This window comes from Polyangium sp. y55x31, assembly GCF_029946505.1.
In the GTDB taxonomy this organism is placed as follows: Bacteria; Myxococcota_A; Polyangia; order Polyangiales; family Polyangiaceae; genus Polyangium.
This window is the reverse complement of record NZ_JARZHG010000021.1, coordinates 115344-173014: the sequence shown is the minus strand read 5'-3', so window position 1 is coordinate 173014 and position 57671 is coordinate 115344. Positions and strand designations below refer to the sequence as shown.

At 68.2% G+C, this 57671-nt stretch carries 40 protein-coding genes (2 of these 40 cut by a window edge); 24 read left to right on the top strand and 16 right to left on the bottom strand.

Going from position 1 to position 57671, the window contains the following annotated elements; genetic code table 11:
- Both QHF84_RS30740 and QHF84_RS30735 read right to left on the bottom strand, forming a co-directional pair.
- Nucleotides 1–1485, bottom strand: partial view of a sigma 54-interacting transcriptional regulator gene (locus tag QHF84_RS30740; RefSeq protein ID WP_281317030.1) — the beginning only. The gene continues 2868 nt to the left of window position 1, outside the view; 1485 of the gene's 4353 nt are visible here — the first part of the coding sequence; its start codon is at nt 1483–1485; its stop codon lies off the left edge, out of view.
- Between the two features lie 19 nt (nt 1486–1504).
- Entirely contained in the window at nt 1505–2905 is a 1401-nt protein-coding gene (locus tag QHF84_RS30735; RefSeq protein ID WP_281317029.1) for a hypothetical protein, read from the bottom strand.
- Between the two features lie 252 nt (nt 2906–3157).
- Between QHF84_RS30735 and QHF84_RS30730 the strand changes: the two genes are divergently transcribed.
- Nucleotides 3158–6328, top strand: coding sequence for a GAF domain-containing protein (locus QHF84_RS30730; protein WP_281317028.1), 3171 nt, complete (start codon nt 3158–3160; stop codon nt 6326–6328).
- Between the two features lie 7 nt (nt 6329–6335).
- On the opposite strand, the gene QHF84_RS30725 is transcribed toward QHF84_RS30730, so the two are convergent.
- Nucleotides 6336–6788, bottom strand: coding sequence for a hypothetical protein (locus tag QHF84_RS30725; protein WP_281317027.1), 453 nt, complete (start codon nt 6786–6788; stop codon nt 6336–6338).
- Between the two features lie 336 nt (nt 6789–7124).
- On the opposite strand from QHF84_RS30725, the gene mxcK reads away from it, so the two are divergent.
- From mxcK to QHF84_RS30695, 6 genes are all read left to right on the top strand, one after another.
- Nucleotides 7125–8333 carry a myxochelin export MFS transporter MxcK gene (gene mxcK / locus QHF84_RS30720; protein ID WP_281317026.1) on the top strand — a complete coding sequence of 403 codons (1209 nt, stop codon included), beginning with the start codon at nt 7125–7127 and terminating at the stop codon, nt 8331–8333.
- 15 nt (nt 8334–8348) lie between these two features.
- Nucleotides 8349–9815, top strand: a complete 1467-nt coding sequence (locus QHF84_RS30715; protein WP_348652895.1) for a 3-deoxy-7-phosphoheptulonate synthase class II — start codon at nt 8349–8351, stop codon at nt 9813–9815.
- A gap of 86 nt (nt 9816–9901) precedes the next feature.
- Entirely contained in the window at nt 9902–11128 is a 1227-nt protein-coding gene (dhbC, locus tag QHF84_RS30710; protein WP_281317025.1) for an isochorismate synthase DhbC, read from the top strand.
- Entirely contained in the window at nt 11128–12774 is a 1647-nt protein-coding gene (locus QHF84_RS30705; RefSeq protein ID WP_281317024.1) for a (2,3-dihydroxybenzoyl)adenylate synthase, read from the top strand. The genes dhbC and QHF84_RS30705 overlap by 1 nt, the downstream gene beginning before the upstream one ends.
- Before the next feature lie 17 nt (nt 12775–12791).
- Nucleotides 12792–13721 carry an isochorismatase family protein gene (locus tag QHF84_RS30700; protein ID WP_281317023.1) on the top strand — a complete coding sequence of 310 codons (930 nt, stop codon included), beginning with the start codon at nt 12792–12794 and terminating at the stop codon, nt 13719–13721.
- Complete coding sequence (locus tag QHF84_RS30695) at nt 13705–14481, top strand: 2,3-dihydro-2,3-dihydroxybenzoate dehydrogenase (RefSeq protein ID WP_281317022.1); 777 nt, start codon at nt 13705–13707, stop codon at nt 14479–14481. The genes QHF84_RS30700 and QHF84_RS30695 overlap by 17 nt, the downstream gene beginning before the upstream one ends.
- Before the next feature lie 19 nt (nt 14482–14500).
- Here the strand turns inward: QHF84_RS30695 and QHF84_RS30690 are convergent, their stop codons facing one another.
- From QHF84_RS30690 to mxcG, 5 genes are all read right to left on the bottom strand, one after another.
- Nucleotides 14501–15394 carry a PepSY domain-containing protein gene (locus tag QHF84_RS30690; protein WP_348652894.1) on the bottom strand — a complete coding sequence of 298 codons (894 nt, stop codon included), beginning with the start codon at nt 15392–15394 and terminating at the stop codon, nt 14501–14503.
- A 71-nt stretch (nt 15395–15465) separates the two neighbouring features.
- Nucleotides 15466–16710, bottom strand: coding sequence for a hypothetical protein (locus QHF84_RS30685; RefSeq protein WP_281317020.1), 1245 nt, complete (start codon nt 16708–16710; stop codon nt 15466–15468).
- A 30-nt stretch (nt 16711–16740) separates the two neighbouring features.
- A complete protein-coding gene (mxcH, locus tag QHF84_RS30680; RefSeq protein WP_281317019.1) occupies nt 16741–19284 on the bottom strand; it encodes a TonB-dependent siderophore myxochelin receptor MxcH in 2544 nt (847 codons plus the stop codon).
- Between the two features lie 7 nt (nt 19285–19291).
- Nucleotides 19292–20611, bottom strand: coding sequence for an aminotransferase class III-fold pyridoxal phosphate-dependent enzyme (locus QHF84_RS30675; protein WP_281317018.1), 1320 nt, complete (start codon nt 20609–20611; stop codon nt 19292–19294).
- A gap of 35 nt (nt 20612–20646) precedes the next feature.
- A complete protein-coding gene (mxcG, locus tag QHF84_RS30670; protein WP_281317017.1) occupies nt 20647–25014 on the bottom strand; it encodes a myxochelin non-ribosomal peptide synthetase MxcG in 4368 nt (1455 codons plus the stop codon).
- Nucleotides 25015–25330: 316 nt separating this feature from the next.
- Here mxcG and QHF84_RS30665 point away from each other — a divergent pair, with 316 nt between their 5' ends.
- Both QHF84_RS30665 and QHF84_RS30660 read left to right on the top strand, forming a co-directional pair.
- Nucleotides 25331–25588, top strand: a complete 258-nt coding sequence (locus QHF84_RS30665) for a hypothetical protein (RefSeq protein ID WP_281317016.1) — start codon at nt 25331–25333, stop codon at nt 25586–25588.
- Nucleotides 25589–25654: 66 nt separating this feature from the next.
- Nucleotides 25655–26311 carry a 2-hydroxychromene-2-carboxylate isomerase gene (locus QHF84_RS30660; protein WP_281317015.1) on the top strand — a complete coding sequence of 219 codons (657 nt, stop codon included), beginning with the start codon at nt 25655–25657 and terminating at the stop codon, nt 26309–26311.
- 22 nt (nt 26312–26333) lie between these two features.
- Here the strand turns inward: QHF84_RS30660 and QHF84_RS30655 are convergent, their stop codons facing one another.
- On the bottom strand, nt 26334–27995 hold the full coding sequence (locus QHF84_RS30655) for a hypothetical protein (protein ID WP_281317014.1): 1662 nt from the start codon (nt 27993–27995) through the stop codon (nt 26334–26336).
- Between the two features lie 4 nt (nt 27996–27999).
- Nucleotides 28000–30396 (bottom strand): alkaline phosphatase PhoX, encoded by a 2397-nt coding sequence (locus QHF84_RS30650; protein WP_281317013.1) that lies wholly within the window; start codon nt 30394–30396, stop codon nt 28000–28002.
- A gap of 274 nt (nt 30397–30670) precedes the next feature.
- On the opposite strand from QHF84_RS30650, the gene QHF84_RS30645 reads away from it, so the two are divergent.
- Complete coding sequence (locus QHF84_RS30645) at nt 30671–32539, top strand: serine/threonine-protein kinase (protein WP_281317012.1); 1869 nt, start codon at nt 30671–30673, stop codon at nt 32537–32539.
- 18 nt (nt 32540–32557) lie between these two features.
- On the opposite strand, the gene QHF84_RS30640 is transcribed toward QHF84_RS30645, so the two are convergent.
- The 4 genes from QHF84_RS30640 to QHF84_RS30625 all read right to left on the bottom strand — a co-directional run bounded on the left by QHF84_RS30640 (nt 32558) and on the right by QHF84_RS30625 (nt 36658).
- Nucleotides 32558–33820 carry a hypothetical protein gene (locus tag QHF84_RS30640; protein ID WP_281317011.1) on the bottom strand — a complete coding sequence of 421 codons (1263 nt, stop codon included), beginning with the start codon at nt 33818–33820 and terminating at the stop codon, nt 32558–32560.
- A gap of 19 nt (nt 33821–33839) precedes the next feature.
- Nucleotides 33840–34250, bottom strand: a complete 411-nt coding sequence (locus QHF84_RS30635; protein ID WP_281317010.1) for a hypothetical protein — start codon at nt 34248–34250, stop codon at nt 33840–33842.
- 22 nt (nt 34251–34272) lie between these two features.
- Entirely contained in the window at nt 34273–35268 is a 996-nt protein-coding gene (locus tag QHF84_RS30630) for a PEGA domain-containing protein (protein WP_281317009.1), read from the bottom strand.
- A 190-nt stretch (nt 35269–35458) separates the two neighbouring features.
- Complete coding sequence (locus tag QHF84_RS30625; RefSeq protein WP_281317008.1) at nt 35459–36658, bottom strand: ceramide glucosyltransferase; 1200 nt, start codon at nt 36656–36658, stop codon at nt 35459–35461.
- 141 nt (nt 36659–36799) lie between these two features.
- Between QHF84_RS30625 and QHF84_RS30620 the strand changes: the two genes are divergently transcribed.
- The 4 genes from QHF84_RS30620 (at nt 36800) to QHF84_RS30605 (ending at nt 40489) form a co-directional block, all read left to right on the top strand.
- Nucleotides 36800–37615: a metallophosphoesterase gene (locus QHF84_RS30620; protein ID WP_281317007.1), complete on the top strand. Its 816-nt coding sequence runs from the start codon at nt 36800–36802 to the stop codon at nt 37613–37615.
- 132 nt (nt 37616–37747) lie between these two features.
- Nucleotides 37748–38959, top strand: coding sequence for a glycerophosphodiester phosphodiesterase (locus QHF84_RS30615; RefSeq protein WP_281317006.1), 1212 nt, complete (start codon nt 37748–37750; stop codon nt 38957–38959).
- 75 nt (nt 38960–39034) lie between these two features.
- On the top strand, nt 39035–39550 hold the full coding sequence (locus QHF84_RS30610) for a hypothetical protein (protein ID WP_281317005.1): 516 nt from the start codon (nt 39035–39037) through the stop codon (nt 39548–39550).
- Between the two features lie 18 nt (nt 39551–39568).
- On the top strand, nt 39569–40489 hold the full coding sequence (locus QHF84_RS30605) for an STAS domain-containing protein (protein ID WP_281317004.1): 921 nt from the start codon (nt 39569–39571) through the stop codon (nt 40487–40489).
- On the opposite strand, the gene QHF84_RS30600 is transcribed toward QHF84_RS30605, so the two are convergent.
- Both QHF84_RS30600 and QHF84_RS30595 read right to left on the bottom strand, forming a co-directional pair.
- Nucleotides 40486–41862 (bottom strand): cytochrome P450, encoded by a 1377-nt coding sequence (locus QHF84_RS30600; RefSeq protein ID WP_281317003.1) that lies wholly within the window; start codon nt 41860–41862, stop codon nt 40486–40488. The genes QHF84_RS30605 and QHF84_RS30600 overlap by 4 nt on opposite strands.
- A gap of 14 nt (nt 41863–41876) precedes the next feature.
- Entirely contained in the window at nt 41877–42530 is a 654-nt protein-coding gene (locus QHF84_RS30595; RefSeq protein ID WP_281317002.1) for a TetR/AcrR family transcriptional regulator, read from the bottom strand.
- A gap of 125 nt (nt 42531–42655) precedes the next feature.
- Here QHF84_RS30595 and QHF84_RS30590 point away from each other — a divergent pair, with 125 nt between their 5' ends.
- The 10 genes from QHF84_RS30590 to QHF84_RS30545 form a co-directional block, all read left to right on the top strand.
- Entirely contained in the window at nt 42656–43900 is a 1245-nt protein-coding gene (locus QHF84_RS30590) for an HlyD family secretion protein (protein WP_281317001.1), read from the top strand.
- Nucleotides 43901–43911: 11 nt separating this feature from the next.
- Nucleotides 43912–45501, top strand: coding sequence for a DHA2 family efflux MFS transporter permease subunit (locus tag QHF84_RS30585; RefSeq protein ID WP_281317000.1), 1590 nt, complete (start codon nt 43912–43914; stop codon nt 45499–45501).
- Nucleotides 45498–46301: a sigma-70 family RNA polymerase sigma factor gene (locus tag QHF84_RS30580; RefSeq protein ID WP_281316999.1), complete on the top strand. Its 804-nt coding sequence runs from the start codon at nt 45498–45500 to the stop codon at nt 46299–46301. Before QHF84_RS30585 ends, QHF84_RS30580 begins: the two co-directional genes overlap by 4 nt.
- 85 nt (nt 46302–46386) lie before the next feature.
- Complete coding sequence (locus QHF84_RS30575) at nt 46387–49017, top strand: trypsin-like peptidase domain-containing protein (RefSeq protein ID WP_281316998.1); 2631 nt, start codon at nt 46387–46389, stop codon at nt 49015–49017.
- Between the two features lie 60 nt (nt 49018–49077).
- A complete protein-coding gene (locus tag QHF84_RS30570; RefSeq protein WP_281316997.1) occupies nt 49078–50166 on the top strand; it encodes a DUF2169 domain-containing protein in 1089 nt (362 codons plus the stop codon).
- A gap of 3 nt (nt 50167–50169) precedes the next feature.
- The gene (gene tssI, locus QHF84_RS30565) at nt 50170–52383 is read left to right on the top strand and encodes a type VI secretion system tip protein TssI/VgrG (RefSeq protein WP_281316996.1); all 2214 of its coding nucleotides are present in this window, start codon (nt 50170–50172) and stop codon (nt 52381–52383) included.
- A 13-nt stretch (nt 52384–52396) separates the two neighbouring features.
- Nucleotides 52397–54577, top strand: coding sequence for a type VI secretion system tip protein TssI/VgrG (gene tssI, locus QHF84_RS30560; protein ID WP_281316995.1), 2181 nt, complete (start codon nt 52397–52399; stop codon nt 54575–54577).
- Between the two features lie 10 nt (nt 54578–54587).
- Nucleotides 54588–56798: a type VI secretion system tip protein TssI/VgrG gene (gene tssI / locus QHF84_RS30555; RefSeq protein WP_281316994.1), complete on the top strand. Its 2211-nt coding sequence runs from the start codon at nt 54588–54590 to the stop codon at nt 56796–56798.
- A gap of 8 nt (nt 56799–56806) precedes the next feature.
- A complete protein-coding gene (locus tag QHF84_RS30550; RefSeq protein ID WP_281316993.1) occupies nt 56807–57568 on the top strand; it encodes a hypothetical protein in 762 nt (253 codons plus the stop codon).
- Nucleotides 57569–57601: 33 nt separating this feature from the next.
- On the top strand, nt 57602–57671 hold the 5' end (the start) of the coding sequence (locus QHF84_RS30545) for a PAAR-like domain-containing protein (RefSeq protein WP_281316992.1). It continues 1724 nt past the right edge of the window; the window shows 70 of its 1794 coding nt (coding positions 1–70); it begins with the start codon at nt 57602–57604; the stop codon falls past the right edge of the window.

Sequence of the window (57671 nt, the reverse complement as noted above, 5' to 3'; positions counted from 1 at the left end):
CGCATGACAAACGCCCTCGGGCATGGCCCCGCCCGACAGCGCGATTCCGGCGAGCAAGCCCCGCGCCCCCGTGGACAAACCGGACGCCCGCCCGAGCGCCGTATCCCGTTCGAGCGGCACCCGCCCGAGTGACGCGAGGAGCCACCCGGGGAGCCCCTCCGAGGCCGCCCGCGCATGTTCGATCGCCGCCGCGTCCGACAAACCGAGCGAATGGCACAGAGCGACAAACGCTTCCCCCGCGAGTGGCTCGATCCGCAGCACATCCGCGCCCGGGGGCGCGGCGCGCGCCGTCACCACCACGTCGAGCCCCGGCGCGCGCGCTCCGCGGCACCGATACACGTCGAGGGCGGCCGCGAGCTCGGGCGGACCCGCTTCGAGCCCGTCGATCAAGAGCAGCGCCGTCCCGCCCTCGGCCGCGGGCGCGAGCGGCGGCGCCGGATCCATTCCGCGGAAAAACCCGATCAGGCGCGGCACGATCGAGCCCGCGTCCGTGGGGAGCGAGACGAGCCGCGCCGCCCGCCCCGCGCAAAGCGTACGCGTCAAGAGCTCGCGCGCGAGGTGGCTCTTTCCCGCCCCGCTCGGCCCCACGACATGACGCACGGGCGACGCGGACGGCGCGGAGAGCGCAGCGATCTCCGCCTCCCGGCCGATCGGCGACGGCGGCGCCCCGAGCCGCTCGCCCGCTCGTATCGCCGAGGCCCCGAGGAACGACAAAACGCGACGCGCGTCTTCGGGCCGATCGAGCGGGTGCGCTTCCACGAGCGCCTCGACGATCTCGGCGAGCGTCGGCCGGAGCCACGGGCACGACGTGGAGAGCCGCTTTTTCGCATTTCCCAGCGGCGGTGGCGCGCCCGCCGCCGCGGCCCAGGCGAGCGCGCCGAGGCCATACAGATCCGAACGAATCGTCGGCGCCGCGCCCGCCAGCACCTCCGGCGCCGCATACCCGGGCGAGGCCGCGATCGATTGTCCCGACGCGCGTGCCCGGAAAAACACCGCCGCGCCGAGGTCGAGCAGGACGGGCCGCACGCCGAGGGCCTCGGGCCGCATCCGCACGTGCGCCGGCTTGAGATCCCCGTGCAAAAAGCCCGCGTCGTGCAGCGCCGCGAGCGAGGCTGCGACGCCGGCGCAGAGGTCCGCGAGCCGCCGATTGTGGTCCGCGTCGTCCGTCGCGCCTCGCACCCATGTCGCCGCGTCGAGCCCGGGGACAAAGTCCTCCACCAGAAAGGGCGCGCCCGTCCGCGCGTCGTGTCCGAGGTCGTGCGCCCGCACGACGCCCGGCAGCCGGAGCCGCGAGAGCAACGCGAACTCGCCCAGCAAGGCCGAAGGCTCGAACGCCCCGGGCCGGAACACCTTCGCCGTGAGCGCGCGGCTCGGGTCCTCCCGATCCACCACGCGCAGCACGATCCCTTGCGCGCCGCGCCCGAGCGGCTCGCCGGCCGCATATCGGGCATGCACGAGAAACGCGTCTCGGTCGCGGCGTCCCATCACGTCCGAGTCTATCCGCTCATTCGCCCATCGTGGCGCGCGTCTCGGCCGAGGTCACCGCCGCGAGGAACGGCTCGCCCCAGGAAGGCTGGCCGAGCAGGTCGAGTGCGCGGCGCAGGCGCGGCTCGGCGAACCGGCCGAGGCCCTGGAAATGCGCCTCCGCCGCGGCCTCGGTCGCCGGGTCCGCGAGGCCCTTCGCCGCGGCGACGTCGCCCGCTTCGAGGTCGGGCGTGATCACCTCGACGCGGATCATCATGACGCGGGTCACGCTGTCGGGCGCGGGGTCGACGGTGAGGGGCAAAGTCGCGTCGGTCCAGGACTGTGGCGCGAGGTAAAACACGCGCAGGCCCGGGGTGCGGAACCATTGCCGCTTCCACGTCGCCACCATGGCGAGGGATTCGTCGTGGTAGAGGCCCACGCCGTCGAGCGCGCTCGTCACGGCCTCGCCGAGGGCCTCGGAGAACACGTCGAGCGGCGCGGCCGCGGCGAGCGTCGGGGCCTCGAGGTCGACGGTTTGGCCGGGCAAAACGCCCGCGGGGACCACGGAGAACGCGCCGCCGGCGGGCCCGACGTTCACCACGAAGAGCGCCCCGAGCGCGGCGGGCAAGGTGTTCTCGACCCGGACCGCGCTCGCGGCCGCCGTCACGCGCGCGGGCGGCGTGAGGTTGCCGAGGCCTCGATAGAACAGGAAACGCTCGGCCTCGGGCGCGCCGCTCGCCGTCGGCACGGCCGTCACGCGCAGCGCGTTCGCGTCGACGGCGCGCGCGTGGCTCCATGTGAACGCATCGAGCGAGGCCTCGGGAAGCGGGACGTCCTCGCCGCGCGGCAGAATCTCCACCTCGCCCCAGTCGAGGAGGCCCTGCCCCACGGCGCCGAATTTCTCCTGGCAAGTCGGCCCATTCCAGGGAAACGCCGGATCGAGCACCGGATCGGCGTCCGCGAGGAGCCCCGGCGCTGCGTTCGCCAGGGCCACCCACGGGTAGAAGCTCGCCACCGCGGGGTACCATTGGGTGAGCACGCCGCTCGGGAACGCCACCTGCACGCGCGCCTTCATCGGTTTGTCCGCGTAGAAGTACGTGACCGGCGTCTCCATTTTCACGTGGACCGAGGTCGAGCCCGGCAACGTGCCGGCGCGGACGCGGTCGTAGACGAAGCTCGGGAGATCCTCCTCCTCGTGGTGCAATCCACGCTGGAGCGAGCCGTCCGAGCCCACGACCACGGTATCGGTGCCCCATTCGTGCACGATGAACCCCTTGCCCGCATACGCCGAGGGCTCCTGCGAGGTCTCGGGCAGGTCGGGCGGGCTCCCCTCCCCCGGCGCCGCGCCTCCATCGGAGAGGATCTCGACCGCGCAAGCGGGGACGAGGGCGAGGACGAGGGGAAGCAGGGCAGCGCGGGAAACGAAGGATGAACGCATCATGGCAAGCCTCCGCTCCCCGCCCGAGCAGGGCACGTGCCACCCGGAAACCCTCGAATTTTCAGGCGATCGCGGGCCCGGAGGTGGGAACCGGTTCCCAGCGCCGATGGGAACCGGCCCTCGCTGGTTACCGCTGCCCTGACGAGCGGGCCCCCTCAGGTTCTCCCCTACTTCACCCTTCCCTCCCTACGCATTGCCCCGAACCGTTAGGTCAGTTACTCTGGCTTCCTATTCAGGTTTCCACGGATCAGGGTCATGCGTGTACAGCCGGTCCCCCCGAGCGTTGGGGACTTATTGCAAGATTGCGATGCGGAGCTCGCCCGTCGCCCGTCCAGGCAGCCTGATCATGCGGCCGAAAACCGCGCCCTCGTCGAGCTCGCCGAGGCGCTGACCGGCGCACCCGAGGCCATTCTCCCGAAGCTCGCCGAGCTCGCCCTCTCCCTCTGCCAGGCCGACTCGGCCGGCATCAGCGTCATCGAGACCGAAGGCGACGAGGAGGTCATCCGCTGGCGCGCCATCGCAGGCGCGGACGCGCATCGCCTCGGCGGGGTCATGCACCGGTTCGAGAGCCCCTGCGGCGTCGTGGTCGACCGCAACGCCGCGCTGCTCTTCCGCAACCCCGCGTGCCACTTCGCGACCGTCGCTGCGCTCGATCCGTCGATCGTCGAGGCATTGACCGTCCCCTTCCACGACGGCGACAAACCCATCGGCACGGTCTGGGCCATCAGCCGCAGCGAGGCGCGGAGGTTCGACCGGGAAGACGCCCGGATCCTCACGAGCCTGTCGCGCTTCGCCGGGAGCGCCACGAAGGCCCTCGCCCTCGCCGAGGAGCGAAGGCAGGCAACCGAGGCGCTCCGCGTGAGCGAAGGCCGGCATCGGTTCCTCGCGAGGCTCGCCGCCGCCACGCAGCCGCTCATCGAGCCCGACGAGATCATGACCACGACGGCGCGCCTGCTCGCCGAGCACCTCGGCGTCGATCGCTGCGTCTACGCCGAGATCGACGCCGAGCGTACCTTCGTCATCACGGGCGACTACACGCGCGACGGCGTCCCGAGCATGGCGGGGCGGTGGTCGGTGAGAAGCTTCGGGCCCGCGTTCGAGCAGGCCTTGCGGGCGAACCAGCCGTACGTGATGGATGACGTGGACCAGGACCCGCGCGCCCCGGGCGACCTCGCGGTGTACCGTACGGCAAGGATCCAGGCCGGCATCTGCGTCCCGTTGCACAAGGCCGGCAAGCTCATCGCGCTCATGGCCGTCGACCAGGCGAAGCCGCGGCGCTGGAAGCCCGAGGAGGTGGAGCTCGTCCGGTTCGTCGTGGGCCAGTGCTGGGAGGCGCTCGAGCGCGCCCGGACGGCCCGCAGCCTGCGCGAGCGCGACGAGCGGCTCGATTTCGCGGTCGAGCTCGCCGGGATCGGCTTCTGGCATTGTGATCTGCCGTTCGACGAGCTCATCTGGGACGATCGCGTCAAAGAGCATTTCTGGCTCCCGCCCGACGCCCGCGTGACGATCGACACGTTCTACGAGCGCATTCACCCGGACGACCGGGCGCATACGCGGCAGGCCATCGAGTTTTCGATCCAGAACTCGACGCCGTACGACATCGATTACCGGACGGTCGATCCGGAGACCGGGGCCATCAAATGGATCCGCGCGCTCGGCGGGACGGCGCACGGGCCGGACGGGACGGCGGAGCGCTTCGACGGCGTGACGGTCGACGCCACGGTGCGCAAGCTCCACGAGGAGCGGCTCGCGCGGCTTCTCGAGCGCGAGCGCGAGCAGGCGCGGCTGCTCGAACAAGTGGCCGACGCGGCGCTCACCATTCACGCGTCCGCGTCGCTCGACAGCGTGCTCCGGGTCATCACCGAGGAGGCGCGGCGCATCATCGGCGCGCACCAGTCGGTCACCAGCCTGACGCTCGGCAACGACTGGTCCCAGGCGATCAACGCCGCGGCCCTGTCCTCGAAGTACGAGGCATATCGGAGTTACGAGGGGGCGCCCACGGGCAAGGGCATTTACACGCTCGTTTGCCAGACGAACCGCCCGATGCGCCTCACGCAGGCCGAGCTCGTGTCCCACCCGGCGTGGAGAAACTTCAGCGACGAGGGGGACAAACACCCGCCGATGCGAGGCTGGCTCGCGGCGCCGTTCATCGGCCGGAGCGGGAAAAACCTCGGCCTCATCCAGCTCTCCGACAAGTACGAGGGCGAATTCACGGAGCAGGACGAGGCGATCCTGGTGCAGCTCGCGCACATCGCGTCCGTGGCGATCGAGAACGCGCGGCTCTACGACGAATTGCGGAATCAGGACCGGCGCAAAGACGAGTTCTTGGCGACGCTCGCCCACGAGCTCCGAAACCCGCTCGCTCCCATCCGGACGGGCCTGAGCCTCTTGCAAATGACCCGCGACGAGGCGCAGGGGCGACGCATCCGCGAGATGATGGAGCGGCAGGTCGGGCACATGGTGCGGATGGTGGACGATCTGCTCGACGTCTCACGCATCACGCGGGGCAAGGTGGAGCTGCGCAAGGAGCGGGTGGAGTTCCGGGCGGTGCTGGAGAGCGCGCTCGAGACGAGCCGCCCGCTGATCGAGACGGCCAAGCACGTGTTATCGGTGTCGCTGCCGAGCGAGCCGCTGTACCTCTCGGCCGATCCGACGCGGCTCTCGCAGATCCTGGCGAACCTGCTCAACAACGCGGCGAAATACACGCCGGCCGGGGGCGACATTCGCGTCACGGCAACGTCGGAAGGCGGGCACGTGGTCGTGCGCGTGGAGGACACCGGCGTGGGCATTCCGGCGGAAATGCTGCCGAGGGTGTTCGACATGTTCACGCAGGTCGGCCGCTCCATCGACCGCGCGCAGGGAGGCCTGGGTATCGGTTTGACCCTGGTGCGGCGTCTCGTGGAGCTCCATGGGGGGACCGTGGAAGCCGCAAGTGATGGTCCGTCCCGAGGTTCGATTTTCACGGTTCGCCTGCCTCTCGGAGCTGCCGAGGAAGCGCAAGCCGAGAATCCGAGCGGGGATGCGCCTTCCAAAGGAGCGGCCGGCGGCTTGAAGGTGCTCGTGGTCGACGACAACGTCGACGGCGCGGAGAGCCTGGCGGAGCTGCTCCAGTTGACGGGACACACGACCGAAGTGGCGCACACGGGCCCGTCGGCGCTGGTCGCCGCGCGCGCCTTCGAGCCGGACGTCGTCTTTCTGGATATCGGTTTGCCGGGAATGACGGGATACGAGGTGGCGCAGCGGCTGCGGGCCGAGGAAGCGCTCGGTCGGGTGGTGCTGGTGGCGCTGACGGGCTGGGGGACCGAGGAAGATCGGCGGCAAGCGCGCGAGGCGGGGTTCGATTACCACCTGACGAAGCCGGTGGACCTCGAAGAGGTGCAGCGGATCGTGGACGGGGTGGCGGCGAAGATGAAGCGCGTGGCTTGAGGCAGAGTCACGTGACGCCGCTCGTCGCGAGCTCGCGCCGTCGCGTGTCGATCCAGGCGCGCGCCTCCGCCTCGGCGCTGAAAAAGACGAGCGGAGGGACATCCGGCTGAAGCAGCGACGTCGCCTTGTCGACGAGCGTCACGAGCACGCGTTGCCGGAAGCTCCCATTGAAGAGCACCATTCCCTTGTTTTCGCGTCGCACCGGCGTGGTCGCGGCGCGCGTGCGTGCTCCGGGCAAGACGGCGCCGAGCCGCCCGATGTCGATGAGCCAGAACGCGTGCGAGAGCCTGCTCTCCTCGCAGAGCGCTGCGAATGCGTCGAAAAAGGCGGCCACGTCGTCTTCGGCGAGATCCCCCCCGAGGCGGATGAATACGATGCCCGCGCGCTCGCGCCGATACGTGTGGCCACCTATGCGGTGCCAGCCCTCGGAGTCGAAATCGGTCGGAAGGTCTGGGCGCACGGGGGTGCAAATAACACGATCCGCCCCCATCGGGAAAGGGGCGCGCTCCGAGCCGCGGAGAGGGAGAGGCGACCCGGGAAGGCGCGGCGGCGTCGTTCGACGTGCGCGCCCCTGTGTTCTGACACCCATTCAACGCGCAAAAGTTCCAGCAACAACACAAAATTGCACGACTCCAGACAGAATTTTGGCACGCCTCCCCACGATCACCTTGACAATTGATAATGGGTTTCATTATCACTTTCATCAAGATCGCGGTTCTCTGTAGGTGAGCGTAGGCAAGCCAACGTTCGCCCACCCCCGGGCGTCCCCTGGAGTCCTTTCGTGGCCGATTCCCCCATGACACGACATGAGCGCCACCTCGTTTGGCTTCTCGGTGCCGTTCAGTTCACGCACATTCTCGATTTCATGATCCTGATGCCGCTCGGGCCGGAGCTCATCGGCCGGTTCGGCATTTCGGCGACGGCTTTCGGGGCCATGGTGTCGGCCTACACGCTCGCCTCGGCCGCCATGGGCCTGCTCGGCGTGCTCTGGCTGGATCGTTGGGACCGCAAACGCGCGCTTTTGCTGCTTTATACCGGGTTCATCGCGGCCACGTTTTCGTGCGGGATGGCGCACGGCCCGACGTGGCTGCTTCTTTCGAGGACCGTGGCAGGCGCCTCCGCAGGCCTGATGAGCGCGGTCGTCATGGCCATTCTCGCCGATCGCGTACCGGCCGAGCGCCGCGGCCGCGCCATTGGCATCGTGATGTCGTCCTACGGCCTCTCGGCCGTCGGCGGCGTGCCGCTCGGGCTCGCGCTCGCCAATCAATGGGGCTGGCGCGCGCCCTTCTGGGCCATCAGCGCGCTCGCCGGCATCCTGTGGCTCCTTTCGTGGCGCATCCTGCCCGCCGTCGATCATCACCTGGCCGATGCACGCGAAAAAGGACGGAACGCTTTCGCCCCGCTCCTCTCGGTGCCGGGGCTTCCGCTCGGCTGGGCGCTCACGTTCAGCGTGGTCTTCGCAGGCTTCTTGCTGATTCCCTATCTCAGCACGTTCATGGTGGGTAATCTCGGACTCCGCCTCTCGGATCTGCCCTGGATCTATCTATGCGGCGGCGCGGCGACGCTTTTCACGTCGCGCTGGATCGGCGCCCTCGCGGATCGTCACGGCCCGCCCCGGGTGCTCGGCGTTCTGCTCGTCGCCACCCTGGCGCCGTATCTCCTCTTCACGCACCTGTCCATCCTTCCCAAGGCGGGCGTGGCCGCGCTTTTCGTCCTCTTCATGACCCTGACCTCGGGCCGCGCCATCCCGACGATCGCATTGATCACGTCACGCGTGCCGCCCGCGCTGCGCGGGCGTTACCTCGCGGTCAACATGGCGGCGAGCGACGGCGCCTCGGGCCTCGCCGCATGGACGAGCGGGCTCTTCATCACGACGACGGAGGGCGGCGCGCTCGTCGGCTTCGGCCATATGGGATTCCTCGCGTCGAGCGTGTCGCTCCTCGCGCTTTGCATTCTGTGGGTGCTCGGGCGCAGCGCTGCCCCGCAGCGCGCAGCGCAGACCTGAGAACGTGAGCTTTTAATGATTCACGAAATCGCCATGGGCACGCCGGTGAGGAATTCCTCGAACCACGAGGCCGCCGCACCGCATTCGACCGGAGAAACCCCGCCCTCGCGCTCGCGCGCCCCTTCGCGTTCGCGCGCAGGCGGGTGGAGCCCCACGTCCTGGAGATCGAGGCCCGATCCGCAGGCCGTGCGGTACGACGATCCCGCCGCGGTCGAGCGCGTGGCGGCGCGCATCGCAGAGCTGCCGCCGCTCGTGAGCTCATGGGAGGTCGAGCGATTGCGCGCTCTCGTCGCGGAGGCGCAGCTCGGCCGGCGCTTCCTGCTCCAGGGCGGCGATTGCGCCGAGACCATGCGCGAATGCCGCGCGGACACCATCGCCAACAAGCTCGAGATCTTGCTCAAGATGTCGCTCGTGCTCATCGTCGGCGGTGGCAAGCCGGTGGTGCGCGTGGGGCGTTTCGCCGGGCAATACGCCAAGCCGCGCTCGCGCCCCACGGAGGTGCGCGGTGGGCTCGAGCTGCCGAGTTATTTCGGCGATCTCGTGAACGGGTCGGAGTTCACGCCCGAGGCGCGGCGACCGGACCCGGAGCGGATGCTCGCTTGTTATCACCACGCCGCGATGACGCTCAATTTCGTCCGATCCCTCTCGGCCGGCGGATTGTCCGATCTCGAGCGCCCGGAGCGCTGGGATCTCTCGTTCTCCGAGCGCGCGGACCTGCCCGCCCCCGTACGCGAATGCTTCCAGGCGACGACGCGGCAGCTCGAAGACGCGCTCCGATGCATGGACGCGCTCGGCGGCGCCGGGAGCGAGCTCTCGCGCGTCGAGTTCTTCACGTCCCACGAGGCGCTCAACCTGCATTACGAGTCCGCGCAGACCCGCGCCGCGCTGCACCGGGACGACCATTACGATCTCACGGCGCACATGCCGTGGCTCGGCGAGCGGACGCGGTCGCTCGACGGCGCGCACGTCGAGTTCCTCCGGGGAATCAGCAATCCGATCGGCATCAAGCTCGGACCCACGGTCACGCCGGTCGAGGTCCTGCGCTTGCTCGACACGCTGAATCCCACCGAGATCCCCGGGCGTATCGTGCTCATCACGCGCATGGGCGCCGAGCGCGTCGAAGAAACGCTCCCGCCCTTGCTCGAGGTCGTGAAACGCGCGGGCCGCCGCGTGCTCTGGGTATGCGACCCCATGCACGGCAACACGATCACCACGAGCTCGGGCGTGAAGACGCGTGAATTCGCGGCGATCGTGCGCGAGATCGAGCGGACGTTCGACGCGCACGACGCCTGCGGCACCTACCTCGGCGGCGTCCATTTCGAGCTCACGGGTGACCACGTCACCGAATGCATCGGCGGGAGCGTGCGCGAGGAGGACCTCTCACACGCCTACGAGACGCTCTGCGACCCTCGGTTGAACCAGTCGCAGGCGCTCGAGCTCTCGTATTGCATCGCGCGGCGCATGCGGGCGATGCGCCCATGAGCGTGGCGTTGTGGCGCGCCCTTTTCGCGAGAGCCCAGGAAGAAGTCGTTCATGGCCCCGTCCAGGCCAGCAAGGAGACTCGCTCGATGACCTCGATCTCGACGCCGGAAGCCTTCGCCGCCACCGTGCGCAGCGGCACGGAGCTCCTCCAGGCGTACAACCAGGAATCGTCTTTCTTCTTTTCGTCCCCGAACCGCACCGTTCTCGCGCAGGGCGTGCGCGAGATCGTCGGTGGAACCGGGCACGGCGAGGGGCTCCCGGAGCGCGTTGCGGCATTGCTCGCGGCGCTCGAAAAGTCCGGGTACGAGCGGCCCATGGCGGTCGGCGCCGTGCCATTCGATACCCGCTCCCCGGCCCACCTCCTCGTGCCGCGAACCACGCGTATCGCTGGGCCCGTGGACGCGGCGTCGACGTCCCTCCCCGCCCCTCCGCGGGTCTCCGCGGAATGGATGCGCTTGTCGCCCGATCGCGAAGGGTTTCTGAGCGGTGTCGAGCGCGCCCTCGCCTTGATACGCACGGACGCGCTGTCGAAGGTGGTCCTCTCCAGAATGCTGGAGCTGCGTTCGTCGGAGCCGGTCGATCTCTCACTCCTTCTCGAGCGGTTGTCGAAGCGAAACACCGCCGGTTATACGTTCGCGCTCAGGCTCCCTGAGACGCGCGGAGCCCTCGCGCCACAGCCGCGAACCTTGATCGGCGCGAGCCCCGAGCTCCTCGTTTCGCGCTCCGGGAGCACGGTCTTCGCCAATCCGCTCGCGGGGTCCGCGCCGCGGAGCCCCGACCCGGTGGAAGACGAGCGGCGGGCGAGCGCGCTCCTCGCCTCCGAGAAAGACCGACGCGAGCACGCGGTCGTCGTCGATGCCGTCGTCGAAGCGCTCCGCCCCTTCTGCGAGCGCCTCACCGTTCCCACGCGCGCGTCGCTCCTGCACACGCCGGCCATGTGGCATCTATCGACGCCGATCACCGGGGAGCTCGCGGATCGCTCGACCTCGTCGCTCGCGCTCGCAATGGCATTGCACCCGACGCCTGCCGTGTGTGGATACCCGACCGCGAGAGCGCGCGCGGCCATCGAGGAGATCGAGCCCTACGATCGTGGCTTCTTCACGGGCCTCGTGGGCTATTGTGACGCGGCCGGCGACGGAGAATGGGCGGTGACCATCCGCTGCGCCGAGATCGGCGGCGACGCACTTCGTGTGTATGCGGGGGCCGGAATCGTCGCCGGTTCGTCGCCCGAGAAAGAGCGCGCCGAGATCTCGGCCAAGATGCGCACCGTCCTCTCCGCGCTCGGCCTCGATCCTTTGCCGGAGGGCCTCTGATGCGCGCCGAGGAATCTCGTGAAATGGAGGCGCTCGAAGGGTTCACGCCCTGGCCTCCCGATTTCGCCGAACGGTATCGGCGAGCGGGTTACTGGATCGGAGAGACGTTCGGCGACTTTTTGCGCGATCGAGCCACACGATTCGGCGATCGAACCGCGCTCGTCGACGACCGGCGCCGCCTGAGTTATCGCGAGCTCGATGCCCGCGCCTCGCGCCTCGCGGCCGGGTTTGCGCGCCTCGGCATCGCGCCGCGCGATCGTGTCGTCGTGCAACTCCCGAACATCGTGGAGTTCTTCGAGGTCTGCTTTGCCCTGTTCCGCCTGGGCGCGCTCCCCGTGCTCGCCCTGCCCCCGCATCGACGGGCTGAAATCTCGTACTTCTGCCAATTCACGGAGGCTGTCGCCTACATCATCGCCGACAAGGACGGCGGATTCGATTACCGCAAGCTCGCCGAGGAGATCCGGACCGAAGCGAGCACCGTGAAGCATATCCTCGTCGCAGGCGAACCCGGGCCGTTCACGTCCCTGGAGAGCTTGTACGACGACACCACGCCGCTCACGACACCCGCGCCCGGGGACGTCGCCTTTTTTCAGCTTTCAGGCGGCAGCACGGGGATCCCCAAGTTGATCCCCCGCACGCACGACGATTACCTGTACAGCGTCCGGGCCAGCGCCGACATCTGCGCGCTCGATGGAGACAGCGTCTATCTCGTCACGTTGCCCGTCGCGCACAATTTCACGCTGAGCTCCCCCGGCAGCCTGGGCGTGCTCCATGCCGGCGGCCGCGTCGTGCTCAGCCGGCGCCCGAGCCCGGACGAGGCCTTCCGCTGGATCGAAAAAGAGCGCGTCACCATCACGGCCCTCGTGCCGCCGCTCTGCGCCGTCTGGCTCGAAGCCGCGCGGAGCAACCGGCACGATCTGTCGAGCCTCCGCTTGCTCCAGGTGGGCGGGTCCAAGCTGAGCGCGGAGGTCGCGCGCCGCGTGCGAGGCACGCTCGGATGCACCTTGCAACAGGTGTTCGGCATGGCCGAGGGGCTCGTCAATTACACCCGCCTCGACGATCCCGAAGATGTCATCGTCGAAACGCAGGGCCGGCCCATTTCCGCGGACGACGAGGTCCGGATCGTCGACGACGATGACAAGGACGTCGAGGTCGGGCAGGTGGGCCACCTCCTCACGCGAGGTCCCTATACCATTCGCGGGTATTACAAGGCCGAGGCCCACAATGCCAAGGCATTCACGCGCGACGGGTTTTACCGGACGGGGGACGTCGTGCGGCGCACGCCGTCGGGGTATCTCGTCGTGGAGGGGCGCGCGAAGGATCAGATCAACCGCGGCGGCGAGAAGATCGCGGCCGAGGAAATCGAGAATCACCTCCTCGCCCATCCGGCAGTGCGTGACGTGGCGCTCGTCGCCATGCCGGATGTTTTCCTCGGGGAGCGCTCGTGCGCATTCGTCGTCCCCCGCGAGACGCCGCCGGCGCCGCGTGAGCTCACCGCATTCCTGCGGGAGCGGGGCCTGGCCGCTTACAAGATCCCGGACCGCATCGAGCTCATCGGCGACCTCCCCAAGACCAGCGTGGGGAAGGTGGACAAACAGGCGCTCCGCCGCTCGATCGCCGACAAGCTCGCCCAGAAGGGCCAATGACCACCGGAGAACATCGAATGGGAATCCCCAGCATCCAGCCTTATTTCATGCCGCGGAAAGAGGAGCTGCCCAAGAACCGGATGTCGTGGACGCCGGATCCGAGCCGCGCCGTTCTCCTGATCCACGACATGCAGCAGTATTTCCTCGATTATTACGATACCCGTGCCTCACCGGTCGTCGAGCTCCTGGAGAACATCCGGCAGGTACGAGAGCGGTGCCGCGCGCTCGGGATCCCGGTCGTGTACACCATGCAGCCCTCCGAGCAGACGGCCGAGGAGCGTGGCCTGCTCCTCGACTTCTGGGGCCCCGGGCTGACGGCGCAGCCGCACAAGCACGGGATCGTTCACGAGCTCTCGCCCGCGGATTCGGACACCGTCCTCACGAAATGGCGTTACAGCGCGTTTCAACGGACGGAGCTGCTCGATCTGCTGCGCCGGTGGCGGCGCGATCAGCTCATCATTTGCGGCGTGTACGCGCACATCGGATGCATGTTGACGGCCGGCGAGGCGTTCATGAACGACGTGCAGCCGTTCTTCGTGGCCGACGCGACCTCCGATTTCACCCGAAACTGGCACGAGATGGCCATGACGTACGTGGCGCAGCGGTGCGGCGTCGTCGTCTCGACCCGCGACGTGCTCGACGCTTTCGAAGAGAAATCATTCGGCGTCGCGACGTTCGACCTCGAGCACCTGCGGAGCGAGGTCGCCGAGCTCCTGGAGTGCCCCGCCTCCGACATCCGGAGCGGCGATTCCCTCCTCGATCTCGGCCTCGATTCCATCCGCCTCATGACCCTCGTCGAACGGCTGCGCGCCGCGGGGATCGACATTTCGTTCGTGGAGCTCGCGGAGCGCGCGACGCTCGACGATTGGTGGGAGATCCTTTCTGCGCGACTGCCGCGCGGGCGATGGACCGGAGCCGAGGAGCAGGCCCATGGAGTTCAAGGATAAAGTCGCGCTCGTCACGGGCGCCGCTCAGGGAATCGGGGAGGCCGTCGCGCGAGCGCTCGCGGCGCGCGGGGCGAGCGTGGCCGCGCTCGATGCGAATCGCGACCGCCTCGACGTGGTGGCCGCCGAGATTCGGGCGAGCGGCGGGCGCGCGGCGCCGTTCCGCGCAGACGTCACGAGCCGCGAGGCGGTCGACGCGGCGGTGGACCGGATCGAGCGCGAGCTCGGCCCCATCGATTTCCTGGTCAATGTCGCCGGTGTGCTGCGCGTCGGTCTCCTCGACGAGCTGCGCGACGAGGACTGGGAGCAGAGCTTCGCCGTCAATGCTCGGGGAGTGTTTTACCTTTGCCGGGCCGTGTCCCGGCGCATGGTGCCGCGCCGTTCCGGCGCCATCGTGACCGTCGGATCCAATGCCGGGCGGACGCCACGCATGCACATGTCGGTGTATGCGGCCTCGAAGGCGGCCGCCGCGATGTTCACCAAGTGCATGGGCCTCGAGCTCGCGAAGCACGGCATCCGGTGCAACGTCGTCTCCCCGGGTTCGACGGATACGCCCATGCAGCGATCGTTGTGGAAAGACGAGAGCGGGGCGCAGGCCGTCATCGACGGCGCGCCCGGCGCTTACAAGGTCGGGATTCCGTTGCAAAGAATCGCGAATCCGGCGGACGTCGCCGACGCGGTGTTGTTCCTGCTCTCGGACCGGGCACGGCACATCACCATGCACGATCTCTGCGTCGACGGCGGCGCCACGCTGGGGGTGTGACGCCGCCGCCGGGCGGCGTTCAGGGGCCGTCGCCCTTCACGTTGCCGAATTGAATCTCCGAGGCCGTCCCGCGCATGACGAAGCCGGCGGCGGCCACGGCGATCGTGATGGCGAGCGCTCCGAGGACCCGCGTAGGCTTCATCTGCCACCACATCGCGAGACCGCTGAGCGCCCACACGACCAGCGTGATGCCGGTGATGTCCGCAAAGAGCGCGTGGAACCAGGCCATGTCGCCGTGCACGGGGAAATGGTGCGTCGTGTGGAGCTTCTCGAGGAGCTCCACGAAGCGGAGTTGCCCCGGACCGGCTGGCCGCCCGTCGATTTTCCCCGTGCCGAGGTCGTAAACGACGTTCCAAGCGCCACCATTCGCGTCACGCACGCGGAAGCGCAGCTCGGGGTGAATCTTCGGATGCGGCCGCAAGGGCCCTTCCGCGTCGATCCCCAGCTTGGGCAAGAGCTCCTTGACCTGGTCCTGCACCGCCGCCATTCGGTATTCGGGCAATTCGATGGTCGCGCCGGCGAAGGGGGGAGGATCGGATTTCGGCTCCGGGGCATGCGTGGAGACCGTCGCGCCGCCGCCGTCGAGGCTGACGATGAGCACGTGACGTCCCCCCGCGCGGCTCGGCGTCGCGAGCAGGGGCCAGCCCGAAAACGAGCTCGGCGCGCCTGGATCGAGCGCGTACCCTCCCGGGGATCCGGCGTTGATCTGCGCGACGACCTTCTGCGCGATCTCGTTCGGATCCCAGGGTTTCATTCCGGTGAGCGTGGAGAGCTCCGCCGCGGAGAGGTCACGCCGCTCGATGTCGCGCCCGATCTCGGGGTGATTGAAGAGCGCGCCGCTCGCCCCGAAGAGGAGCACCCACGGGAAAACGAGCAGGCCGAGATACATGTGCAGGCGCCGAACGAATTTCATGACGGCGCCATACCCTCGGCGGCGCGTGGGCTCGCGGGGCGGCGTGGCCTCTTTCGCGGAATCCGGATTCGTCATTGGATCTTCAGAGCCGAGAAGACGAGTCCCGGCGTGCTCAGCGCCACTTCACCCGGCCCCTTCGCCCCGAGCTCCAGGAGCTTCGTGGAGTCCTGGCCCTGGAAGAGGGCCACGAAGCTCCGGTCGCCGAACTGCACCGGAATGACGCTCCCATTGTTGGGCGCGGCCTCGAGCACCGTGGCCGTCGGGGTATCCCCGAGCGTCACGGTCGCCCATTTCCAGGCCGCGGCGCTGGCGAGGACGCGCGGGTGCGTGTCCGGCATGATCGGGAAGACGCTCTCGTCGAGCACCCGCAAGAAGGCCTCGTTGCCCGGGCCGCGGATCAGCGAGCCGGCGGTTTGTCCGCCGAAGAGCGTGTTCAGCTCGACGTGGAACGCGGCGTCGAACTTCTTCGTCGCCGGATCGAACCGGAGCATGCAAGGCGGCGCGGCATTGGCTTCGTTCAGCCGATGAACGGCCGCGCCATAAGCCTCCGTGGCGACATAGATCTTCCCGTCGGGCCCTTCGATGCCATCACGCACGTAACCGCAGCGATCGTCCGTGACGATGGTCGCCTCGTCCGTCTTGCCATTCACGACGACGATCACCGCCTTGCTCGGGACCTCCGGCCCCTTTCGATACCCGGCGAACGTGATCACGTCGTCGCCGACGCGCAGCGGCGCGGCCGTGAACGTCAAGGTGGTATCCGCGATGGCGAGCTCATTCAGGGAAATGTCCCCTGTGACCGTCATGTCCTTCGGATTCCAGACGACGACCTGGGCCGTGGGGCCGTCGAAGAAATAAGCCTTCGTCTCGGAGACGAACTGGAATTGGCCCTGGTACTCGCCGATCGCAGCGATTCCCTTGCCCTGGAAGGTCACCGTCGCGCCCGATTTCAAGCTGCCGTCCGCTTGCAGGTCGTACCGCGTCACGGTCGGCCCGGCGTCGCCCACGATGAACACGGCGCCCCCGTCCTCGGGCCCGACACCGAGAGCACGGCCCGCGATTTCGACGCCGCTCTCCAGCGTGAGCGCGGCCTCGCCCCCGAGTTTGTCGGTCACGAGGATATAACTCGTGTTGTCCCCTCCATTGGCGCCGAACACCTGGGTCGTGAGGGCATACAGGGGGCCAGTCGCGGAACCGCCCCCGCCCCCCTGACCACCGGTGCCGCCGGTGCCGCCGGTGCCGTCGCCGTCACCGCCGCTGCAGGCGGCGAGAGCAGGAAATGCAAGGGTGATCAGGAGCGCCGTCATTTTCTTCATGGATGTATCTCCTTGGGAAGCAATGGCGGGTCAGAGCTCGAGGACGAGCTTGGCGTTCGCCGCTCGCCCCGGTTGCTGGACCCCGAACGAATCGAAGACCTTTTCATCCGTCAGGTTCTGCACCTCAAGGGTCCCGCTGACGGAGCCGTCGCCGTGCTTGATGGAATACGTGAGCGCGAGCGCGTGGACGAGCTGCGAGGGAATGACGAGCTTGGAATCCACGGCCCCGACGCTCTCCCAGCCGCGGAAATAGGCCTCGACGTAACGAGCCTGCCACGTGAGCGAGAGGACGTCGCGCGGCCGGAGCAAATCGGACCCTTGCACGCGGGCGCTCGCGCCGGCGAACAGGTACGGGCGGTTGGGGATGCGATCCCCCTCGAACTTGCCGAATGCGCCTTCACTCGCGGTGTTGCGAAAATCCTGCCAGGTGACGTATCCGTCGAGCGCGACCCAATCCCCCGGGGACGTCCATCCGAGCGCCCCCTCGACGCCGACCGACCGGGCCGAAAGGACGTTCTCGTGCTGGAAATAATTGCCATTGCTCAGCAGCACGATGAGGTTCTCCGCGAAGCGCCCGAAGCCGTTCACGTTGAACCGAAAAACGCCGGCCGCGGTCTCGGCGCGCTCCAACGTCAGGCCGAGGTTCACGTTGTGGCTCGCCTCCGGCTCGAGGTGCAGGTTGTCGATGATGAGCGCGCCATTGCCGAACACCTCCTCGGGGTTCGGCAAGCGGGTGGCATATTCGTACGACGCCTTGGCGTAAAATGCCTCGGAGAAGCGGAACCGCAAGCTGTCGCCGATCCCCCCGCGCTGGGTCGTTCGGTCGAGATCACGGAGGTTCCCGTTCGGCAATTGCTCCTTCGTCCGGGCCACCTGCAGATACGCCTTGGCAAAAGCGATGTTCGCGAGCTTCCCTGCGAACGGGCGCGCCTCGTATTCGGCGCCGGCCACGCTGCTCAGGAGCCCTCGCTGCGCGGTGAGCGAGTCGTACTCGCCGGCGGCAATGGCGTGGTCTTTCCCCGTCCGGGCAGCGTAGGTGGGCGAGAGCCCGAACCGGAGCGAATGCCAGGGCGCTGGATTCCAGGACAGGTTGAGGCGCGCAAAGACGTTGTGTTGCTCGATGGCCTGATCGATCGCGCGGGCCTCGATCTCGCCGCGCTGCGGGAGCTCGAAGGCACAACGGCCGTACCAATCATAACGACACGTCGAGAGATCCTGGAATTCGGTATGCGTGTACGTGTACCCGGCCACCGCGTCGAACCGCGTCCTCCGGGAGAAGGGCTGCGCGTACCGCAGGTGCGCGCCCGCCGACTGCTTGGCATACGTGACCGCGCCGTAAGGAACGGACATGAGGGCATTGTGTTGAACGTCCCTCTGGTGCTCGGTGTAGAAGGCCCGCAAAAGGAGCCGCTCCGCATGCGGGCGCTCGACGAATCCCACCTCGACGCTCCCGCCGCCGGCGCGGTAGCCGTCGTGGAACCGATGGACGCGGGCCGGCGACAGGCGGCCCTGCTGGTCGAAGACCTCGACGTCGATCGGATAATCGTTCCGGGTGTAATCGTAAAACCCATTCACGCGAGCGAAAAACCCGGTGGGCTCGTGCAGATGCCGGGCGCTCAACGTCAATCGGTACGTCTTGAAAGAGCCGACCTGGTAGGACGCCGAGGCGTGGGTGCCGCGGATGTCCGCATCGGTCACGAGGTTCACGGCGCCGCCCAGGGCATCTGCGCCGAAACGCACGGGGACGACGCCGCGATAGATCTCGATACGCTCCACGAGATTCACGGGGACATTCGTGATCCCGTGCGCATACCCGGCGAGGTCGAGGGGCACGCCGTCGAGAAAAAAGCGTATCTGATCGCCCGTGAGACCATTGAGCGAGAGGCGCGCGTTCGATCCGAGCCCGCCTGCACGGCGCACACCCACACCCTCGGAGCGCGCCAGCACCTCGCCGAGATCCGCGGTTCGACGCTGCGCTTCCTCGGTCTCGATGACCTGCACGGCCTGTGCGGACCGGCGGAGTCGATCGCCTTCGGATGCCCCGCGGACCATGACATCGATCGGCGGTTTGGCTGGACCGACAGGCGCCTGTGCTGCGGGTGCCGGCGGCCCGGGCGCTGTCGGAGCGGGAGCCGGCCGCGCCTCCGCGACCGGGGCGGGCTCCGGCGGCAACCTGAATTCATAGGGGTAAAGGATGATCACCGCGACGGCCTTGTCTCCGCGGCGCGCCGGCGTGAAACGGAATTGCAGCGCCGCCTCCTGTGCGGCCTCGTCAAACCCGTTTCCGGCCGGCTCCACGACCTCGGCCTTCGTGACGCGCCCCGCGGCGTCGATGCGGAGCTTCAGCACGACGCGACCTTCCCGCCGTGCCGCGCGGGCATCCACCGGATACGCCGCCTCGACGGCCTCGATGAGCTCCGGCGGGTGCACCGTCCGCTCGGTCGCCGGGCTCGCCTGCGCAGGCGAAGGGCCACTCGGCTCCGCGTCCTGCGCGAAGGCGGCCGGACAAACCGAGAGGACGAGGGCCAGGCCCCCGGCCCATCCGGTGCACGAAAAACGCCGCTCACGGACCATCGGTGATTCAGGACCTCGCGCCGGCCGGGTTGCCCTCGAATGCGCCGTGTTTCGCCATCTCGGCGAGCGCGTCGTGCGCCGCATCGATCGTGTAATCGATCTGCGCCTGCGTGTGCACGCCCGAGATGAAGCTCACGTCACGGCGCAGGAGCACGCCGCGCCTCGCCATGGCGCCGACGAACTGCGCCGCGAACTTCGTGTGCGTCGCGAGATCGTCCGCGAAAAGGAAGAACGGAATCGCGTCGTAGCCCACCACGCGCAGCGGCGCCCCGATCTTCTTGGCCTTCTCGTTGACGCCTTCGCGCAGCCGCTTGCCGAGCATGGCGATCCGCTGGATGTAATCGGTATCTCGGTATTCACCGAGGACCGCCTTGCAGACCTCCAGGGAGAGCATCTCGCCGCCGAACGTCGTCGATACCTGGAGCTCGGCGAGGCGGCTCATCACCTCCCGCGGACCCGCGATGGCCGAAAGCGGCATGCCCGCCGCGATGCCCTTCGAGAGGCAAACGAAATCGGCCGCGATCCCGTAAAACTCCTGGGCGCCGCCGAGCGCGAGCCGGAAGCCCGTCACGACCTCGTCCAGCACGAAAAGCACGCCGTGGGCGTGGCAAGTCTCCCGCAATTTACGCAAGAACTCCGCCGAGACGACACGCTTGTAGGGCAACGAGAGCAGCACGAGCGCGATTTCGGAGCCCTTCTCGGCGATCAGGTCGAGCAGCGGTCGCTCCTCCGCCTCTGCCATGAGTGGCATGCGATAGGTGTATTCACGCAGCACCGCCGGCACGCCGGGCGTGTCGAACATGAAATGGTCGTGCCAGCCGTTGTAGCCGATGGTGACGACCTTCTCTCGCCCCGTCACGTGGCGCGCGAGCCGGATCGCCGCGGAGGTCGCGTCCGCTCCGGTCTTGAAGAAGCGGGCCATCTCGGCGCCGGGGATGAGATCGACGAGCGCGCGCGTGGCCGTGACCTCGATCTCCGTCGGCAATGAATGCAGCACGCCGTTCTCGAGGTGCTCGCGAATGGCGCGGATGACGGCGAGGTGGTTGTGCCCGAGCGTGTTGGCCCCGAGGCCGCAGATGTAATCGATGTACTCGTTGCCGTCGACGTCGCGCACGAGCGCGCCCTCGCCGCCCTCGAGGTACACCGGGAACGAGCCGAGGGCGTACATCTCCGGCCGCTTCATGAGCGACTGGGTGACGCCTGGGATCAACCGGCGCGCCTCGGCGAGCAGCGCATTCGACCGATCGAGCTTCCATTCCCCTACGATGGGTCGCGGGAGACCACGCTCCCGGCTGTCGACGTCTACACCAAGGGTCCGTGAGGTCATGGGCGATTTCCTTTGGTTCGGGTGGAGGCGTCGCTTCAGGCTCGGCCCGCTCGCCCATTCGAAGGGTGCGGCAGCTTGCCGGTCTCGACGCAATGATCCAGATAACGAAATACGAGGGAACGATCGACGGCGGGACAATCGATTCCGCTGCCGGACAGGTCACGAATCACGTTGTCGGCGCACACGCGCCCCAGGCCGAAGCTCTGAGGCTGTTCTCCGGCGTCGGCCTGGAGATCGAAGAACGCGAGCGTGGCGCTCTCGGCGGCGCCGGCGCCGCTCCCCAGGCGCGCGCGGAAGGCCGGGACCGGGTAGGTTTCGACGGCATACCCATACTCCTCGACCCAGCGGAACACGTCCTTCAGCCGGACGTCGGGCGCGGGGGCCAGGTTGTACACCGTGCCGCTTTGCGGGCGAGCGAGTGAGAGCGCCACGATCGCGCGCGCCACGTAATCGACGGGCGTCCACGTCTCCGCGACGTCGAGATCGGGCAAGGCGCCCGCGGGGATGCCGGCGAGGAGGAGACGAAAGACGAGGTCCTGCTCATTGACGATCCCGGTATCGGGCGCGCCGACGACACGACCGAGGCGATACACGGCGACCGGCACTCCACGCTCGCTCACCTGCTCCGCGAGCCGCTCGGCGATCCATTTGCTCTGCTTGTATCCGTCGAGGAGCTCCGGGTGCGGCGGGACGAACGCCTCGGGGACCTCGGGGCTCCTCGCGATCGAGGGCGCCACGGCCAGCGTCGACACGTGATGTACGGGCTTCGGACGCGCCGCGGCCGCGAGCCTCAGCACCTCACGCGTCCCGAGGACGTTCACCGCGCGCATGCTGCGGTAATCACGCACGAGGCTGACGATCGCGGCGTCGTGATAAATCACGTCGCATTCCCCGGCCAGACGATCCCACGTCTCGGCTCGCAACCCGAGGCGGGGCAAGGAGAGGTCGGCCGGCACGGCCACGACCCTGTCCTCGAAATGCGCGAGGGGCAGGCGTTGGTTTTCCAGGGCCACGCGGAGCCGATCGGCCGCTTGCTTCTCGTCCGCGGCACGTACCAGACAAACCACACGCGCGATCGTCCCCGAGAGGAGCGCATGCAAGAGGTGCACGCCAACGAACCCTGTCGCGCCGGTGAGCAAGACCTGTCGCGGCGACGGACGCAATGTGGCGGGCGCGAGCGCGGGCGGGACGATGTCCTCCGGGAGCACGGCGTCGGCCAGCATTGCATCCGTGAGCCCCGCGGAGACCTTTTTGACGCCCGCGGCCTGCTCCAGGGCGCGTGCGAGCTCCGCGATCGTCGGATGACGAAACACCATCGCGACGGGGATCTCGCGGCCGAGCGTGATGCCAAGGCGCGTGGCCACCTGAATGGTTTGCAGGGACTGCCCGCCGCGCTCGAAGAAATCGTCTTCCACCGTGAAGTCAGAAACCCCGAGGATTTGCTCCCAGACCGTCATGACGATCTTTTCGAGCTCCGTCGTCGCGACCGCGGACGCGGGCGAGCGGGAGATGGACACGTCGCGCAGCGCGGCCCGGTCGATTTTGCCCGTGCTGGTCCGCGGCAATCGATCCGTGAACAGGAATGCCGACGGGACGGCGGCGGGAGGCAATGCCGATTGCGCGTGGCCGCGGAGCTCGGACGGTGAGGGCGGCGGTTCATCGGCCACTACATGCGCGGCGAGGCGCTTGAGCCCGCCTGGCAAGACGGATCCGACGACCGCGACCTCACGCACGCCGGGGAAACGAAGCAAGACGGTCTCGATTTCGCCTGGATCGACGCGATGCCCACTGATCTTGAGCTCCTCGTCGACGCGGCCCACGAAGACGAGCAGGCCCGCCTCGTTTTGCCGGACGAGGTCCCCCGTGCGATATGCGCGCGGCTGTCCGGGTAGCGTTTCGAGCGTCCGGAAACGCGCGGCGGAGAGCTCCGGCTGCCCGAGATACCCCGTGGCCAGCCCTCCGCCCATCAGATACAGCTCCCCCACGGCGCCTCGCGCGACGAGCCGCCCGTCCGCGCCGAGGACGGCCGCGCGAACACCGGGCAGCGGCGTGCCGATCGGGACCTCCTGCTCGCTCTCGGCCGCGGATTCATCGCCGCACAGCGTGGCGCACGTGGCCACGACGGTCGCCTCCGTGGGACCATACGTATTGAGCAATCGAACCGCGGGCCCGACCGCGCGACGAAAACGCGCGACGCGCTCCGGGAGCGCCGCCTCCCCGCCAATGATCAAGATGCGGACGCTGGGTGGAAAAGACGCGCCGGTCGAGAGGCTGTAGGCCACCTCGTGCCACAACGCCGTGGGCAGGTCCAGCACGGTGATCGCGTGCTCGGCGCAAGCGTCGAGCAGATGGACGACCGATTGCAGCATCTCGTCCGTGCGGAGCACCAGCGTGCCGCCCACGCACAGGCTGAGAAAGACCTCCTCCACGCTCGCATCGAAATGCAGCGGCGCGAACTGGAGCACGCGATCGTCGCGGCGGAATCCGTATCGAGAAGCAGCGCCAGTCAGGAAATGCGCGAGCGACGCGCGGCTGATGACGACGCCATTGGGGCGTCCCGTCGAGCCGGAGGTGTAAATCACGTACGCCGGATACTCGTCGCCCTCGAGGATCGGAGCATCGAGCGCGTCCGAGAGGACCTCTTCGTCCAGCACCACGACGCGGGCCCGCGTCGCTTGCCTGGCCTGCTCGGCGTGCGGCGATATCGTGACGAGCAACGTGGGGCCGGCGTCCGCGAGGATCGCCTCCGTCCTGGCGTTCGGCCCCTGGGGATCGAGCGGCAGGTATCCCGCGCCGGAAAACAACGTGGCAACAATGGCCGTGATCGCCTCCACGCTGCGGGGCAAGAGCAATGCGACGAGCGTGCCCGGTTTGGCGCCGAGCGCCACGAGGCGCGACGCGAGCCGCTGGGCCGCGAGCACGAGCTCTCCATACGTCATCTGTCGCGAGCCGTGCTCCACAGCAATGGCGGTGGGCTGCTCGCGCGCGTGCTCCAGAATCCGCTCGACGACGTCGCGCGCCGGCGTGGGCAGCGGGCCGCCGTCGAGGACGACGCCGGGGGAATGCGCCGCCACGGTCACCGGTGCCGCGACGCCGGGAATCGTAAACGCGGTGATGGGCTGCGTGGGCGCGGACAGTGCCGCATCGAGAAATGCAAGGAATCGCTGCTCGTGCGCTGCGAGGTCGTCGACGCTGTAACAATCCGGATTGGCATCGAAATCGACGCGGGGCCCGCGACCGTCCGACCGCGCGTACACGTTGATCGAGATGTCCTCGACCGGCCCGGCAGAGATGTTGTGTGCGATCGCGCGATGGCCGCCGAACCGCAGGTCGTAATCGAACGGCATGATGTTCACGACGGGGCCGAACAGCCGCCGCTCCCCGCCGACGAGCTTGAGATCCCGGCGGAGATGCTCGTAGCGGTAGCGCAGATGAGGCCGGCTCGCGCGCATCTCCCCTGCGACGTGCCGGGCGAGCTCGGAGAGGCTCGCGCCATTCGGGATCGGGACGCGCAAAGGCACGATGTTCATCACCATGCTCGGGATACGCACGGCAACGGAGCCCAAACGTCCCATGACCGGGAGACCGAGAACGATTTCGGTTGCGCCGGTGAGGCCATGCCCATACGCCGCCGTCGCGGCGACGAACACATCGGGCCAGCTCGCACCCGTGCGGTGTGCCACCGCCTGCATTCGCTCCATCGTGGAGGGCGAAAGCGAGGTCGTCCTTCGCAATGCAGGGCGCGAGACCATGGTGGGTCGAGCGCCGAAGCTCACGATCGCGGGGCGATCGGCGAAACGTCGGATCCAGAAATCACGGTCGCGTTCGCAATCGGGAGACGCTCGATAGACGCGATCTTCCTCGATGACCCGGAGCAACGACCCGGAGGGCGGTCCGACGCGGGAGCGGCCATCGGTCCGCGCGGTATAAAGCTCCGCCACGCGCCGCGCGATGAGCGAGAATCCAAAACCGTCGAGCGCGATGTGGTGCGCCCGCTGATACCAGTAGGTCCGGTCGGGGCCGGCCGTGAAAAGCGCCTCCGTGAACAGCGGACCACGCGTGAGGTCGACCGTCTTTTCGAGATCCGCCTGCATCCACGTTTGCACGAAGGCCCAGGGATCGGCCTCCGCGCCGACGTCGATTCGATGCATGGGCCAGTCGAGGGAAGGTTCGAGGAGCTGCGTCGGGCCGTCCTCTGTCGTGACAAACCGCATGTGTAACGTCTCGGCCTCGGCGACCGCCTGGCGTACGGAGGCCTCGAAGACCGCCGGATCGACGGCTCCGCGAATTTCGATGCATTCACCGGCGTTGTAAAGCGGGCTCGCCGGGTCGAGCGCCTGGCCCAACCAGATACCGTGCTGCGCTGCCGAGAGAGGCCAGCGCTCCTTCCGGGAATCAGGCATTGCCCGGTCCTCCCGGAGGAAGACGGGTCGGAGCGTGCCGTCTGCACCTGTTTGCGCGGACACATTTCACCATGGGCTCCTCACGATTTATTGAAAATGATGTTCAAAGTCAAGTCCATCTCGTGGACAAATTGTGTATTTTTCGCGACGCCATTCAGTTGAAGATGGAATTTTTCAGCAGAACCGTAGAGCGAACAGGTGAAGGGGAAGAGGGGCGCCGGGTCCGCGGCCGATGTCCGATCCGCCCACTTGCCTCGCCCGTCCGCCCGCCCAAGGAGATGCGAGAGAGGCACCAACCGAAAAAAGGAGGGGAATCATGAAAAAGATCATCGCGGCGCTCTCGCTCCTGTCCCTATCGGCCGTGGCGTTCGGAATGGCGCCGGCGCGGGTCGCCGAGGCGAGGACGCATTCGTTCGAGCGAACGTGCTGGGACTGGAAATGGAAGCGAAACGGGGATCTGTGCTCGCAGTGCCGTACGCGGAATGGTCGCGCGCACCATAGCTGTCTCCCGAATGCGCGCGCCTGCCGCGGCGACATCTCGAATCAGAATGGCTGGCTCGTCTGCGGCGGCTGACCTGCCGCAACAGGGCGAGCATCGAATCGTCGACAGCCACGGCGGTACGTACTATCGTATTTCGGTATGCGTACCGTCCGGTTCTACTTCGACGTCATCAGCCCGTACGTTTGGCTCGCGTGGTCGCAGGTTCCCGAGGTCGAGGCGCGCACGGGCGCGCGCTTCGACCTCGAGCCCGTGCTGTTCGCGGGGCTCCTCCTGGCGAACGAGAACAAGGGACCCGCGGAAATTCCCTCGAAGCGCGTCCACATGCTCCACGACGTGGCGCGCTGGGCCATGATGTTGAAGCGGCCCTACGCAGGCCCGCCGGCGCATCCGTTCAATCCGCTCAAGGCGCAGCGCATGTGCGCCGCCCTCGAGGATCCCGAGGCGCGGCGCCGCCTCGCCGGCGCATTGATCGTCGCGACGTGGGAAAATGGCCGCGACCTGATGAACGACGCCGAGCTCAGCGCCATCGCCGACGACGTAGGCCTCGATGGGGCCGCGCTGCTCGCCGCTACCGAGGAGAAAGCGGTGAAGGACCGCCTCCGCAAAAACACGGAGCAGGCGATTGCCAAGGGCGTCTTTGGTGTCCCGACGTTCGTCGTCGACGATCAGCTCTTCTGGGGCAATGACCGACTCGGTTTCCTCGAGACGTATCTCGCCGGTGGGCTCCGTATCGACAAAGCCGAGATCGAGGAGCGGCTCGCGCGGCCGCGCGCCGCGGACCGCAAAAACGTGTAGCCACCGACCGGAACGCCCCTTCTCATCGGGAGCCGCCGACCCCCCAATCGAGCCGCAGACGCCCGTCCCTGTAGATCCGATTCGCCTCGCCGAGCCCCGTCGAGCCGTTCGTGATGGTAGCATGCACGTTCACGGCGGGCGTGGGCAACGCGTCGCGGCCGAGATCGAAGCGCTGTCCGCGGACGAGCACGCGATAGGCCTTGTCGAGGGCGAGCGCCCGCGCGCGCGACGGGAGCAGGAGGAAAGCGAGATCCCGATCGCCGCCGAGGGCCGCGCGCCGCACCTCGGCCTCGGCGAGAGCGCCGCCCGGGAAGAACCGCGCCGCCATTTCATCGTTCGCCCGGAGCTCGTCGCCGCCGCCGACGCGCCGGAGGTACACGAGCACCTCGGGCTCCGCGTGTCCGAGCTGCGGGACATCGGGAATTCCTCGGAGATCCTGCACGCGCCAGCCCGCCTCGCCGGGCACTTTGCGGGCGAACGAGAACGTTTGATCGACCGTCACGCCCAAATTCGAATGGCAGCCCATGCAGAACCGATGCTCCTCGTCCGTCGAGAGCCGCAGCCGCCCCTCTTCGTCCTCGATGAACCCCTGGAGCTGCCAGCCGAAGGAATTCCGCAGGCCGCTCATCGCCGATCCCGCATACACCGGCAAGAGCCCCTCGTCCTTTTCGTCCTGCTCTTTCTCGTGCGCGCGCAGGAGCGCCCATCGATCGGGGGCAAGGACTTTTCGCGCGTATCGCAGCTCTTTCATGCGCCGGCCTGCATACCCGGGCGCGTCGGGATCGAGGTAGCGGACCGAATGCAAAAACTCCACGCCGCGCGGATGGAGGCCTCGCTCGAGCGGGACGTTCGACGCGCCGCCGGCGTAGGTCTTCGGCAAACGTCGCATGCGCGTGACGCCTGGCGAGAGGGCCCCGTCGCCGTCGAGGTCGAAGCCGAGGAGGCGCTCGTCGACGGGCTCGATTTCGCGGTCGATTCGATCCGGCGCAGCATCGGGATCCGAGGTGATCGCGGCTTCGAGCAGCGAGAGGTTGAGCGAGTAGATCGCGGTGGACGTGTCTCCTTGCGCGTCCCGTCGAAATGGCTCGGGCAGACGAATGAAGACGTCGTCGGTGCTGCCGTTCGTCGGCCAGAATGCGCCGGGAAAGGGCTTGTACCGCACGGCGCGATAGCCGCTCCCGTCCTTGGCGAATCCCTGTTCGTCGAAGCCACGTTCGAGGTCGAGATCGGGCACGTAGCCCTCGAACCCTCGTGCTCCGGCGAGCGCGCGCCGGAGCGGGCCATAGTTGTCCTCGCGGACGTAGCGGAGAATCTCCTCGTCGGAGATGGCCGCCATGTCGGCCCTTCGATCGACGAAGAGGTTCTCGTAGTGGTTCTTCAGGGCCGCCTCGGAGAACGAATACTCGGCCTGGAGATCCCAGCCCGAGCGCGTATTCGGGCCGTGCGCGCTCGTATGGCAGACCCAGCAGGGATTCGAGGTGCCGTTCGTCTTGGTATAACAAAGCGGCGGCACCGAGGCCTCGGGGTTCAGCACGCGCCCCTCGGCCTCGCGGGCGCGCGCGAGCGGGTCGTATTCGGCCTCGGCGCCGCGCCCCTCCCGGCGGCCGCACGAAGCCGCCGCGAGGGACAACGACAGCGCGACGGCGAGCCACGATCCCGGGCGTACTTCGTGCGTCCTCTTCATGGATTCAACCTCCGTTCGGCCAGACGCTCCACACGCTCTCGCCGGGATGCTGCACGCTCACGAAAAGCGTACGCATGTCCGGACCCAGCGCCGGGCCCGTTGCCTCCGCGTCGCTCGGCATTGCGACGACACGGAATGCCTTGCCGAACGTCGCCGAGACGACGCCGGGCTGCCCCGCCGCGTGCGCCGGATCGAGGTCGAGGAAATAAATGGCGTCGGCGGTCTTGTTCGTGCCGAAGTTGCCGTCCGTGCCGAACCAGACGCCACCCTCACGATCGATGACGAGGTTGTCCGGGTTTGCCGCGTCGTACGGCCCCGCGGCCTTCGTGCCCGCCCAGACACGGAAGAACGAAAACGACGTCGACGCGCCCGGATCGGCCGGGTTTGCCTCCTGGAACGCGAAGATGGTCCCGAGCGCGTCCGGGCGCTTCAGCGAGGTCGTGTCGTGCTCCGCGGGGGCAATGAGCTTGCCTTGTTGATCGAGCTGCGTCTTGCGGCCGTGGTTCGTGAACGCCACGTAAAGCCGAGGCTTGCCGCTCGGATCTTTCGGGTTGAATTCGACGTCCTCGGGCCGGTTCAGCTCCATGATGCCGACCTTCGCGCAGGCCGTGAAGAGGGCGCGGCGCACGTCGTCGTCGCTCAGAAAGCCGCCGAGGCCATTGAAGTCCATGTCGGTCAGGGCCGCGCCCACGGTCTTGCCGGGCTCGCCCAGTGCGGCCGCGTTCGGCGCGATCGCCGTGCTCGTGGTGCTGAGGTGGATCCATTGCCCCGTGCCCGGCTGCGACTCCGTAGGCGCCTGTCCCGTCGCCGCCATCGTGATGCCGGTCGTGTTGTCGAGGCCGGCGAAGTGCGCGACGTAAAGGGAGCCCTCGTCGAGCAACGCGCGAATCTCCGCCCGCGTCATGCCGGGCGTGTACGGGTCCTTCGAGACATACTTGAAAATGCGGCCGCTCCGCCGGTCGTCGCCGGCGTAGAAGACGATGCGCTGGTTCGGCACGAGCTTCCACTGCGCGTCCACCGCGAACGTCGTATTCTCCCAGCGCGCGCGGCCCATGGCGCCGAGCTTCTTGTGCCCCACGCCCTTCGTGGTCTTGCCCTCATATTCGCCTTCCGGCTGGCCCGGATCGATCTCCACGAGGTACCCATACAGATCACGCGCGTGGTGCGTCAGCGGATCCGGGGACATGCCATATTCGCTCGTGGGGCTCGCCTTCGTGTCGAACGTGATCGGCCCGCCCGGATCCGCGCCGGCCCCGAGGACGAGCTTCTGCTCGCTGGTCCAGAAGGACTCGAGGTCGCCGTAGAAATCCTGGACGTTCTCCTCCGCCGTGATCACCGTGCCCCAGGGCGTCTGTCCGCCGGAGCAATCGCCCATGATGCCGCTGACGATGCCGGCGGGCAATGCATTGCCCTGATCATCGTGATCGGCGGCCACGGCCGAGACGCCCGTGATGCGCAGGAGCGTGCTACTGGTCGCGTCGTACCGAACCGCCTTCGCCCCGCGATCGACCTCCCATTCGCCGGAGGCAGGATCCTGCACCACGTGGAACCACGAGCCGCCGATCTGCCGCTTCGCCTCCTTTACGTACGTCGAACGGCTCGCGTCCGACCATTCGTTCGAGGTGACGTCGTTCTCGAGCACGCCCATGGACCGGAGATAGGTCGCGAGCGTGAGGTGTTGCCCTACCGGTGCCGTCGTCGCCGTCGGCGCGGTGTTCGAGATGTATTCGTGGTTCACCCACATCCAGCCCGAGGCCCCGCTTCCGTTCCATTGCGGTGCGGCGCCGGATCCGCCGTCCCAGCCGTCCCCGAAGAACGCGATGTAATCGGTGTTCGCGCCGAACCGCGGCGCCGCGTGGCTCTGATCGAACGTGAGGGGATCGAGCCAGGCCGCGACCACGTTTCCGGAGAGGCCCGCGATGGCGCGCACGCTGTCGGTCGCCGCATTGGCGAGCGGGAACTGCACGCCGGGCGGGAGCGTGCCCTTCGCGACCTGATCCACGCGCGTACGCACATATTGACCGAGATCCGCTGCGCCCGTGCCGAGGTCATCCAGAAACGCGAGCGCGATCATTCCGGAGAGCGGCCGCGAAGGATCGGGCCACGTGATTCCCGGCTCTCCCGCGGGCCCCTGCGAACCGGGCTCGCCGGGCGCCCCTTGCGGCCCTTCGGTCCCCGGCTCGCCGGGCGCCCCGGGCTCGCCCTGCGGCCCCTGCTCCCCTTGTTGGCCCGTTTCGCCCTGCGGCCCTTGCGCGCCGTCCTGCCCATCGACGCCGTCTCGCCCCTGCGCGCCGTCTTTCCCGTCGCTACCGCAGGCCCCGAGCGCTGCGGCGAGCAGCACACCGGCGCTCGCGAGCGTGAAGATATGGCGCGGCCCGGCTCCAGCAATCCTTCGTTTCATTCGCAAGCACCTCGCTCGATCGTTCTGCTTCGAAACGATCGCGCGCGAGGGTGACGTGTCTCCGTTGCGGCGCGGCGTGGAGCCTGTCACGATTTCGTGACGCATACGCAAGTTTCATGCTGTCGACAGTCTCGTTACGATTGCGTGACAAATTCATCGACGCCGCGCGCCGCGATTTTCGGGCCGTGAAGCTCGTCACCCTGCAAGCGCGAAGAAAAACGCGAAACACGGGATCGTGCTTGCTTCGTCACGGGAACGAGCGGATCATGACGCCGTGTCTGCTGCCCCGCCCCTGCCCCATCACGACGGCGATTCGAGCATAGGCAAGTACAGGTTCATCGCGAGCCTCGGTCACGGCGGAATGGCGGACGTTTACCTCGCGGTCGTCCCCGGCCCGGCCGGCTTCAACAAGCTGCAGGTCGTGAAGCGGCTCCGGCGCGATTACGTCGAGGATCCCGATCACGTCGAGATGTTCCTCGACGAGGCGCGGCTCGCGGCGCGGCTGAACCACCCGAACGTCGTGCAGACCTTCGAGGTGAGCGAGTCCGACGGGGAATACTTCATGGCCATGGAGTACCTCGACGGCCAGCCGTTCAACCGCATCATCAACCGCGCGAAGAAGGACCCGCCGCCGCCGGGGCTCCTCTATCGTATCGTCGCGGACGCGCTCGCGGGGCTGCATTACGCGCACGAGCTCACCGACTACGACGGCACGCCCCTCCACATCGTCCATCGCGACGCGAGCCCGCACAACGTCCTCGTGACGTACGACGGGCACACGAAGATCCTCGATTTCGGCATTGCCAAATCCGAGGTGCGCTCGGGCGAGACGCGCACCGGCATCGTCAAGGGCAAAGTGGGCTACATGGCGCCCGAGCAGGCGCGGTGCAAGCCGCTCGATCGGCGCGCCGACGTCTTCGTGCTCGGAATCGTGCTCTGGGAGATCGCCACGGGCCGCAAGCTCTGGGACAAGGCCTCGGACATCGAGGTGCTCCACAGGCTCGCGACGGGCGAGTATCCCCGCGTCCACGACGTGGATCCGAACGCGCCCGAGGAGATCGATCGGATCTGCGCGAAGGCGATGGCCCGGGATCCGGCCGATCGGTACGCGACGGCCGCCGCGATGCGAGCGGACATCCTCGCATATCTCGATCGAGCCGGCCTCCGCGTCTCGAGCGAGGACGTGAGCCGCTACGTGACGACCGCGTTCGGGGACAAACGGGCCGACATCCGGAGGGTAATCGACCAGCAGATCACTCGGTTGAAGTCGCAACAATCGGGGGAGCGGCTGGCGATCCCCGACGTCGCGAGCCCACCCGACGCGGCGCCCGATTCCCTGAGCCTCCCGAACCTCGGGGGCTCGGGGCGGCACAGCTTGAACGGCTCGGGATCGAACCCGAAAAACGTCACGGGATCGAGCGCGCGTATTCCAGGCACGAATAGCTTGCCCCCCGGGGCGCTGCCATCGCAGCGGCCGGATACGACGATGCAGGTGGCGGCGGCCCCCGTATCGAACCGAGGGAGCCTGATCATTGCCGGCGCGATCGTCCTGGCCGCGGCGATCGGCGCCTTCGTGTTCATAAAATCGAGGACGCCCGTCCCGAATGCGGCGGCGGCGGCCGAAAGCACGCAAGCGGAGGCGGCGCCGCAGCCGTCGCCGTCGGCCGCGCCCATCGGAGGAGCGGCATCGGTTGCCGCGACAAGCACGCCCCAAGGGACGGCGATGGTGGAGATCAAGGTGCGCGCGATCCCGGCACAAGCCGAGATTTTCCTCGACGGCGCGCATCTGCCGACGAATCCATTCACCGGCAAGTTCCCCGCGGATGGAGCGAGCCACCGCGTCCATGCGGAGGCGCGGGATCATCGTTCGGCCGCGCAGATCGTCACCTTCGACAAGGACGCGAAGATCGAGCTCGTGCTGGAGCCGAAGAGCGGAGCTGTGCAGGCGAACAATACGACGACCGGCGAAGAGCCGCCCGAGGAGCCGGCGGCGACGCCCACGCCGCCGCCCGCTCCCACCACGACGACGAGCGCCCGCGCCAAGCGAAAGCTCGGAGACGGCGATCCTTTCAATACGGCCGCGCCGGCGGCCACGACGACGGCGAAGAAGCGCGCGCTCGGCGACGGCCAGAGTCCCTGGTGATCGAGCCGAGCGCGGCTTTCACGGCGTTTCGCAATAACCGTAGCTGCAGGCGGGGGCGCTCGAAGGGCACTCCGAGGACTGCGTGCAGGCCTGGCAGCTCGTCTTTCCGTTGACGAGCTTCTCGAAGTAGCAATCACAGCGCGAGTCGGTCGTGTACGTCTTCAGCGGGCCCATCTCCGTGGAGCGGTCGACACGCATCGCGCACTTGGGGACGAGGTGTTTTTTCGTGATCGCCTCGACGAGCGCATTCGAGAGCTTGGGCGCGGCGAAGCGGGTCACGAGCGTGCCCGCCTGCTCCGTGGGGATGCCCGCGCTGACGCGGGTGTAGAAATGAAGGGGGCCCCAGATCGGGTAATGCCCGTCGCGCACGTTCCGTTTGTCGAAGAGGAACGGCGTCGAATCCGGGTAGTACCCGCAGTTTTGCCCGAACGCTTTGAACGCGAGGACACGCAGATCGGAGCGTGCGTCGTCCGCGACGTCCGTCGAGAGGATGCCGATGGCCTGCTCGGCAAGCGTAGCGTCGAGGAGGATCTTGAGGCCGTCGCGAACCGCGCTCGATCCGCCGCGATCCTTGCCCCACCACTTCTCGGCGGGCACGTTGATGGCGCGCGCGATCATCTGCTGCGTGCCGGAGCTCGCATTCCGCACGAAATAATAGGTGGGATCGGTCCACGGCGCGGCGGCGCCCATGTGGCCGCCCGTGCCGAAGATCATGTACGCCGCCTCCGCGCTGATGGCTTTTTGCGTCGAGAGCGCCGGGACCACGAAGGTCATCGGCTGGATCGGGCCCTGATAATCGGCGATCTGCACACCGGCGGGCGCCGCGGCGAAATTGCAGGTGCCGGCGTACACGTCGGAGACGCCGACGTCGACGGTGTTGCCCGCCGGATCGAGGAAACACTCCTCCGTCGTACCGTCGGCATTGTAGAACCTCGCATAGTTCGCGGGTTTGCCGCCGGCGGCCGGGATGTCCTTGATCAGCCGAGCGGCGGGGTCCTCGGCGTAGACGGCCGAGACGCCCGTGCAGGAGCCCTGCGATTGATACACGATGGTATACGGAGACCCCTCGGCCGCGAGGATGCCTTGAATGACACCGAGGAAACCGCTCACCGCGCTCGATCCGGCGACGTAGACGACCTTGGGTCGCTCGACGGAATCGAAGCAGTTTTTCGTGGGAACGGCGGACGCGCCCTCCGCCGTGAGCGTCGCCGCGAGGCCGAGGGCGAGCGCGGCTCCGAGATGACGCATCGTCTTCGTGCTGGGAAATCGAATCTCGTTCATGACCATGCCTCGGGGAGACTCAAGGAACGGGGGTCGGCTCGACGAGCGGGGGCAACGCGGCGCCGTTGCAGAGCCCGAGACGGGCGCAATTGTCGAAATCGACGCACGTGGCGTCCGTGCATCTGTTGAGATACTGCTCGTCGGTCGTGGGCTCGCCGGAGAAACACGCCTCCCCGCCGCCCGAGCCGCCCGAGCCGCTGCTCGAGCTCGATCCGCCCGGCAGGACACACACGCCCTCCCGGCACACCGAGCCGTTGCCGAATTTGCTGCAATCGGCGTCCGTGGTGCACTGATCCGTCGCGCTCTCGACGATGAGGTTGCACGCGCCCGCAAGCCCTGCCATTGCCGAAAACACGAGGGCCGCGAGGAGCCAGCCCAGGACGGGAGGATGACCCGGGCGATGCGGCGATGGGGCCTTGTTCTCTTTCATGTTCGTCTCGTGCGAGCTCCGATCAGAAGGTGCCCTTGATCCACACGCTGCCCGGGCCCACGGAGGCATTCACGGGGGCGAGTGCGGCCTTTTTGGGGCCACTCGGCACCGCCGTGAGCGTGAGGATCAACGAAGTCACGCCCGCGACCGCCGTGGCGCCGAGCAACACGTCCGTCGCAATGGCGAGGTTTCTCATGTTGCCATGGGACTCGTCGAGCGTCGGGCGGGTCGTGCCGAACGTATCGAGCTGGCTTCGGTAATCGGAGCTGGCGCTCAAGGCGAGCCCTCCGACGATGCCCGTGCCGACGGCGAGCGCGCCCGTGATGACCCACGGTACGACAGGCACTTTGCGTCCCGCGCCCTTGTCCCCGCCCGACGGATCCGAGCCCGGCGCGGCCGCCCCGTCGCCCGACGCAGGCGCGCCCGCGGTGCTCCCGGCGCCCACGTCGAGCGCGACGTCGACGACATCGGTGCCAGCGACTTCGATCACCCGTGTCACCGGCTCGGCGCCCTGGACGCGGGCCGTCACCTTGCGTTTGCCGGCGCCGACGATGACGGGCGATTCGAGCGGGGTCGTGCCGACGACCACGTCATCCACGAGGATCTCGACGCCGGGCCGCGTCGTGGTGATCTTCAGCGTCGCGACACGGCCTTCGAGCTTCCGGATGTCATTCTCGACCTCGGCGCGGCGCTGCGGGTTGATCTCGCCGCCGCCCTCGTCGAGGTATTGCTTGAAGCTGCGAAGCGCGCAGGGATAATCCGGGAGCTGATAACAGATCTGCCCGATGTCGAAGAGGAGCTTGTAGCTCGGCGCGAGTTCGTAGGCGCGGCGGATCTCGACGAGCGCCGCCGTGAAGTCGTTGTCCTCGTAGAGCTCTCGACCACGCTGGTAGCGGCGCTGCGCTTCCTGCATTTCCTCCTTGGTCGGCTGCTTTTTCGGGCCCGCGGCGAGCGCGGACGGGGCCGCGAGCGCGAGGCTCAGGGCGCAGGGGATGGCAATGAGAATCGAGGATCGCATCGAGGTCCAGGTTGCGCAGGCAAGCTTCTGCGGCGGTTCGTTCAGGGTAGATGAACGATCGCGAAAACTTCAACCCGAGCCCCCTGTCCTGGGACGGCTTTCACATGATCGTCACACCATCGTCTCGAGGCCGTTTCATTCGAGGCTCGCCGGGTTCGTGCCCACGGCAGGATCCCCACATCGACGTGGATCAAGCAGCCCATCGTCGATCGACGATCGGGGCGACCTCCGCTTGTTCGTTCACCGGCGTAGCTCCGTGGATCGGTTCGAGCCGCGTGCCCTCCCCGATACGCATCCGATTGCCTCGCCAATCCACCGTGCGCCGGATGCCCCCGACGATCCACGTCCACGTGGCCAGCACATCCTTGAACGGCACGAGGCAGGCACACCGCCACGACATACGCTCGCCACGCATTCGTGACCAGAGCGCCGCATCCAGGGCGATCTTCAGCGCCACCCCGAGCAGCGCAGCCCACGCGAGCGCGCCGCCGGCCACGAGGGAAAGCGAGAGGAGAAGCGGGACCGGATTGAAGAGTGGTTCGACCCAGTACGAGCCGAGGTGCACGCGCCTCCGCATCTGCGTCCAGCGGACGTGCCGACTCACGAAACGGTCGAGGCGCCAGCGCTCGTTCACGGTGCGCACCGGCTCCGTCGACAAGGCGACACGAAAGCCCGCCTCCTGGAACGCCTTCCCGAGCAGATAATCCTCGGCGAGCACGTCGCGCACCGAGGCGAACCCGCCCACCGCAGCGAGATCGGAGAGACGCAGGAGCATCGATTTTCCGATGACGCACGCGTGCCCGAGAAACACGTTCGCCGAGAGCGTCGAGCGCACGATGAACGAGTTGAGGTGCAAGTTCTCCAGCGCGGCCCCGAGCGTGCTTTCCCCCGTCCCCACGATGATGCTCGTCACGAGCCCCACGCGAGGATCGGCGAGCTCGGCCGCCATCGCCCCGAGGTACCCTGGCCCCACACGCACGTTCGAATCCGAGATGAGGACGTGCTCGTGGCGCGCGCGGGCCGCGAGCGCTTCGAGGATGCTGACCTTGGGGTTCATGCCCGTCCGGCGCGGGCAATGGATGATCCGGAACGGCGCGCGGGGATACCGCGCCATCACCTCGCGCGCCACGACGAGCGCCGGATCGTTCGCGTCTTCCGTGCCGAGCAGGACTTCGTAGGTCGGGTATTCCTGGGACGCGAAGGAGAGCAGGTTTTCCCGTAGCCCATCGTCCACGCCCTTCAGCGGCTTCAGGATCGTGACGGGCGGCGCCCGGCGCTCCCTCGACGGCGCACGCCCCAGAATCCGCAGCGCAGCCCATTGCGAGGCCACGGTCATCACGATCGACGAGAGGGCTCCCCCCACGAGGAGCGCCACCAGCGTGCTCTTCATCGTTTCACCTCGGGAGGGCACGCTAGCGGGCGAGTGTCACATTCGGGTGTCTGCTCGTGTGAAGATCCGCGACGTGGCTTTCGCGGAGGTTTTTCATGGCCGTCGCAGGATTGTCAACCTGGCCGTGCATGCTCGCGCGGCATGACGCGGATTGCTCATGTGACGGATCTGCATTTGCTGGAAGATCGCCACGACGGCCGCAGCGGTATGGAGCGGTGGAGGTTGCGTTATTTGACGTTCGGTCGATCGCCGTGCGCGCGTCGGCGGCGCGAGCGCGCGCAGGAGGCGCTCGTGCGCGCGCGCATGACGGACGCGGATCACGTGATCGTGACGGGTGATCTCACGGAGGACGGCGTTCCGGCGCAGTTCGAGGTGCTGGCGGAGGTGCTGGCCGAGAGCGGGCTCTCCCCGGAGCGCGTGACGCTCGTCCCCGGCAATCACGATCTCTACGACGATGGCCGGGCCTTCGCGCGTGCCCTCGAAGGACCCCTTCGCGCCTATGCAGCGACGAGCGGTCGAGGCGCCATGACCGAGCTCCGGGACGTGCTGATCGTACCCGTATCGACCGCCGTGCCCTTGCCCGTGACACGATCGAGTGGCCTCATCGAGCAGGGCGCCGTCGAGCGGCTCGGCAGGCTCGCGGAGGATCCCCATTTCGCCTGGAAGGTGGTCCTCTCGGCGCAACATCATCCGCCGGGGAGGCATGTGATCGCGGCGTGGCACTGGATCGACGGATTGCAGGCGCCCGAGGCCATGGACGCGCTGCTCGCGCGCTGCGAGCGGCTCTATGTGGCGCATGGGCATGCACATCGATCGGAGAATCGATCGATCCGGGCAGGCGCATCGCCGCGCGTGTTCGGCGCGGAAGCGGTGGTCGACGGGGAGACGACGGTGCGCCTCTACCGGGCGACGCACGGGCGGCTCCTGCCCGAGATGGATGTGGCGCTGGTGGCTTGATCCCCCTTTCCGCGTCGCGCCCGCGAAGCCGCCGTGACGACGGCATGACGCGCCTTGCCATCGGCCACCCCTCACGAAATCATCCCGCGCCATGGCGTTCCGCCACTATGATGCACGGCGAGGGATGAATTCATGAGAACACCGATCATCGACGCGAGGACGGCCGTCCTCGGAGTGCTCCTTTTGACCTTCCTGGCAGGCTGCGGCAATGGGACGAGCGGCGGGCGTCCGGATCCGACACCGCCCGAGGTCTGGAAGACGTTGAACGGCGAGGCACCGCTCGTCACCGGCCATCGCGGGGCATCCGGCTACCTGCCCGAGCACACGCTCGCGAGCTACACGCTCGCCATCGAGCAAGGCGCCGATTTCATCGAGCCCGATCTCGTGGCCACGAAGGACGGCCATCTCATCGCCCGCCATGAGCCCGAGATCTCGACGACGACCGATGTCGCGTCGAGGCCCGAGTTCGCGGACCGGAAGACGACGAAGACCGTCGACGGCGTCTCCGTGGAGGGCTTTTTCGCGAGCGATTTCACGCTGGCAGAAATCAAGGAGCTCCGCGCCGTCCAGCCGCGCAGCTACAGGCCGCAGGAGCACAACGGCAAGTACGAGATCCCGACGTTCGAAGAAATCATCGCGCTCGCCAAGCAGAAGTCAGAGGAGACCGGGCGCGTGATCGGCATCTATCCGGAGACGAAGCACCCGACCTACCATGCCGACCTTGGCCTGCCGCTCGAGGACAAACTCCTCGCCGCGCTGACGCAAGCCGGGCTCACGGGCGCCGACGCGAAGGTGATCATCCAGTCGTTCGAGGTCGGAAACCTCCAGTACCTCAGGCAAAAGACGTCGCTCCCGCTCGTGCAGCTCGTCGACGCGGACGGCGTCGCGCTCGACGGAAAGATCACGCTCGCGCCGCCTTATGACAAACCGTACGATTTCGCCAAGAAGAACGACCCGCGTACGTTCGCCGATCTGCTCACGGACGAAGGTTTGTCGTTCGTCGCGACATACGCCGACGGCGTGTCTCCGTGGAAGCGGTACATCGTGTCCGTCGAGGGCGTCGATACGAACGGCGACGGCGAGGCGGACGACGTCAATGGCGACGGAAACGTGGACGACGCGGATCGAAAAGCCCTCGCGCCGACGGATCTCGTGGCGCGGGCGCACGCGAAAGGCCTGTTCGTCCACACCTGGACTTTCCGGAGCGAGGCGATGTTCCTCGCCGGAGACTACGAGGCGACCCCGGCGGCCGAGTACGAGGTCTTCTACCGACTCGGTATCGACGGAGTGTTCAGCGATTTCCCCGACGAAGCCGTGAAGGCGCGCGCCCGTTTCGGCCTTTGAGAACTCCATCCCCCGGGATAGGATGTCGTAGCTAGGGGAACGAGGGAGCCGCGCACGGCATCCCGGGGGAGTCACATGAACAAGTACGAGGGGGAATACCGGGGCGCTGCTCTGCAGTCGCTCCTTCTTGCGCTGGGCCATTCGGAGGCGCTCGTCGAGAAGATCCTGAAGTCCTGCGGCGTCGACCGCATCGACCCCGAGCGCTGGTACGATCTTCATTGGGGCTGCAACGTCGTCTACGGCGAAGTCGCCGCGCGGATCGGGCCGAGCGCCATCCTCGCGGTCGGCAAGAAGATGATCGAGGCGGCCGTGTTCCCGCCGGGCCTCGACGACGTCCGCAGCATGCTGTCGGGCCTCGACGCGGCGTACCGCTTGAATGCGCGCGGGCCGAGCATCGGCGGGATCACGTGCACGTTCGACGAAGACCGCAGCGCCACGCTCGACTGGACGGCGCCGGGGCCCTGCGCGCTCAACATCGGCATCATCCAGGGCTGCTGCAGCCGCGTCGGCGCGCGTCCCCTCGTCGAGCACGGCGCCACCGGGTGCATGGAGCACGGCGCGCCCTCCTGCATTTACCGCGTGAGCTGGTGACGAGCCGGAGGGACCACCATGAGCGCAACCTTGCTCGTTTGGCTCGATCGCTCGGCCGACGCGCTCACGCAGGATCTATCGTCGCGCCTCTTGTCGCGCGCCGGCACGATCTTCCGCGCCATCGGTCCGGACGCGACGCGCGATACCGTGTCGCGCCTGCTCTCGGCCCTGCGCAAGGACCTCGCGGCCGAGGGCGACGGGGAAGGTCGTGACGTCCTCGGCGGCTGGATCGAAGACCTCGCCCCGCGAGGGCTCGGACATTACGACCTGCGCCTGCTCACGACCTCGCTGCGCAGCGCCCTGCTCGCGGCGACGGCAGATGCGCCGGACGTGAATGCGGAAAACAGGAGCCTGCTCGAATCATGGCTCTTCCAGATCGCGCTCTCCGGCCCGATGTATCTCCTCGTCCAGCGCGAGCGGGTGTTCCAGGAGCAAACCGCCGAGCTCGAAGTCCGGCAAATGAAAGCGCAGCTCGACGAGCTCCAGGCGGCCTACACGGACAAGACGCGGCTGCTCGAGCAAATCCGTCAGGCCTCGACGCCCATCGCGACCGTTCACGAGGGGATCCTCGTCGTGCCGCTCGTCGGGATCCTCGACGAGGATCGCGCGCAGGCGCTCACCGAAAAACTCCTCGATGGCATCGTCGGGACGCAGGCCCAGGTGGTGATCGTCGATGTCTCGGGCGTCGGGGTATTCGATGCGGCGACGGCGCAACATGTCCTCGATACGGCCAGGGCCACGAGGCTGCTCGGCGCCGAGCTCGTCCTCGTCGGGCTCTCGCCCGCGGTCGCGAGGACCGTCCTCGAACTCGGCGTGGATCTCTCGGGTTTGTCGACGCAGAGCAGCCTCGCCGCCGGGCTCGCGCGCGCCCTCGGGAAGGTCGGCTTGCGAATCGCGCCTTTGGCTGCTCCGCGCCCATCGGGCGGCCTGCGGCGCTAGAATAGGACCGGCAGCTCCCGGAACCCGCGCAGGCCGGCGGCGCCGCCCCAGCGCAGCGTCTCGGCCGGCACGGCGAGGCGTAGATCGGGGAAGCGCCGGAACAACGTCTCGAAGGCGATCTGCCCCTCGATGCGCGCGAGCGGCGCCCCGAGGCAGAGGTGAATCCCTTTGCCGAAGGCGATGTGACGGTGGGCGCCTTCGCGCGAGATGTCGTACGCCTCGGGATGATCGAATTGCGCGGGATCTCGATTGGCCGAGCCGAGGCCGATCATCACCTGCGCCCCCTTCGGGATCGAAACGCCGGCAATCTCCATGTCCTCCTTGGCGGTGCGCGTGGCGCCGAGGTAATCGACCGGCCCCCAGTAGCGGAGCGTCTCCTCGACGACCCCTTTGGCGAGGGTCGGATCCGCCTTGAAGCGGGCGAGCTGCTCGGGATGGGTCAAAAGCGCGACGACACCGTTGCCGATGAGGTTCACGGTCGTCACGTGCCCGGCCAAATAAAGGAGGAATACCATCGAGAGCAGCTCTTTCTCGTTGAGTTTGTCCCCGTCCTCCTGGGCCTGGATCATCTGGCTTATCATGTCGTCGCCCGGCGCGCGCCGCTTCCGCTCGAACAGCTCGACGAGGTAGCGGCTGAACTCCACGAGGTGCTTGCGCGTCTCCTGCATGACCACAGGATCCCGATTTTCGATGCGGAGCTCGCCCAGGCGAGCGACGGTCTCGCGGTCCTCCTCCGGGATCCCGAGCATGTCGCTGATCACCGTCACCGGCAGCGGGTACGCGAATGCCTTGACCAGATCCATCTGCCGCAGAGGCGCCGACTCGCCGCGCGCGGCGGCCTCCCGTTCGGCTTTGTCGAGCAGCTCGTCGGTGATGCGCTGGATGCGGGGCCGCAGCGCCTCCATCGCGCGGGCATTGAAGCCCGGCTGGACGAGCTTGCGTAGCCGCGTGTGGTCGGGTGGATCGAGCATGAGGAGCGAATAAACGATCGGCCGGAGCTCCTCCGGCACCGGCGGCATGTTTGCCCGCTGCTCCGGCGTCATCCGCGCGTAAGGGTCGGACGCGAGGCGATCGTCGAGCAGCGCGGCCGCCGCCTCTTCGTAATGGTTCACGAAGAGCACGTCGCCGGTGGGGCGATTGCCCGCGACGACGCTCTTGCGCTCCTCTTCGTCTCTCGGGAAGGGGTAATGACGGGCGCGCACGACGGGCCCCTTGGCCCGCGCCTCCGCGTAGATCTCGGGGGACCTCGCGAGAAATGCAGGATCGGATCGGTCGAGCACGACACCCTCCAGCACGGGCACCTCCTTCGTCGCGCCCCGCCCGTTTTCCTTGCTCGCGTGCAGCGCGCTCGTTTCCTTCGACAACGTGGTCATATCGTCCTCTCTGGCTACTTCTGCTGCTGTGACTCGTTCGGCAAGCGCGCCGCACCTGCGCAGGCGCCCGCGAGTACGGTGTTGATGGCCGCGGCGGCGTAGTCCTCGCTGACGTCCTCGCCGCGATGGATGAGGCGCGCATAAATCCCCCCGAAGACGAGATCGAGGAGGAGCTCCTTGTTCACATCCGCGGGCAATTCGCCGCGCGCGATGCCACGTTCGAGCAAGGCCGTATTGCGCTGCCGGCGTCGATCGCGCAGGACCCTCGAAAGGGCCTCGACCTCCGGATCCGCGCGCTCCATTTGCATCATCCGCACGATGCCTCGGCCCGTGGGGGTTTGGCACGTCCGCACGGTCCGCATCACCACGGTGAGGAGGTCCCCGCGCAGCGTGCCCGTGTCGATCGCCTCCTCCTCGTCGTGAGCCGCGCGCATCGACGCCGCGACGAGCTCCGCCTTCGTCGGCCAGCGCCGGTAGATCGTCGTCTTGTTCACCCCCGAGCGTGCCGCGACATCCTCGATGCGCAGCGCGCCGTAACCCACGCGCCCGAGCTCCTCGTGCGTCGCGGTGAGCACGGCCGAAACGACGCGTTCCGCGCGTCCGCGGACGCGCGTGCCCTCGGTGCGGCGGGTTCGATGAGCGGGCGGGGGGGTGCTGTCGTGACGCATGGGCCGAGTCTACCGAACGGATCCTCCAGAACTTTCGCGCTGATCTGCCACAAAGGCAACTTGTTGTTGCCAATGTACCCGGTCGTCGGTACTATGGCAACAACAAGTTGCCTTGAGGGTCACGCATGAGCACTGCGACATCACCTTCCGACGTCGTTCCCCAAGCCCCCGCCGTGCAGGGGAGCGCTGCCGCGGGCGCCTCCGTGAAGCCAAAAAACAAGGGGCGCGCGCTCCTGTTCGTCCTGGCGCTCGCTGCCGTCGGCGGCGGCGGCGGGTACTGGTGGACGCACCGCACGCTGGAGAGCACGGACAACGCACAGGTGGACGGCGAGGTGATCGCGGTCCCGGCGCGCACGGGCGGGACGATCGCGCAGGTGCTCATCAACGAGAACCAAGCGGTCAAGGCCGGCGATGTGCTGGCCGTGCTCGACGACGAGAGCGCGAAGGCCAAGCTCGCGCAGGCCGAGGCGAACGTAGAGGCCGCCGAGGCCGCGGCCGAGGCCGCCGAAGCGGACGCGCGCGTGGCCGAGATCAACGCCCTCGGCAACAAGTCCGTCGCCGAAGCGTCGCTCCAGACGGCGCAAGGCGGCGTGGTATCGGCGGCCGATCAGCTCAAGGAGGCGGAGGCTTCCGTCAAGTCCGCAGAAACTGCCTTCAAGCAGGCCGAGTCCGATCGCAATCGCAACCGCAAGCTGCTCGAACAGGGCGCGCTGCCGCAAGCCTCGTTCGATCAATCAGAGACGAGCTTCGCCGTGGCGCAGGCAAACCTGGAAGCGGCGAAGGCGCGGCTGTCGACGCTGCGGGCAAACATCGCCGTGGCGCGGAGTCGCACGACGGAAGCCTCGGCGAAATTGCAGCAATCGAGCAACGTGGACGCGCTCGTCGCGCAGGCGCATGCGCGGGCCAAGACGGCGCGGGCGCAGGTGGCCATCGCCAAGGCCGCGCGTGATCTCGCGAAGCTCGAGCTTTCGTACACGCGCATCGTGGCCCCCGCGGACGGCGTGGCCTCGAAGAAGACGATTGCCGTGGGGCAACAGGTCGCAGCGGGGCAGGCCATCGTGCAGCTCGTGACGCCGCTTCTGTGGATCACGGCGAACTTCAAGGAGACGCAGGTCGCGAAGATGCACCCGGGCCAGCCTGCGCGGCTGGTGGTCGACGCTTTGCCCGGCGTCACCCTGCAGGGCGAGCTCGAAAGTTTGTCCGGCGCGACCGGCTCGCGTTTCACGCTGCTGCCGCCGGACAACGCGAGCGGCAACTACACGAAGGTGGTCCAGCGCGTGCCGGTGCGCGTGAAGCTGCGCGACGTGCCGCAAGGACTCGTGCTCAGGCCCGGCATGAGCGTCGAGCTGTCCATCGATACCCGCGGATAGGAGGGTTCGTCGTGGCTCGAGCACAAGTCGCCGTCGCGCCGCCCGCGCTCGCCGCCGCCGCGCCCGGGAACAACAAGTGGGCCGTGGCCATCGCGGTGGCCATCGGCGCGCTGCTCGAGGTCATCGACACGAGCATCGTCAACGTCGGGCTCGCCGACATGCAGACCTCGCTCGGCGCGTCGCTCAGCCAGGCGAGCTGGATCGTGTCGAGTTACGCCGTCGCGAACGTCATCATCCTGCCGCTCGCCGCGTGGCTCGGGCACAGGTTTGGCAAGAAAAAGTATTTTCTCTTCTCGCTCGTGGGCTTCACGGTGGCCTCCGTCCTGTGCGGGCTCGCGACGAGCCTGCCGATGCTGGTCATCGCGCGTGTTTTGCAGGGAATCACGGGCGGCGGCCTGATGGCCAAGGCGCAGTCGATCCTCTTCGAGACGTTCCCCAAGGAGGAGCAGGCCACGGCGCAATCGTTCTTCGGGGCCATCGTCATCGCGGGCCCCGCGATCGGCCCCACGCTGGGCGGTTACATCGTGACGAACGTCGGCTGGCGGTGGATCTTCTTCATCAACCTGCCGCTCGGCGTGCTCGCGGTGCTGCTCTGCCTCTCGGCGCTCCCGCCCGACGAGCCACACAAGACGCCTCCGAAGAGCATCGACTGGACCTCCATCGCCATGCTGGCCATCGGGCTCGGCTGCCTGCAGACGTTCCTCGAGGAGGGAAACTCCCACGACTGGTTCGATGATCCGCTGATCGTCGCCCTGTGCGTCACGTCGATCGTGTCGCTCGTGCTCTTCGTGCGCCGCGCGCTCGCTTCGGACGAGCCCGTCGTGGATCTGCGCGTGCTCCGGTACCGCTCGTTGTGGGCGGGCAGCATCCTCTCGGTGGTCGTGGGCATGGCCCTGTACGGCGGGCTCTTCGCGGTGCCGATCTTCGCGCAGACGATCCTGCGGTACACGTCGCAACAGACGGGCCTCATGATGCTGCCCGGCGCGCTGGCCACGGCGGCGATGATGCAGGTCGCGGGCAGGCTCGCGCGCAAGATGGATCCGCGGCTCATGCTGGTGATCGGGGCGCTCATCCTGGCGAGCTCGCTCGCGATGTTCTCCACGATGAACCCGATGACGAGCGGCGACGATCTCTTCTGGCCGCTCATCGTGCGCTCGCTCGGCACCGTGTTCATGTTCTTGCCGCTCTCGATGGCCTCGCTCGGCCCCATTCCGCGCAAGGACGTCGCCTCCGCGACGGGCTTCTTCAATTTGACGCGAATGCTCGGGGGCAGCGTCGGCGTCGCGCTGCTCTCGATGATGCTGACCCGGCGGCAGGCCTTTCACGCGGCCGTCATCGCGGAGAAGCTCGTGTCGAACGATCCCGCGACGATCGAGCGGGTCGACATGCTGACGGGCGCGATGATGGCCAAAGGCGCGTCCGCGGCGGAGGCCAAGCAGCGCGCGCTGACGTTGCTCTCCGGGACGGTGTCGCAGCAGGGATCGATCATGTCGTTCGCGGACACGTTCTGGCTCGCCGGCGCGCTCATCGTGCTGTTTTTGCCCCTGGTGATGCTGCTCGGCAAACCACAACAAGGCGTCAAGGTGGAGGCAGGGCATTGAGCGCAGAACCCGATGCGTTGTCGATGTACCGCGCGGAGATCGCGAGGCGGCGGATCCTGTCCGCGGAGGTCGAGCGCGAGCTCGCGATCCGCTGGAAAGCAGGCGATCGTGAGGCCGGGCGGCTGCTCATCGAGGCGTGCCTCTCGTACGTGACGACGATCGCCCGCGAATACCGGAGCTGGGGCGCGCCGTTCGAGGACCTCGTGCAGCAGGGCAACATCGGCCTGCTCCAGGCGGCCGAGCGCTTCGATCCGGCCCGCGGATACAGGCTCGCGACGTTCGCGAATTACTGGATCCGCGCCGAGATCCGCGATTACGTGACGCGGAACTACAGGATCGTGCGTCTCGGCACGTCGAAGGCGGAGCGGCGCGCGGTGCGCTTCTATCGCCGGGCGTTCGTGCGGGACGCGACGACGCTCGCCGCGAAGACGGGTTTGTCCGAGCAGCGCGCCCACGAATTGATCCCCTTGCTCGCGGGGCCCGACGCGCCGATCGACACCTCGCCCCACAACGACGGTCCGGCCGACAGCGCGCTCTCTCCCGAGGCGGAGGTTTGTCGTGCCGACGAGCGCGCAGAGCTCACGCGCGCCGTGAAGGCGGCACTCGCGGAGCTCTCGCCCCGGGAGCAGCAGGTGCTCGAACGCCGCCTCATGTCGGACGAACCCGCGACGCTGGCGGAGCTCGGAGCAGCCTTCGGCGTGAGCAAGGAGCGCATCCGCCAGGTCGAAGAGCAAGCCAAAAAGCGCATGCGGGGTCGGCTGCGCGTGCTCGCGGGCGAGGTCGTCGCGCCGCACGGGTGATCTGCCTCGCCTCCGCACGCCGCCGGCTTCCTGCCGTCCACCACTTCCTACCTCTCCGGCGCCCGCTTCCGGTACACTCGCGCCCATGGTGGCCCCCTCCCCGCAGCCCGCCGTCGAGGCCGCGATTTGGCTTGCCTTCGCTCCCGGCGGCGGCCACTTCACCGCCGTCGCGGTCGGCCCCCACCACCTCCTCACGGTCGCGCGCGTCTGCGAGAACGCCCCCCACGTAAAACTCCTCCGCGCCGGCGAGCAGGTCCGCACCGCCGAGGTCGTGCAGGTCCTCCCGAGCGAAGAGGGCGACCTCGCCATCCTCCGCTGCGCCGAGGAGCTCCCCCACGTCCTCCGGCTCATGCCGGCCGACGAGCTCAAGGACTTCGACCTCGACACCCCGGTCACCCTCGTCGGCTTCCGCGACAGCGTCGAGAACGCCCTCGCCAAGCGCGCGGTCGTCCTGCACTGGAGCAGCGTCTCCCTCGTCGCCGGCGAGCCCGACGAGCCGCCGCCTCGCAAGTCCCAGCCCGACACCCTCCCGCCCCTGCCGCGCCTCCTCCAGGTCGTCCACGAGAACGAGGCCGGCGGGCCCATCCTCGACAGCCGCCAGCGCCTCGTCGGCATCGCGGGCCGTCACGAAGCCGAGGGCGGCACCGAGGGCATCGTCACCACGATCGACCGCTTCTACGAGCGCAACCGCAAGTGGAAGATCCCCCTCGGAGCGCCGACCCCGCGCGTCGCGAAGGCGCCGACCATGGCGCAGTCGCTCGCCCTCATGCACCTCGTCGCGGCCCAGCACGAGGAGCACGAAGGCTCGAATCCCGCGACGCTCGTCGAGCACTACCGCGCCGCCCTGCGCCTCGACGCCTCCTCCGGCGCCGCGCATCTCGGCCTCGCTTGCGCCAAGAGCCTCGCCGGCGAGCTCGACGAGGACGTCTTCCGCAGCATCGGCCGCGCCTGCGAGCTCCTGCCGCCCTCCGAGTGGTCGCCCGAGTGCGCCGACGCGCGCCTGGCGAACCTCCTGCGCTCCTCGAAGCACCTGCACGGCGTCGTCACCGCCCTGCGCGCCGACCTCAAGAAAGGCCGTCCCCTCGCCGAGTGGGCCGCGCTCGGCCGCGCCGTCGCCGACCACGTCCACGCCCCGCCGCCCGACTCCGAGGACCCGAACCGCCCGCGCCCGCCCGAAAAGGCCGCAGGTCGCCTCCTCCTCTGGGCGGGCCAGCCTCGCAGCGTCATCGCGATCCCCTCGCGGGAGCAACCCGACATCTTGCGCGCGGCCGCCTTCCTCCTCGTCGACCACGCCGAGCAGGCGCTCTTCTGGCTCGACGATCCCCAGGAGGACGAGGAGGTCGAGTCGAGCCGCATGGAGACGACCCAGCAGCTCGTCCTCGCGCTCCGCTGGATCGCTCGTTGTCGCGAGGGCACGTACGACGGGCTCCTCTCGCGCGAGGTCGCCGAGAAGCACGGCGCCATCCTCGGCAAGCTCATGCCCGGCGGCGACGTGCTCTCGTGGCACGCGCACGCCCTCGCCAAGGCCTACCACGGCGAGATCGAGAGCGGCATGGAGGACCTCGACCGCGCCATGCGCATGCTCTCGCCCATGGCCCTGCCGGGCCGCTGGTCGCGCGAGTTCCCCGGCCTGCTCCCCACGCCCGCGCAGCTCGCCGCCGCCTTCGGCCGCGTCGTGCTCGACCAAGGCAAGCCCGAGCTCGCCCGCAAGGTGCTCGAAAAGCTGCCGATGCCGGCCTCGGACGACGCCCACGGCTCCGAGCTCACCAGCATCGAGAAGAAGCTCCGCGCGCTCGCCGGCGTCGACGCCGACGTCGAGGTCTCGCCCGACCGCGCCCTGCTCAAGGCCAGCCGCGAGGATCCACGCGCCGTCCGCCTCGCCCGCGTGCTCGCGTTTTTCGCCGCGGCGGACCTGCCGCGCGAGCGCTTCGGCGATCTCGGCGAGGCCTTGCCCGTCCTGCTCAAGCTCGGCTTCTTGCGCGAGGAGGCCGACGTCGTCTCCTACGAGCCCACGTTCCGGGCGCGCGTGCGTGATCTCCTCACGCCCGATCAGCGCACGGCGGCCCTGCACGACGCGCTCGATCTCCTGCTCATGGCCTACCTCGACGCGAGCGCGCGCGAGCGCACCGAGCTCTGGCCGCACATCCAGGAGACCACGAAGACCGCCGTCGAGCACGAGATCGAGCTCGTCCCGGCCGCCGAGATCCTCGCCCGCGTGGGCAACCAGCGCGCGCGCGAGCTCTCGTACGCCGAGGCGCGCGAGCTGCTCGAAAAAGCCCACGACCTCGGGAGCCGCGGCTCGGCGCCGGCCGATCTCTGCGCCGAGATCGACATGGATCTCGGCTGGGTCGAGGTCCTCTCCGGCACGACGCAGCGCTCCCAGGAGCGGCTCGAGCGGGCATTGAACTTTTACAACGAAATGGCCATGACCTCGACCGGCGCGACCCCGCACCGTCGAATGGCGCGTATTCATTACAGCCTCGCGCGACTCGCCGTGAGCCGGAGTGATCGCGACGCCGCATACATGAACGCGTGCCGCGCGCTGGAGGAGGCCGATCGCGGCTTCGAGCCGGGCACGCGCAAGGCCGTGCAGATCTACACGAGCCTCGCCCACCTCTTCCTCGACCTCGGCGATCATCTGCGCGCGCGCAAAGCCACGGCGCGTATCGCCCCGCGCGAGCGCGAGACCCGGACCGATCTCGTCTTCGATTCCTGATTCGTTCACGCCCGGAAGGCTTGTGGCGCGGCGACGGGTGCGTTTACCATCCGTGCCGCAATGAATTTCGAGGCGCTCGTCGAGAACATCAGCTGGGCGAGCGTCGACGGCGAAACGACGATGGACCGGCACGGCCGCGACGTCGCCGTCGTCGTGGCCAAGATGGCCTACAAGGTGAGCCGCGAGGGCGCGCCGAGGCTCGCGCTCGCGCCGGTGCGCCGCGTCGACGAGGGCGACGGCGGCGGGGGCGTGCGTTTTCCAGCGGATCTCGTGGCCGACGAGAAGCCCGGCACCGACGTCGGCCTCGTGGGAATCGCGTATCCGCCGCCGCGCTCGGCCGGGATCAAGGGGCGCGTTTATGCGTGGCTCCAGGTCGGCACGCTGCGCAAGGTCGTCGTCGTGCACGGGCCGCGCGTGTACGTGAAGAACTGGCGCGGCGCCGTCGCGCCCTCGGATCCCGCGCCGTTCGTCGAGCCCGTGCCGCTCCGCTTCGACAAGTGCTACGGCGGCATGGACCACATCTCGGGCGCGTTCGAGCCCGCGAACCCGATCGGGATGGGTTTTTCCAGCCAGCCCACCCGCCTCCTCGGCGAGCCCGCGCCGCCGCTCGAACCGGCCTCCATCGAGGAAGGCGGCGCCCCGTGCCACGCCTCGTACGGCGCGTTTTCGCCGATCCCGGCGCACTGGGAGCCACGGCGCTCGCGCATCGGCACGCACGACGCGGCGTGGGCGAAGAGCCGCGCGCCCGTGCGGCCGCGCGATTTCGATCCGATGCACCACGCCTGGTCGGTGCCGGGTTTGTATAGCGGCGCGCCGCTCCTCGGCGACGAGCCGGTCGAGGTGGGCGGCGTCTTGCCGGACGGCGTCTGGCGCTTCCGTTTGCCCCGATACGCCGTGCAGTTCGGCAGCCAGATCGACGGCAAGAAGGTCGCGTACGAGACGCACCTCGACGGGTTTCTGATCGATACCGAGACCCGCGCCGTGGAGCTCACGTGGCGGGCGTCGATCGTGCTGCCGCGAAAATGGGAGCGGCTCGAGCGGATCTACGTGCTCGGGGTGGGCACGCTCCCGGAGGACGTGATCCGCGACCCGGGCCGGAGCGTAGGGGCGGGACGGGCCGCGGATCCGGCGCACGCGAGGAGTGTGTAGGCCATGAGCAAGAAAGCGTTGCGGATCGAAGTCTTCTTGAGCATCGGCGACGCCTCCTGGCCGGCGCTCCGGATGCGCATCGAAGAGGGCATGAGCGAGCTCGGCGGGGCCTGGGTCGAGGTCGCGGTGGCCTCGGATCTCGACGTCGAGGGGCTGCTCGAAGAGCCGGCCACGGTCGTGATCTACTGGGACGGGCAGGAGAAGCGCAGGTTCTCCATGCAGCTCGCGCGGGGCCGCTTCCTCGACGAGAAGGACGGCCACCTGCACTACGAGCTCGAGCTCCGGCCCTCGCTCTGGTTCCTCGGCCTCGACAAGAACACGCGCAAGTGGCGCGACCAGCCCGCCGAGCCGATCGTCTCGAAGGTCTTGGGCGAGGGCGCGGTGAAGCACGCGTTCCGCACCACGCGGAAATCGGCGTCGCAGCCGTACTGCGTGCAGTATCGCGAGACGAACCTCGCATTCGTGTCGCGGATGCTGGAGTTCGAGGGTTTTTATTACACGTTCGATCCCGACGGCACGATGAGCATCGGCGACGCGTCCTCGGCCTCGCCCGAGGTCGAGGGCGGCGCGGAGTTCGAGCTCATCGATTCGGCGGGCGCGCTCTCGCACGGCGACTTCGGCGTCACGTCGTTCGAGCGCGGCGCGGTCGTGGGATCCGGCAAGGCCACGGTCAACGATCACAACTGGAAGACGCCGGCCCTGTCGCTCCTCGCCTCGGCTTCGGGCGCGAAGGACACGCACCTCGAGGTCTACGATTACCCCGTCGGGTACCGCGATCCGGCCACGGGCGAGGTGCTGGCCAAGCTCCGGGTCGAGGCGCTCTGCGCGCAGAAGCGCTTCGTCGAGGGCACGAGCACGGTCTTTTCGTTCGCGCCGGCGCGCGTTTTCTCGTTCACGCACGAGGAGGGCGCGAGCTTCAGCGGCCGCTACCTGCTCGTGCACGTGGAGCACGAGTACCGCGAGGAGGCGGGCGTCGCGCACTACGAGAACCGCTTCCGCGCGATCCCCGCGGACGTCCCGTTCCGGCCGGCCGTGAAGACGGAGCGGCCCGAGATCCAGGGCAACCACACCGTGATGGTGCGTGGCCCCGCGGGCGAGGAGATCCATACGGACGCGTACGGCCGCGCGAAGGTGCAGTTCCACTGGGATCGCGAGGCCAAGGGCACGGACGAGGACTCACGCTGGATCCGCATGGCGCAGGAGATCTCGACCTCGATCGCGCTCGCACGTGTCGGCTGGGAGATCAGCGTCGCCTACATCGACGGTGATCCGACGCGCCCCGTCGGCCTCGCGCGGCAGATCAACGGCCAGATGGTCCCGATGTACAGCCAGCCCGCGTTCCGCAACCGGATGACGATCCGCACGGAGACGTACCCGGGCAAGGCCGGGTTCAACGAGCTGCGCCTGGAGGACTCGGCGGGCTCGATGCACATGGACTGGCACGCCCAGAAGGACTTCAAGACCCTCGTCCAGCACGACCGGACCGAGACGATCGGGGTCAATCAGACGGTGCTCATCGAGAGCAACTCGACCCGCACGGTCGAGAAGAACCAGACGATCGACATCGGCGGCAACCAGACGCGGACCGTGGGCCGGCACGTCGTGCACAAGGTCAACGTCGACCGGAACCACTCGATCGGCGGGGAGGAGTCCATCGACGTCACGCTCGGCGTCGAGACCTCCGTGATGGAGAACGACGTCGAGACGGTGGGCGGGACGCGCTACACGCGCTCGGGCAACGACGAGACCGGCTCGATCGATCGCTCGGTCCAGAAGACGCTGACGCGGATCGTGGGCGGCTCGTCGATCTCGATGGCGGGCGGCTCGGTGGCCCACGAGGCCGGCGAGATGCTCTTCGAGTACGCCGGGGGCTCGAAGATCACGATCGGCATGGACGAGAGCGTCAAGGAGGCGGTGGCCGAGAACCTCGGCACCTTCGTGAGCGGGTTCGTCCTGCGCAAGTCGAAGAGCGACATGAGCGTGTCCGCGAAGCAGACGGCGGTGAACGTGCGCGGCTCGGCGTTTTTCCGATCGGCGGAGCGCATGGAGCTCCGGAGCCGCGCCATCGAGCTCGTCTCGTCGGCCTCGATCGCGCTCCGCGCAGGCGCGCTCTCGATCGAGATGACGCCCGGGAACGTGACCATCACCGGTCCGCTCAAGCAGGAGAGCGAGACCAAGATCACCCTGCGCGGCAACCCCGAGAAGCTGACGCCCTGAAGGAGAAGGCGCGATGGAACTTGCATTCGCCGAGCTCGTCGTCCCGGGGATCGAGGTGCGCCGCGTGCTCTCGCTCCGCGGAGAGGAGGCGCTCTCCACCCTCTTCCGGTACGAGGTCGCGATCGAGGTGGAGCTGCCGCTGCCCGACGTCGACGTGGTGATCGGCGCGGAAGCGACGCTGACCCTGCGGGATCAGGCGCACAAGGAGCGCGTGGTCACGGGCGTCGTGGCCGAGGCGAGCGCGCGGGCGCTCGACAACGATCGCGGGCGGGCGACGATCGTCCTCCGGCCGATGATGTGGCGGCAGTCGCTCGGCCGTGACTGCTACGCGTCGCAGGACGTCCGTGTGCAGGACGTGGTCGACGACGTGCTCGCCGACTACACGGGAAAATACCGCTGGGCGCTCACGCGCAGCTACCCGCGTTACCCCTACCGCGCGCAGTACCGCGAGGACGACTGGACCTACGTGAGCCGCCTCCTCGAAGAAGAGGGGATTTACTACTGGTTCGATCACGACGCGGGCTCGATCACCGTCTTCTCGGACGACTCCACGGCCGCGCCGGACATGCCGGGTGGCGTGCTTTTGCCGTGGGTGCGCGAGAGCGCGCTCCAGCCGAAGCAGGACGCGGTGACGCAGCTCGGATCCATGAGCGTGGCGTCGACGGGTCGGTTCGCGGCGAAGTCGTACGACCTCAAACGGCCTCTCAAACCGATCAAGGCGCAGACCGGCGCGGGCCGGCACGAGGTGTACGACGCGCCGGGCGGCGGCACGGGGATGGAGGCGATCCTCGAAGTGCGGGTGCGGGATCAGCACGACGCGGCCGTGGCGGCGCGGGCGGGCGTGATGGGTTTGTCGACGAGCGTGCGCCCCTACCCCGGCGTCACGCTGGAGATCGACGGGCACCCGGTCGGCAAGCTGAACGGGCGGTACCTCGTGACGCGCGTCGAGGTCGACGGGGACGAGCATCAGCCGTGCGACACGCGCTTCTGGGCGATCCGGGCCGAGGTCACGTTCCGACCCGAGCGCTTGACGCCGGAGGCGAAGCAGGCCGGGCTCCAGCTCGGGCAGGTGATCGGGCCCGATGGGCAGGAGGTGCATCCGGACGAGCTCGCGCGGGTGCGGACGATCCTGCACTGGGACCGGCTCGGCCCGCGCAACGAGAAGGGCGGCACGTGGATGCGCGTGGCGCAACGCGCGGCCCCGGGATCGATGCTCTTCCCGCGCATGGGCTGGAACGTCGCGACCTTCAACGAGGAGGGCGGCGTCGACGCGCCGAGCGTGATCTGGCGCATCCACGACGGTGAGCGCCTGCCCGAGTACAAGCTGCCCGGGAACATGACGCGTGTCGTGTGGAAGACGGCGACGGTGCCCGCGAACGGCACGGCGAACGAGATCTACTTCGAGGACCGGATGGGCGCCGAGGAGATGTTCATCAACGCCTCGCGCGACATGAACTACATCGTCCTCGATTCCCGCTGGGAGAGCATCCAGAACGACTCCACGCGCACCGTCGGGGCGAACCACGACCTGACGATCCACGCCTCCCAGGAGGAGCGCGTGATCGGCGATCAGCAGATCCGGATCGGCGGCAACGAGACGCTGACGGTCTCGGGCCTGCGCATCAAGACGATCTCGGGCAACGAGACGGAGACGGTGGGCGGCTCGCGGACGATCCGCGTGGGCGACGCGCACCGCACGTCCGTGAAGGGAGATCGCACGCTCTCCGTCGGCGGCTCGCTCATCGAGATCACGCCGAACAACATCAACCGCACGTCGCGCGACATGGTGACGGTCGTCGGCGGCAGCGTCGTGAAGATCGCGGGCGAGGACGTCTCCGAGGTCGCGCGCAAGGACTCGGTGCAGGTCATCGCCGGCTCGAAGATCGAGGTGGCGAAGAAGGACCGCGCCCTCGACGTGAACAAGGCGTGGAACGAGGAGGTGGGCGGCTCGATCGTCTGCGTCTCGAACGAGAAGTACCTCGACAACGCCGACACGACGTCGACGTGGAAGGTCACGTCAGCGGTCGTCGGCAGCGCGCCCGTCGTGCACATCGAGGCGGTCGAGACCATCCGTTTCACGTGCGGATCGAGCGTGCTCACGATGACCACGAGCGCGATCACGATCACGACGCCGAGCCTCGATTTGTCGGGCGCGACGTTCGACGCCGACAGCGGGATGATCGAGCACAACTGAGGAGGACGCCGTGGCAACCGAGGATCCGCTTCGTTACTTCCTCTCGCTCAGGGGCACGACGTACCCCGTCAAGACCATCACGGGCGAGGAGGCGCTCTCGCGCCCGTACCGCTTCGAGATCACGCTCCAGGTCGAGCCCACCGACGCGCTGGATCCGGACGCGCTCATCTTCACGGATGCCACGGTCACGCTGACGCGCGCCGCCGACGAGCGGCGGATCCAGGGCGTGGTGACGCAGATCAAGCGCGCCGCGACGCGCAAGGGGAACGCGGGCACGGGCAAGGTGACGCTCGTGCTCGAGCCGCGCCTCGCGACCGCGAGGCACCGCGTCGACATCCGGATCTTCCGCGACAAATCCGCGCCCGAGATCGTGGCCGAGGTGATCGGCGCGCACGGCGTGACCGTGGATCAGCGGCTCGTCGGGTCGTACGTCAAGCGCCCGTACTGCGTGCAGATGCGCGAGTCGGACCTCGATTTCGCGGCGCGGCTGCTCGAAGACGAGGGGATCTTCTACGTGGTCGACGACGAGGGCCGCATGGTCCTCGGCGATTTCACGAGCGCGTACGTCGAGGGCCCGGGGACGCTCGCGTTCCACCACGACTCGGGGCTCCACGAGAACCGCGACGCGATCTTCGAGGTCGGCTGGGCGGGCCGCGCGACGGCGGGCAAGGTCTCGCTGCGCGACTTCAACCCGGAGCGGCCGCGCCTCGACATGGATGTCTCGGCCAAGGGCCCGACGGCGTGGGGGCCCGAGTGGTACGACTATCCGGGCGAGTACGAGTTGCCCGCGCAGGGCCAGGCGAAGGCGAACCTCCGGGCCGCGGCGCTCGCCTGCGTGAAGCGCCGCCTCGCGGGTCGATCGACGGCGGGGCGCATGGCGACGGGCACGATCTTCTCGCTCATCGACGCGCCCTCCGGGGTCGCGGACGGCGAGTACGTGCTGACGAAGATCGTGCACGACTGGGATCGGACCACGTCGTCGTTTTCGGTCGCGTTCGAGGCGCTGCCCGCGGACGTGGTGTATCGGCCGCTCTGCGAGACGTACGTGCCGACGTTGCCGAACCCGCTCACGGGCTTCGTGACGGGCCCCGCGGGCGCGGACATCCACACGGACGCGTGGGGCCGCGTGAAGGTTCATTTCCCGTGGGATCGGCTGCAGCCGAAGGACGACACCTGCTCGCACTGGATCCCGGTCTTGCAGGACAACACGGGCCGTTCGTCGGCGATGCCGCGTATCGGCTGGGAGGTGCTCTGCCAGTTCCTGGAGGGCGATCCGGATCGGCCCGTCATCCTCGGCCGTGTCTTCAACGCGGCCGATCCCTTCCTCGAGGAGCTGCCGATTCGCAAGATGCGCACCTCGCTCCACTCGCTGACCTCGCCGCGCTCGACGGACAAACCCTCGGGCTACAACATGATCCGCTTCGACGATCTGGCCGGCGCGCAGGAGATCCACGTCCACGCGCAGAAGGACCAGAACATCGTCGTCGCGAACAACCAGGACGAGAAGGTCGGCAACGTCGAGCAGCGGACCGTCAAGGGCAACGAGGCGATCCGGATCGGCGCGAACGAGACCATCAACGTGACGGACGACAGCGCGTCCAAGGTCGACGGCAACCTGACCGTGAACATCGGCGGCAACCGCACCGCGACCATCTCGGCCTCGCAGACCGACACGGTCCACAAGGACCACACGATCACGATCGGCGGCTCGCACCTGCGCGACACGCACACGGACGACAACGTCGCGGTCGAGCAGAACATGACGGAGATCATCGGCGGCCACGTCTTCGAGCAGTCCGGGCACACGAACGCGGTCACGGGCGGCAAGACCTCGACGCTCGTCGTGGGCGGCTCGATCGTCGAGATCGGCAAGCTCAACAAGGCCGAGAACACGGAGAAGGTCCGGAACGAGACCGTGAGCGGCCTCGTCTTCAGCAAGGCCGACGAGAAACACGCGTCGCGCGCCGAGGAGTCGCGCACGACGACCGTGGCGAACGACTACGCCGTCGTGTCGCTGAAAGAGCTTCTCCTCTCGGGCCTCGAACGGCTCCGCATCGAGTCGACGAGCACGACCCTCTCCGCGCCCGAGATCACGCTGAAGGTCGGCGAGACCGAGATCCACCTGAAGAGCGGCCGGATCGACATGAAGGCGCCGAGCGAGATCACGATCGACACGCAGCAGGCGAACAACCTCGGGTCGACGACGTCGTCGCAGAACTGAGGAAGGCGATGGCCCACACGAACTACCTCTATCGCATCCTCCACAGGCCGGCATCGCACGCGCGCGCGCTCATTAACGGCATCCCGATCTACGACCGGATCGTCCCCGACAACGTCGCGCCGATCGGGCCCGTCACGCACTGGCTCGTCCGCGGCGAGAACACGATCACGGTCGAGCTCTCGCCCTCGCCGCGCTCGCCCCTCACGCCGGATCTCGGGCCGCATTTCGAGATCTCCGTGCGGCTCGCGGAGGACCTCGATCGCGCCGTCTTCACGTGGGACTACCCGAAGAGCGTCGCGGCGCTGGGCCTACCGATCGAACTACCGCTCGTGGGCGGCGGCGTCTTGCGCATCGACGACGACCTGCCCGATCCCGTGTACCGGCGCGGCTCGCGCGAGGAGTTTCCGGCCGAGGGCACCGTCGATCAACGCGCGGCCGTGCAAGAGCTCTACGACGCGTTCGCGACGCGCGACGCCGGGCGCTTCGAGGCGGCGATGGACCTCAAGGTGAGCGAGTTCGAGCGTTATTACGGCCCGCAGCCGCTCTCGCGCGCCGAGGCCATGAAGCGGATGAACGAGCCCTGGATCATGGAGCCCTTCGACGCGCACGACCTGCGCTTCGACCGCTACGCCGACGGCCGCGTCGCCTACGTGCGCCGCGCCTCCGGCAAACCCGCGGTGCGCGCGCAGCACCGCGACGAACCCACGCTCGGCTGGGGCTCGAATTTCTACATGACGCGTCTCGATGGGCGCTGGCGCATTTTCTGCTGACGGACCGATCTCGAGGCGACGGAGGGACGAGCGATGGGCGCGACCGTTACGAACGAAGACCGCGGCGTCACGACGAAGACCAGCGATCACACCGCCATGACGA

Coding starts and splice junctions, on each gene's coding strand:
- QHF84_RS30735 (WP_281317029.1), bottom strand. CDS start 2,905: ATGATGCGTTCATCCTTCGTTTCCCGCGCTGCCCTGCTTCCCCTCGTC.
- QHF84_RS30730 (WP_281317028.1), top strand. CDS start 3,158: ATGCGTGTACAGCCGGTCCCCCCGAGCGTTGGGGACTTATTGCAAGAT.
- mxcK (WP_281317026.1), top strand. CDS start 7,125: ATGACACGACATGAGCGCCACCTCGTTTGGCTTCTCGGTGCCGTTCAG.
- QHF84_RS30715 (WP_348652895.1), top strand. CDS start 8,349: ATGATTCACGAAATCGCCATGGGCACGCCGGTGAGGAATTCCTCGAAC.
- dhbC (WP_281317025.1), top strand. CDS start 9,902: ATGACCTCGATCTCGACGCCGGAAGCCTTCGCCGCCACCGTGCGCAGC.
- QHF84_RS30705 (WP_281317024.1), top strand. CDS start 11,128: ATGCGCGCCGAGGAATCTCGTGAAATGGAGGCGCTCGAAGGGTTCACG.
- QHF84_RS30700 (WP_281317023.1), top strand. CDS start 12,792: ATGGGAATCCCCAGCATCCAGCCTTATTTCATGCCGCGGAAAGAGGAG.
- QHF84_RS30695 (WP_281317022.1), top strand. CDS start 13,705: ATGGAGTTCAAGGATAAAGTCGCGCTCGTCACGGGCGCCGCTCAGGGA.
- QHF84_RS30690 (WP_348652894.1), bottom strand. CDS start 15,394: ATGAAATTCGTTCGGCGCCTGCACATGTATCTCGGCCTGCTCGTTTTC.
- QHF84_RS30685 (WP_281317020.1), bottom strand. CDS start 16,710: ATGAAGAAAATGACGGCGCTCCTGATCACCCTTGCATTTCCTGCTCTC.
- mxcH (WP_281317019.1), bottom strand. CDS start 19,284: ATGGTCCGTGAGCGGCGTTTTTCGTGCACCGGATGGGCCGGGGGCCTG.
- QHF84_RS30675 (WP_281317018.1), bottom strand. CDS start 20,611: ATGACCTCACGGACCCTTGGTGTAGACGTCGACAGCCGGGAGCGTGGT.
- mxcG (WP_281317017.1), bottom strand. CDS start 25,014: ATGCCTGATTCCCGGAAGGAGCGCTGGCCTCTCTCGGCAGCGCAGCAC.
- QHF84_RS30665 (WP_281317016.1), top strand. CDS start 25,331: ATGAAAAAGATCATCGCGGCGCTCTCGCTCCTGTCCCTATCGGCCGTG.
- QHF84_RS30660 (WP_281317015.1), top strand. CDS start 25,655: ATGCGTACCGTCCGGTTCTACTTCGACGTCATCAGCCCGTACGTTTGG.
- QHF84_RS30655 (WP_281317014.1), bottom strand. CDS start 27,995: ATGAAGAGGACGCACGAAGTACGCCCGGGATCGTGGCTCGCCGTCGCG.
- QHF84_RS30650 (WP_281317013.1), bottom strand. CDS start 30,396: ATGAAACGAAGGATTGCTGGAGCCGGGCCGCGCCATATCTTCACGCTC.
- QHF84_RS30640 (WP_281317011.1), bottom strand. CDS start 33,820: ATGAACGAGATTCGATTTCCCAGCACGAAGACGATGCGTCATCTCGGA.
- QHF84_RS30635 (WP_281317010.1), bottom strand. CDS start 34,250: ATGAAAGAGAACAAGGCCCCATCGCCGCATCGCCCGGGTCATCCTCCC.
- QHF84_RS30630 (WP_281317009.1), bottom strand. CDS start 35,268: ATGCGATCCTCGATTCTCATTGCCATCCCCTGCGCCCTGAGCCTCGCG.
- QHF84_RS30625 (WP_281317008.1), bottom strand. CDS start 36,658: ATGAAGAGCACGCTGGTGGCGCTCCTCGTGGGGGGAGCCCTCTCGTCG.
- QHF84_RS30620 (WP_281317007.1), top strand. CDS start 36,800: ATGACGCGGATTGCTCATGTGACGGATCTGCATTTGCTGGAAGATCGC.
- QHF84_RS30615 (WP_281317006.1), top strand. CDS start 37,748: ATGAGAACACCGATCATCGACGCGAGGACGGCCGTCCTCGGAGTGCTC.
- QHF84_RS30610 (WP_281317005.1), top strand. CDS start 39,035: ATGAACAAGTACGAGGGGGAATACCGGGGCGCTGCTCTGCAGTCGCTC.
- QHF84_RS30605 (WP_281317004.1), top strand. CDS start 39,569: ATGAGCGCAACCTTGCTCGTTTGGCTCGATCGCTCGGCCGACGCGCTC.
- QHF84_RS30600 (WP_281317003.1), bottom strand. CDS start 41,862: ATGACCACGTTGTCGAAGGAAACGAGCGCGCTGCACGCGAGCAAGGAA.
- QHF84_RS30595 (WP_281317002.1), bottom strand. CDS start 42,530: ATGCGTCACGACAGCACCCCCCCGCCCGCTCATCGAACCCGCCGCACC.
- QHF84_RS30590 (WP_281317001.1), top strand. CDS start 42,656: ATGAGCACTGCGACATCACCTTCCGACGTCGTTCCCCAAGCCCCCGCC.
- QHF84_RS30575 (WP_281316998.1), top strand. CDS start 46,387: ATGGTGGCCCCCTCCCCGCAGCCCGCCGTCGAGGCCGCGATTTGGCTT.
- QHF84_RS30570 (WP_281316997.1), top strand. CDS start 49,078: ATGAATTTCGAGGCGCTCGTCGAGAACATCAGCTGGGCGAGCGTCGAC.
- tssI (WP_281316996.1), top strand. CDS start 50,170: ATGAGCAAGAAAGCGTTGCGGATCGAAGTCTTCTTGAGCATCGGCGAC.
- tssI (WP_281316995.1), top strand. CDS start 52,397: ATGGAACTTGCATTCGCCGAGCTCGTCGTCCCGGGGATCGAGGTGCGC.
- QHF84_RS30550 (WP_281316993.1), top strand. CDS start 56,807: ATGGCCCACACGAACTACCTCTATCGCATCCTCCACAGGCCGGCATCG.